Source organism: Rhodococcus sp. HM1, from assembly GCF_023218075.1.
Classification (GTDB): domain Bacteria; phylum Actinomycetota; class Actinomycetes; order Mycobacteriales; family Mycobacteriaceae; genus Rhodococcus.
Genome location: NZ_JALPTB010000035.1, coordinates 1 through 57,671, shown reverse-complemented (window position 1 = coordinate 57,671; position 57,671 = coordinate 1). Strand labels below are relative to the sequence as shown.

Sequence of the window (57,671 nt, the reverse complement as noted above, 5' to 3'; positions counted from 1 at the left end):
GGGCAGCGCGGTGCCGCCGGCGGCGGTGACGTCGCGGGCGGCCGCGTCCAACCCGGCTTCGCCGCGGGCCAGCAGCGCCACCCGGGCGCCGCGGGCACCGTAGGCGCGGGCGACCGCCCGGCCGATACCACCGGTGGCGCCGGTGACCACCACGACCTGCGTCGGCATCTCGGTCATGACGATTCCTCTCGGCCGGGGTCCTCGGCCAGTCGATGGGCGGATTCGAACAGCAGGGCGTGGACGAAGCACTGCGGAAGGTTGCCGCGCAGCTGACGTTGTTCGACGTCGAACTCCTCGGTGAACAGTCCCGGCGAGCCGCACGCGGAGCGGTTGCGTTCGAACCACCGCGCCGCGGCGGTCCGGTGTCCCTGCTGGTGCTCGGCCAGGGCCATCACGAATCCGCAGAGCAGGAAGGCGCCTTCGGCCGCCTCGAGCGGCCCCTTCTCGTGCCGGAACCGGTAGACGTAGCCTTCGCGACCGAGGTCGGCGCGCACGGCGTCGAGGGTCCGTCGGCTACGCGGATCGTCCGCCGGGACGGCACCGCGGATGGCCGGCAACAGCAGCGCGGCGTCGACCCGGTCGTCGCCGGGGGCACGCTGCCAGCGTCCGGACCGGTGCAGGCAGGTCTCGGTGGTGGCGGCGACGAGGGTGTCGGCGAGCGCGTTCCACCGGCCGGAGGGCCGTGCCGGCCCGTACCGCGCCATCGAGCGCAGCCCCGCCGCGCAGATCAGCCGGGAATGCGCCCAGTACCGGTCGTCGAGCTCCCAGATCCCCGCGTCGGCGTCGCGCCAGTGCTTCTCGATCGCCTCGACCGCGACGTCCACCGCCCGGTGGTGCACGGCGTCGAGCCGGTCGAGGCGGGCCGCGGCGGCGAACAGCACCAGTGCCTCGCCGAACACGTCGAGCTGGAACTGGGCGTTGACGTGATTGCCGGCGCGCACGTCCGCTCCCGGATATCCGGGCAGGTCCACAGTCTTCTCGTCGGGCACCCGGCCGCCCTCGACGGTGTAGGCGGGTTTCAACTCCTCACCGTCGGCGAGGAGTCGTTCGGAGACGAATCCGACAGCGGTGTCGAGGAGGGGATGCGGACCGGCGGTCGCGAACGCGACACCGGCGTAGCACTGGTCGCGGATCCAGCTGTAGCGGTAGTCGTAGTTGCGTCCCTGTTCGGCCCGCTCCGGCAGCGACGTCGTCGCGGCGGCGACCATGCCGCCGCTGCCACCGGTGAGGCCCCGCAACACCGCGGAGGCGAAGCGCGCGTCGCGGTCGGCGAGGGTGCCTTCGACCGGGGGTAGTGCGCGGTGCCAGGCGTGTTCGGTGCGGGTCCAGAGATCGTCGGGGTCCGGCGGACGGCCGGGCAGGGTCCGATCGCTCAGTTCCAGCACCAGGTCGTGGTATTCCCCGCACCGTAGCCGGACGGTCGCGGCGAGCCGGCCGTCGTGGATGTGTGCGTCGGGCGCGCCGGTCCAGCGGAGTCTCAGCGGGCCGGCACGCATCGTCCACACGCCGGATTCGGCCGTGATCGTGTCCATGGGTATCGCACCGAATCCGGCGGCGACGAGCAGTTCGACGTCGACCTGTGCGTCGGCGTCGACGGCGACGATGCGGCGCAGCACGATCGCGGTGTGCGGGTCGCCGGGAAAGGCCAACGCGTCCCGCGATTCGACGATCCCGGTCGCGGTGACCCAGTGGCTGCGCCAGATGAGGGTGCGGTCCTCGTAGAAGCCACCCCAGGTGTAGCGGTCACTGTCCGGTTCGACGACATAGGCACCCGGGCCACCGAGCAGCGAGGAGAACACCGCGTCACTGTCCCAGCGGGGCGCGCACATCCACGCGAGATCCCCGCGGGGGCCGATGAGCGCACCGCGTTCCCCGTCCGCGATGAGCGCGTAGTCGCGCAGCACGTGCGGCCGGAGTCGGTGGTCGTGCCCGGTCGAGTCGGCCGGCGCCGGCGCGGTGCTCTCGCGGCACGCAGCCGGATCCGCCATCGGCACTTCCTTCCTGCCGTTTCGAGACCGTTCGGATCGGAATTCCCGGCGGGAAACCGGCTCAAACGGTGCTCGAGCGAATCGATGGTTCCGGTTGTGAATAGACACGGTGGAGCGGGGAACCCGAACCGAGTCCGATGTCGGTCCGTCGATCCGTGAGGAGGACCCGTCCGATGTCCAGCCAGAAGGTTTCCGACTATCTGCTCGAACGTCTGCGCGCGTGGGGAGTGAAGCACGTCTTCGCCTACGCCGGGGACGGGATCAACGGCATCCTCGCCGCCTGGGGACGTGCCGACGACGATCCGCAGTTCGTCCAGTCCCGCCACGAGGAGATGAGCGCCTTCGAGGCCGTCGGCTACGCGAAGTTCACCGACCGGGTCGGGGTGTGCATGGCGACGTCCGGGCCCGGCGCGATCCATCTGCTCAACGGCCTGTACGACGCCAAACTCGATCACGTTCCGGTGGTCGCGATCGTCGGGCAGACCAACCGCAGTGCGATGGGCGGGTCCTACCAGCAGGAGGTGGATCTGCTCAGCCTGTACAAGGACGTCGCCTCCGACTACGTGCAGATGGTGACGGTCCCCGAGCAGTTGCCGAACGTCCTCGATCGCGCGTTCCGGGTCGCGCTGACCCGCCGGGCCCCGACCGCCCTGATCATTCCGGCAGACGTGCAGGAACTGGACTACTCCCCGCCCGCCCACGCGTTCAAGATGGTGCCGTCCAGTGTCGGCTTCGACCGTCCCGCGGTGGATCCGGACGCCGATGCCGTGAGCCGGGCCGCCGATGTGCTGAACGCCGGCACGAAGGTCGCGATGCTGGTCGGACAGGGTGCGCGCGGCGCCCACGAGGAGGTCGCCCAGGTCGCCGACCTGCTGGGCGCGGGTGCGGCGAAGGCGTTGCTCGGCAAGGACGTGCTCTCCGACGAACTGCCCTGGGTGACCGGTGCGATCGGTCTGCTGGGCACCCGGCCGAGCTACGAGATGATGCGGGACTGCGACACCCTCCTCACCGTCGGTTCGAGCTTCCCGTACACCCAGTTCCTGCCCGGTTTCGAACAGGCCCGGGCGGTGCAGATCGACATCGACGGCAGCATGATCGGCATGCGCTATCCGTACGAGGTGAACGTCGTCGCGGATGCGAAAAGCGCTCTGCGCGCGTTGATTCCGAACCTGCGGCGCAAGGAGGACCGGACCTGGCGGGAGAAGATCGAATCCGACGTCGCCCGTTGGTGGGAGACGATGGACAAGCAGGCCGAGGTGGACGCCGATCCGATCAACCCGCTGCGCATGTTCGCCGAGGCCTCGACACGGCTGCCGGACGACGCGATCGTCACGGCGGACTCCGGCTCGGCCGCGAATTGGTATGCGCGGCAACTGAAATTCCGGCCCGGAATGCGCGGATCGCTGTCCGGGACCCTCGCGACGATGGGACCGGGCGTGCCCTACGGGATCGGCGCCAAGTTCGCGCATCCGGGCCGCCCGGTGATCGTCTTCGCGGGCGACGGGGCGATGCAGATGAACGGTCTCGCCGAGCTGATCACCGTCAAGCGGTACTGGCAGCAGTGGGACGATCCGCGGCTGATCGTCGCCGTCCTGCACAACAACGACCTCAACCAGGTCACGTGGGAGATGCGGGCGATGGGCGGCGCCCCGAAATTCGTGGAGTCCCAGACGCTTCCGGACGTCGACTACGCGGCCTTCGCAGCCGGTCTCGGTCTCGGTGGCGTCACCGTCACCGCTCCGGACGAACTGGCAGGGGCGTGGGAGACGGCCCTGTCCGCGGATCGCCCGACCCTCCTGGACGTGCACACCGATCCGGATATGCCGCCGATCCCGCCCCACGCGACCTGGGATCAGTTCAAGTCCACGACCGCCGCGGTCCTGCAGGGCGACGAGGACGCGTGGGGATTCGTCACGACCGGCCTGGCGACGAAGGTCCAGGAGTTCCTGCCGCACAAGAACGGATGAGCCGGCGTGCTCGACGCACCGATCGAGGAGATCACCGCCACGGCGTACACCGTGCCCACCGACACGGAGGAGGCGGACGGCACGCTCGCGTGGACGTCGACCACCCTCGTGCTGGTGCGCGTGGCCGCGGGTGGACGGGTCGGCACCGGATGGACCTACGGGCCCGTCGCCTGCGCCGACGTGGTCACCGACATCCTCGCCGGTGAGGTTCTCGGGTGCGATGCGTTCGCGACCGGTCGCGCGTACGAGCGCATGTACCGGTCGGTGCGCAACGCCGGACGCCCCGGGGTGGCGGCCTGCGCGATCTCCGCGGTGGATGTCGCCCTGTGGGACCTCGCGGCGAGACTGCTGGGACTGCCGCTGCACCGGCTGCTCGGCGCGGTGCACGACCGGGTCCCGGTGTACGGCTCCGGCGGGTTCACCACCTACGACGCGGATCGGCTCACCGCACAGCTCGAATACTGGGTGCACGTCCAGGAGATTCCCCGGGTGAAGATCAAGATCGGCCAGGACCGCGGCGCCGCGACCGACCGCGATCTCGCTCGTATCCACTTGTCCCGCAACTCGATCGGTGACGATGCCGAACTGTTCGTCGACGCCAACGGCGCGTACGGGGTCAAGCAGGCGATCCGGGTGGCGTCGACTGCGGCGGACGCGCGGGTGCGATGGTTCGAGGAGCCGGTCTCCTCCGACGACCTAGACGGGCTGCGACGCGTCCGCGAGGCGGTCGACGCCGACGTCACCGCCGGCGAATACGGCTACGACCTGACGTACTTCCGCCGCATGTGCGCAGCCGGCGCGGTCGATTGCCTGCAGGCCGATGTGTCCCGGTGCGGCGGGATCACGGAATGGCGGCGCGTCGCCGCGGTCGCCGCGTCCCACCACCTCGACATCTCCGGGCACTGCGCGCCCCACCTGCACGTGCACGTCGCCGCCGCCACCCCGAACCTGCGGCATCTCGAATGGTTCCACGATCACGTCCGGATCGAGGCGCTCTTCTTCGACGGCGACCTCGACCCCACCGGTGGATTCCTCCGCCCCGATCCGGATGCACCGGGACACGGCCTGTCGCTGCGGGTGGGCGACATCGACCGGTACCGCGTGCACGGCCCCCACCCGAACACCGCCGGAAAGGATTGACCGGCAATGACTTCCGAACTCCACCGGTCCACACTGCCGTTCGCCGCGCTCGAGCAGGACCTGCGGGACCGCGTCGACGGCGAGGTCCGGTTCGACCCCGGTTCGCGCGCCGCGTACTCGACCGACGCCTCGAACTACCGTCAGGTGCCCATCGGTGTGGTGGTGCCCCGGACCCCGGAAGCCGCGGTCGCCGCGGTCGCGGTGTGCCACGAACGCGACGTGCCGGTGCTCTCCCGCGGTGGCGGCACCAGCCTGGCCGGTCAGTGCTGCAACACCGCGGTGGTGCTCGACTGGACCAAGTACTGCCACCGCGTGCTGTCGGTGGACGCCGACGCCGGCACCGTGCAGGTCGAACCCGGCATCGCGCTCGACGTCCTCAACAACAAGCTCGACCCGGACGGCCTGATGTTCGGTCCGAAGCCCTCGACGCACGTGAGTTGCACCATCGGCGGCATGATCGGCAACAACTCGTGCGGTTCGACGGCCCAGGCGTACGGCAAGACCGTCGATTCGGTGCGCCGCCTCGAGGTGCTCACCCACGACGGGTTGCGGATGTGGGTCGGAGCCACCGACGACGACGAGTTCGACCGGATCGTTGCCGCCGGGGGCCGGCGCGCCGAGATCTACCGGGGGCTGCGCCGGTTGCGCGACTCGTACGCCGACGAGATCCGCGCCCGCTACCCACGGATTCCGCGGCGCGTGTCCGGCTACAACCTCGATTCACTGTTGCCGGAGAACGGTTTCCACGTGGCGGGATTGCTCACCGGCTCGGAGAGCACCCTGGTCACGGTGTTGCGCGCCGAACTGGATCTCGTTGCGGTCCCGGCCGCCGAGACGCTCGTCGTCGCCGGATTCGGCGACATCGTCGAGGCCGCGGACGCGGTGCCCCTCGTACTCGAACACGATCCAGCCGCACTCGAGGGCATCGACCACCGGCTCGTCACGCTCGAGCACAGCAAGCGCCTCGCCGAGAAGGCGCTCGCCGAACTGCCGGAGGGATCCGCGTGGCTGCTGGCGCGGTTCACCGGCGACAGCACCGACGAGTCGGACGAGCGGGCCCGCGCGATGATCGCGCACCTGGAACGCGACAGGTCGGCGTCGACGCGCGTGCTCGACGACCCGGCCCTCGAGAAGAAGGTGTGGGCCGCGCGCGAGGCGGGACTCGGCGCCACCGCCTATCCCCCGGACGGGCCGGAGACCCACGAAGGCTGGGAGGACGCGGCGGTCCCCCCGGAGCGTCTCGGCGACTATCTGCGGGACTTCCGGGATCTGCTCGACCGGTACGACTACGGCACCGCCTCGTTGTACGGGCACTTCGGCCACGGGTGCGTGCACACCCGCATCCCCTTCGATCTGCGTACCGCGCCCGGCGTCGCACGCTACCGCCGTTTCGTGGAGGAGGCCGCACACCTGGTCGTCGGATACGGCGGGTCGCTGTCCGGGGAACACGGCGACGGCCAGTCCCGCGGAGAGCTGTTGCCGATCATGTTCGGCGACCGGCTGGTCACGGCGTTCGGGGAGCTCAAGAACCTGTTCGATCCCGGTAACCGGATGAATCCCGGCAAGATCGTCGCGCCCTACCGGCTCGACGAGAACCTGCGCCAGGGTTCCGCGTACCTGCCGCTCGAACCCGCGACCCGGTTCGGGTTCCCGGACGACGACCACCGCTTCTCGCGCGCCGCCGCGCGGTGTGTGGGCGTGGGCAAGTGCCGCGGTCACGAGTCCGGGGTGATGTGCCCGAGCTACCGGGCCACCGGCGAGGAGGAGCACTCCACCCGCGGTCGCGCCCGGCTGCTGTTCGAGATGCTCAACGGCGAGGTCATCACGGACGGATGGCGCTCGGAGGCGGTCCGGGACGCGCTCGATCTGTGCCTGGCCTGCAAGGGCTGCCTCTCGGACTGCCCCGTCAACGTCGACATGGCCACCTACAAGGCCGAGTTCCTGTTCCACCACTACCGCGGCCGGGTGCGTCCCCGCGCGCACTATTCGATGGGCTGGCTGCCGGTGCTGGCCCGGGTCGCCTCGGCGGCCCCCTCCGTGGTCAACGCCGCCGCCCACGCGCGTGGGTTGTCGCCGCTGCTCGCCCGGGCCGGGGGCATCGACCCTCGGCGAACTCTCCCGCGGTTCGCCCGGCAGCGGTTCACGCAGTGGTGGCGACGGCGCGAGCCCCCGCCGCCGCACCGAGTGCACGGGCCGGTGGTGTTGTGGCCGGACACGTTCACCGACAACTTCGAGCCGGACATCGCCCGGGACGCCGTGACGGTGCTCGAAGCCGCAGGATTCGCGGTCGAGGTGCCCGAGGAGTTCGCCTGCTGCGGCCTGACGTGGATCTCGACGGGACAGCTCGCGGTCGCGCAGAAGGTGCTCACCCGTACCCTGCGGCTGCTCGCTCCGGTCCTGCGTTCCGGCACTCCCGTCGTGGTGCTCGAGCCGAGTTGCGCGGCGGTGTTCCGGTCGGATCTGCCCGAGTTGATGCCCGGCAACGAGGACGCCCGGCGGCTGGCGGCGCAGACGTTCACCCTCGGGGAATTGCTGCAGGCGAGGGTGCCGGATTGGCGCCCGCCGCACACACTCGGGATGTCGGCGCTGATTCAGCCGCACTGCCACCAGCACGCGGTGATGGGCTACCGCGACGACGCAACGGTGCTGGACCACGCGGGTGTGGACACCACTGTTCTCGACGCCGGCTGTTGCGGGCTCGCCGGGAACTTCGGATTCGAAGCCGGCCACTACGAGGTGTCGGTCGCGTGCGCCGAGGACAAGTTGCTGCCTGCGATCCGGGCGGCCGATCCGGGGACGACGATCCTGGCGGACGGGTTCAGCTGCCGTACACAGATTCGTGACCTGCTGCCCTCCGTGACCCCGCAGCACGCCGCACAGCTGCTCGCCGCCGCGGTCCGACGGGGCTCGGACACGTGATCGACACCATGGGATCACAACCGCGCAACCGCGTCTCCCACCTGCGCCGAAGGTGATAAGTTACTCAGCGGTAACGTCGGGTAGGCTCTCATGCGTCGGACCTTCCACGGCCGGAACCCACCGCTCGTCGCGGACTGCGACGAGACGAGAGCATCGCTCCATCAGGAGGAATCAGCGTGGCTCCAACCACCTCAACGCAACGCGGCGTCGTGTTCGTCGACGGCATCCGCACCCCCTTCGGCAAGGCCGGGGCGAAGGGCATCTACGCCGAAACCCGCGCCGACGACCTGGTCGTCAAGGCGATCCGCGAGCTTCTGCGCCGCAACCCGCAGCTGCCGCCGGAGCGCGTCGACGAGGTCGCGATCGCGGCCACGACCCAGACCGGTGACCAGGGCCTGACCATCGGCCGCACCTCGGCGATCCTTGCGGGTCTGCCCGAGACCGTTCCCGGTTTCGCGATCGACCGCATGTGTGCCGGCGCGATGACCGCCGTGACCACCACCGCGTCGGGCATCGGCTTCGGCCAGTACGACGTCGTCGTCGCCGGTGGCGTCGAGCACATGGGCCGCCACCCGATGGGTGAGGGCGCGGACCCGAACCCGCGCTTCCTCGCGGACCGCCTGGTCGACCCGTCCGCGCTGGTCATGGGCAACACCGCCGAGAACCTGCACGACCGGTTCCCGTCGATCACCAAGGAGCGCACCGACGCCTACGCCGTCGCGTCGCAGAACAAGTACGACGCCGCGAAGAAGGCCGGCTTCATCGCCGACACCATCACGCCCGTCGCCACCCGATCGGCGAACGGCTGGGGCCTGGCCACCGAGGACGAGCCGCCGCGCCCCGGCACCACCGTCGAGGACCTCGCCCAGCTCAAGACGCCGTTCCGCACCGCGGGCCGGATCACCGCAGGCAACGCCGCCGGTCTCAACGACGGCGCGACCGCGTGCATCCTGGCCGGTGAGGACACCGCCGCCGAACTGGGCCTGCCCGTCGGTATGCGGATGGTCGGCTTCGCGTTCCAGGGTGTCGATCCCGCCGTCATGGGCATCGGCCCGGTCCCCGCGACCGAGAAGGTGCTCGCCCGGACCGGTCTGAAGATCGAGGACATCGGCCTGTTCGAGATCAACGAGGCGTTCGCCGTGCAGGTGCTCGCGTTCCTCGAGCACTTCGGCATCGCCGACGACGACCCGCGCGTCAACCAGTGGGGCGGCGCCATCGCCTGCGGCCACCCGCTCGCCTCCTCAGGTGTGCGCCTGATGACCCAGCTCTCCCGCCAGTTCGCGCAGAACCCGGACGTCCGCTACGGCCTGACCACCATGTGCATCGGCCTCGGCATGGGCGGCACCGTCATCTGGGAGAACCCCAACCACGCCGACTACCGGGCGGGAGAGAAGTAAATGACCGCAATAATCGATGCTTTCGCCGACGAGGTAGTCACCAACGCGTACACGAAGCTGGTGTCCGTTCCCGGTATCGAGGGCAAGGTCGCGCTGATCACCCTCGACAACGGTTTCGATCACACCAAGCCGAACTCGTTCGGCCCGAAGGGTCTGCTCGCGTTCGACGCCGCGCTCGACGAGGCCTTCGCCGCGAACCCCGCCGCGATCGCCGTCACCGGCAAGCCGTTCATCTTCGCCGCGGGTGCGGACCTCAAGGGTGTGCCCGCCGTGACCACCCGGGAGCAGGGCCTCGAACTCGGGCAGCTCGGCCATCGGGTGTTCGGCCGCCTGCGCACCTCCGAGGTCCCGACCTTCGCGTTCGTCAACGGCCTCGCCCTCGGCGGCGGCCTCGAGGTGGGTCTGCACTGCCACTACCGCACCGTCGCCGACAACGTGCCGGCCCTCGGCCTGCCCGAGACCATGCTCGGCCTCGTCCCGGCGTGGGGCGGCACCCAGCTGCTGCCGAACATCGTCGGCCCGGACGCCGCGGTCACGCTGATCCTGGAGAACCCGCTCAACAACGGCCGCACCATCAAGGCGAAGCAGGCCGCCGACCTCGGCTACGCGGACATCGTCCTCGGATCCGCGGACTTCCTCGAGCAGTCCCTCGCCTGGGCCGCGAAGGTCCTGGCCGGCGAGATCACCCCGGCCCGCCCGGAGATCGGCCGCGGCGCCGGCTGGGATGCCGCGATCGCCCGCGCCAAGGCGCTCGTCGACGGCAAGACCCGCGGCTTCGCCCCGGCTCCGGCAAAGGCGATCGAGCTGCTCGAGACCGCCCGCGGCACCGACATCTCCGACGCGGCGTCCCTCGCGGCCGGTTTCGCCGCCGAGGACGAAGCGCTGGCGGACCTGCTGCTCTCCGACGAACTGCGTGCCGGCCTGTACGCGTTCGACCTGGTCAACAAGCGCGCCAAGCGCCCGGCCGGAGCCCCGGACAAGTCGCTGGCCCGCAAGATCACCGGCGTCGGCATCGTCGGCGCGGGCCTGATGGCCAGCCAGCTCGCGCTGCTGTTCGTCAAGCAGCTCCAGGTCCCGGTGATCCTCACCGACATCGACCAGGAGCGCATCGACAAGGGTGTCGGCTACGTCCACACCGAGATCGACAAGCTGCTGGGCAAGGGCCGGCTGTCCCCGGACGCCGCCAACCGCCTCAAGGCACTGGTGACCGGTTCGCTCGACAAGGCCGCGTTCGCGAAGACCGACTTCGTCATCGAAGCCGTCTTCGAGAACATGGATGTCAAGAAGAACGTGTTCGCCGAGCTCGAGCAGCACATCTCCCCCGAGACGATCCTGGCGACCAACACCTCGTCGCTGTCGATCACGGAGATGGCGTCGGATCTGCAGCACCCGGAGCGGGTCGTGGGCTTCCACTTCTTCAACCCGGTCGCGGTCCTGCCGCTGCTCGAGGTCATCAAGGGCGACAAGACCGACGACGCGACCCTCGCGACGGCGTTCGCGACCGCGAAGGCCCTGAAGAAGTCGGCGGTGCTGTGCGGCGACAAGCCGGGCTTCGTGTTCAACCGCCTGGTCACCCGCACGCTCGGCGAGGTCATCGCCGCCGTCGACGAGGGCACCCCGTTCGACGTCGCGGACAATGCGGTGGCCGAGCTCGGCATGCCGATGAGCCCGTTCACGCTGCTCGCGCTCGTCGGCCCGGCGATCGCCCTGCACACGGGTGAGACGCTGCAGGCGGCGTACCCGGATCGGTTCAAGCCGTCGGCCGGCCTGTCGGCCCTCGTCGAGGCCCGCAAGCCCGGCGTGTGGACCTACGGCGAGAACGGCCAGGTCGTCGATCCCGAGGTCGCCGCGCTGTGGCCGCAGGGTGACAAGCCCTCCACCGCCGACGAGGTGCTCGACCGCACCCGCCGCGCGTTCGCCGAGGAGATCCGCATCATGCTCGAGGAGGGCGTGGTCGCGGCTCCCCAGGACATCGACCTGTGCCTGATCCTCGGTGGCGGTTTCGCGTTCTGGAACGGTGGCATCACCCCGTACCTGGACCGCACCGGAACCTCGGAAGCGGTGAACGGCAAGCGATTCCTCGAGCCGGGAGTCGCCAGCGTCCCCCGCTGACCTCCGCCCTCGACGAACCGGCACCCGACGACGGCGCATCACCGCACGGTGATGCGCCGTCGTTGCACAAACGGCCGTGCGAGCAGGCACTTCCGGCGTAGCGTTGATTCGGATTGGACAGCGCGGCAGCGACGCCCGACGAAAGTAGGTGCCCCATGACGCAACCCTCCGGTGGGCACGCAGCCAAGGTCATCGCCGTGACGGTCGCCGCGGCCGTCGGCGGATTCCTGTTCGGCTTCGACAGTTCGGTCATCAACGGGGCGGTCGACTCGATCCAGGAGAACTTCGGTCTCGGCGACTTCTTCACCGGTTTCGCCGTCGCCATCGCCCTGCTCGGTTGCGCCGTCGGCGCCTGGTTCGCCGGGGAACTCGCCGACCGATGGGGCCGCAAGAAGGTGATGCTGCTCGGCTCCGCACTGTTCGTGATCTCGTCGGTCGGCTCCGGGTACGCGTTCAGTGTTCCGGATCTGATGCTATGGCGTGTGATCGGCGGCCTCGGCATCGGCATCGCGTCGGTGATCGCACCGACCTACATCTCCGAGATCGCACCGGCCCGCTATCGCGGCGCGCTCGCCTCGCTGCAGCAGCTCGCCATCACCATCGGCATCTTCGCGGCCCTGCTGTCGGATGCGGTGTTGCAGAACGCCGCCGGCGGCCCGTCGAACGATCTGTGGTGGGGCCTCGAGGCGTGGCGCTGGATGTTCCTCGTCGGCGTGGTTCCCGCTCTCGTGTACGGCATTCTGGCGCTGATGATTCCGGAGTCACCGCGCTTTCTCGTCGGCAAGAACCTGGACCAGGAGGCCGCGGACATCCTCGCGAACATCACCGGCGAGCTCCGGCCGAACGAACGCGTGCACGAGATCCGGCTGACGCTCCGGCGCGAATCGACGCGCTCGTTCGGGGACATCCGCGGTCCGCGGTTCGGCCTGCAGCCGCTGGTGTGGATCGGCATCATCATGGCGATCTTCCAGCAGTTCGTCGGCATCAACGCGATCTTCTACTACTCGACCACACTGTGGAAGTCGGTGGGGTTCAGCGAGAACCAATCCTTCACCACCTCGGTGATCACGTCGGTGATCAACGTGGCGATGACATTCGTGGCGATCCTGTTCGTGGACCGAATCGGACGACGGATCCTGCTCATGATCGGCTCGATCGGGATGTTCGTGAGCCTGGTGCTCGCGGCCGTCGCCTTCTCGCAGGCGATCGGCGAAGGCGAGAACGTCGAGCTGCCCAGCCCGTGGGGTCCGGTCGCGCTCGTGGGCGCCAACATGTTCGTGGTGTTCTTCGCCGCGACATGGGGCCCGATCATGTGGGTGATGCTCGGCGAGATGTTCCCCAACCGGATGCGCGCCGTCGCTCTGGGTTTGAGCACGGCCGCGAACTGGCTGGCGAATTTCACTGTCACCCTGGCGTTCCCGCCTCTGACGGGCACGGTCGGGTTGTGGTTCCTCTACAGCCTGTTCGCGTTCTTCGCGCTGCTGTCGTTCTTCTTCGTGAAGGCGAAGATCCCGGAGACGAAGGGCATGGAACTCGAGGAGATGCACACCTGACGCAGCACTGCGCGACGGGTCGGCAGCCCCCCGCGCTCGTGCGTGGTTCCGGTAGCGCCCGCTACCGAAAACACGCACGAGCGGTGGCGTATTCGGAGGCGGCGGAGCAGTGGGTCAGCCGACGCCGCGGTTGCGTTCCTCGACCGATTCCGCCGCGTCGGCGGAGTCGAGTCCCGCGACCCATCCGGTGATGCGACGGGCCACGTCCTGCGCGGTCAACCCGAGTTCCTGGTGGATCTGACCGCGCGAGGCGTGCTCGAGGAACCGTTGCGGCACACCCAGTTCGCGGGTGGGCACGTCGACGTCGGCGTCGCTGAGCGCAGCCGCGACCGCGGATCCGACACCTCCGTGCACGCCGCTGTCCTCCACGGTCACCACGACCCGGAAATTGCGGGCGAGTTCGGTCACCGCGGCCGGGACCGGCAGCACCCACCGCGGGTCGACGACTGCTGCGGTGATGCCCTGCTGCGCGAGGCGTTCGGCGGTCTCGAGTGCCAGACCGGCGAACGCGCCGACGGCAACGAGCAGCACGTCGCCGCTGCGCCCGTCCGGCATCCGCAGCACGTCGACCGTTCCGTCGAGACGTTCGAGCGCCGGAATGTCCTCGCCCACCGCTCCCTTCGGGAACCGCAGAGCGGTCGGGCCGTCGTCGACCGCGAGCGCCTCGCCGAGTTCCTCGCGCAGGGTCGCGCCGTCACGCGGTGCGGCCACGCGGATGCCGGGCACGATTCCCAGCAGCGAGAAGTCCCACATGCCGTTGTGGCTGGCGCCGTCGGAGCCGGTGATACCCGCCCGGTCGAGCACGAGGGTGACCGGCAGCTTGTGCAGGGCCACGTCCATGAGCAACTGATCGAACGCGCGGTTGAGGAACGTCGAGTACACCGCGACCACCGGGTGTAGGCCGCCCAGCGCCAGGCCCGCCGCGGAGGTGACCGCATGCTGCTCGGCGATTCCGACGTCGAACATCCGGTCCGGGAACCGTTCACCGAACTTGGCGAGCCCGGTCGGCCCGGCCATAGCGGCGGTGATCGCCACGATGTCGTCCCGATCCTGTGCCTGCGCGATGAGTTCGTCGGAGAACACCGACGTCCAGTCCGGCACCGACGCCGACGACGTGGACCGGCCGGTGCGGGGATCCATGACGCCGGTCGCGTGCATCTGGTCGGCCAGATGGTTCTCGGCCGGAGCGTAGCCGGCGCCCTTCCGGGTGACCGCGTGCACGAGGACCGGTCCGCCGTACGCCTTGGCGCGGCGCAGGGCCCCCTCGAGGGCGGGTTCGTCGTGCCCGTCGACGGGACCGAGGTACTTGATGCCCAGATCCGTGAACATCACCTGCGGGCTGATCGCATCCTTGATGCCGGCCTTCATCCCGTGCAGCACCGAGTAGGCGGCCGGACCGACCCACGGCAGCTTCTTCACGAAGCGCCGGCCGTTGTCGAGAAGTTTCTCGTAGCCCGGCTGCATCCGCAGCGCCGCCAGGTGGTCGGCGAGACCACCGATGGTCGGCGCATAGGAGCGTCCGTTGTCGTTGACGACGATGACCACCGACCGATCCTTACCGGCGGCGATGTTGTTGAGCGCTTCCCAGCACATGCCACCGGTGAGGGCGCCGTCGCCGACGACCGCGACGACGGTCCGGTCGCGCTGCCCGGTGAGTGCGTACGCCTTGGCGAGACCGTCCGCATAGGACAGGGCCGCCGACGCGTGCGAGGACTCGATCCAGTCGTGTTCGCTCTCGGCGCGGCAGGGGTAGCCCGACAGGCCACCCTTCTGGCGCAGCGTGTCGAATCCGTCGGCGCGACCGGTGAGGATCTTGTGGACGTAGGCCTGGTGGCCGGTGTCGAACAGGATCGGGTCGTGCGGCGAATCGAAGGTGCGGTGCAGGGCGAGGGTCAGTTCGACGACACCGAGGTTCGGGCCGAGGTGACCACCGGTCGCGGAAACCTTCTCGACGAGGAACCGTCGGATCTCACCGGCGAGCTCCTTGACCTCGGCAGGCGTGAGCCGCCGCACGTCGTCGGGCGACTGGATGCGGGAAAGGACACCCAACTGGTTTTGCTCCCTCCGGCTCGACTCACGCGGTGGCGCGCGAGCAGTTCCACTCAGTCTACGGAGCACCGGAAGCACTTCCGCCCACACACCGGCCTCACGGCGGGTCTCACATGAGGTTATGACCTCACCGGCGGGACCATCGTGAGGTTCCTCACAGAAAGGCCCACGGATCGTTCACCCGGCTCCGCACAGACCGAACGCCGTGCACCAGGAGTGCACGGCGTTCGATGCGGTTGTCGTGACGGCGGATCAGGACACCGCGACGGGTTCCTTGTCCTCCGGCACCATGTCGATGGTGGTGCGCAGCTGCCGCTTCGGGATGAGGACCACCGCGACGAGAGTCACGACCGCGAAGGCAGCGGCGACCAGGAACAGCAGGCCGGTGGCGTCCCCGTAGGCGCCGCGGATGATCGCCGCGACCGGCTCCGGCAGAGCGCCCAGGTCGAGGTTGCCGCCGCCGGCGCCCGAACCGGTCTCGATGCCCATCTTCGCGAAGCCCTCGGCCGACAGGGTGGCGACCCGGCTGGCCAGAATGGAGCCGAGGACGGACACGCCGATCGCACCGCCGAAGGTGCGGAAGAACGCGACCGAGCTGCTGGCCGCACCGATGTTGCGGACGCTGACGGTGTTCTGCACGGCGAGCACCAGGTTCTGCATGAGCATGCCGGTGCCGAGGCCCACGATCGCGATGTACACCCCGATCAGCCACAGCGAGGTGGCGTGATCGATCGTGCCCAGGAGCGCGAAGCCGGCGAACTGCAGGACGGCACCTCCGATGAGGAAGGCCTTCCACTCACCGAAGCGAGTGATCAGCTGACCGGAGACGACCGACGAGACGAGCATGCCCGCGACCATCGGGATGGTCAGCACGCCGGCCTCGGTGGGGCTGAAGCCGCGCGCGGTCTGGAAGTACTGACCCAGGAAGGTCGTGGCACCGAACAGGCCGATACCGACGGCGACGGAGGCGATGACCGCCAGCCCGGTGGTGCGTTCGGTGATGATCTTCAGCGGAACGACCGGATCGGCGACCTTGGACTCGACGATCACGGTGGCGACGAGCAGTGCGACGCCGGCGATCACGTACAGGGCCGATTCGGTGGAGAGCCACTCGAAGCTCGAGCCCGCGAACGAGACCCAGACCAGCAGCACACTGACGCCGGCGGTGAGCAGGGTCGCGCCGAGCCAGTCGATGCGCACGTCGCTCTTGCGTTCCGTGGGGATGTGCAGGGTGCGCTGCAGCAGAACCAGGGAGATCATCGCAATCGGCACGCACGCGTAGAAGCACCAGCGCCAGCCGAGGGGGCTGTCGACGATGACGCCGCCGAGGATCGGACCGCCGGACATCGCCACCGCCATGACGGCACCCATGTAGCCGGAGTACCGGCCACGGTTGCGCGGCGAGATGATCGTGCCGATGATCGCGACGACGAGCGCGGTCAGACCGCCCATGCCCAGGCCCTGGATGACGCGGGCGGCGAGCAGCACCGGCACGTTGTGGGCGACACCGGCGAGCAGCGAACCGGCGACGAAGATGACGATCGCGGACTGCACGAGCGTCTTCTTGTTGAACAGGTCGGCGAGCTTCCCCCAGATCGGGGTGCTGGCGGCGTTCGCAAGCAGGGCGGTGGTGATGACCCACGCGTACTGGGTCTGGCTGCCCTGCAGGTCGCCGATGATGGTGGGCAGCGCCGTCGCGACGATGGTGCTGCTGAGCATCGCGGTGAACAGTGCGGCGAGAAGGCCGGCGAGGGCTTCGAGGATCTCCCGGTGTGTCATCGAGTCACCCGGGTGTGTCCCCGGTGCTCCGTGTGTCGTTTGCGTCATCAGGCGGTCCTTCGTGCGTTATCGGTGAGAACGGGTGCGAGCGTGTCGTTGAGGCGGCCGAGTACCCGCAGTGCGTCGTCCATCTCGGCTTCGTCCCAGCCGGCGAGTGCGTCCTTCAGCCGCGCGGCGCGGCGGTCCCGGACCCCGCGCAGCAGCTCGACACCGGTGTCGGACACCCGCACCCGGTGGGCGCGTTTGTCGTCCGGGTCGGGATGCCGGTCGATGTAGCCCCGCTCGACGAGCTCCCCGATCTGGCGGCTCAAGGCGGACTGGCTCACACACATCTCGCTGGCGAGTTCGTTCTGCCGGCATTCGCCGGAGCGCCACAACAGGAAGAGAACCCCCACCAACGCGGCGGGCAGCGCTTCCTCGTCGATCTGCGACAGTGCGGTCCGGACCGTGCGGCCGAGCATGAAGATCACGTCGACCAGGGCGCTTGCCGTGTCCGTGGGAACCGCCATCCGTCTACTCCGTTCGAATCAATTGCTTGCGTCATGCAACTATACGTTAGTTGATTGCTGCAAGCAATTAGCCCTAAAACGGACAAATCCCGGCACGGGCCACCGTGCGGGATTGTCGGACGACGGTCAGCGCGTGAACAGCGCCAGGCACTCCACGTGATGCGTCGACGGGAACGCCGCGAAGACCCGCAGATCGGCGAGTTCGAAACCGTGCGATCGATACAGGCCTACGTCGCGACCGAACGACGCGGCATCGCATCCGATGTGCACGATCCGCTGCGGCCCCGCCGAGGTGATCGTCTCGATCACCTCGCGGCCCGCGCCCGCGCGCGGCGGATCCAGCACCACCACTTCGGGACGCGGCAGCTCCGCGGCCACCCGTTCGACCCGCCCGTGGTGGAACCGCACCTGCGGCAGGTCGGCGAGGGCGAGAGCACCGTCGTCGATCGCACTGCGCGACAACTCGACCGACTCGACCCGGCCTCCCTCACCGACCTGGGCGGCCAGCGCGGCCGCGAACACCCCGACCCCGCCGTACAGATCCCAGGCCGTCGCCCCCGCGGAGGCATCGGCCCACTCCCCCACGACCCGCGAATAGGTCGAGGCGGCGCCGCGGTGCGCCTGCCAGAACCCGGTGGCGGAGAGCCTCCATTCCCGCGTCCCGACCCGTTGGACCGGGCGGCCCGAACCCTCCATCACCTTCTCCACGCGCGGCGCACTCGCCGCTGCGCGCCGCGCCGACGCACCCCGGCGACCGGGACTGCGGCGACCGGTCCGCGACACGTGCGGCGGCGCGATCTCCACGACGTGCCGCTCGCCGTCCGCGTCCAGCACCACCTGCAGTTCGGCACCGGGCTGCCACACCCGGTCGGTCAGCCCGACGTACGCGCGCGCCTCGATCTGCGGGCACGCCAGGTCCGTCTCCACGTCGTGACTGTGGTGCCGGCGGAAGCCCGGGTTTCCGACCCGATCGACGGCCAGACGCACCCGGGTCCGCCATCGGGTGCCGTCCGGCTCGCCGCCGGGAAGCAGTTCGACCTCGACCGGCCGGTCGATCCCGCCGAGCCGGCGCAACTGTTCCGCCACCACCGCGGCGCCGATGCGCTGCTGCGCGGGCAGGCTCGCGTGGGACAGGTCGCAGCAGCCGGCGCCGCCCGGCCCCGAGATCGGGCACACCGGGTTCACCCGGTCGGGCGAGGCCTCCAGGATCTGCACCGCGTCGGCGAAGCAGTAGGACCCACCGCGATCCTCGGTGACGAGCGCAATCACCCGTTCGCCGGGCAATCCGTGCCGGACGAACACCACCCGCCCCTCGTAGCGCGCGACGGTCGAGCCGCCGTGGGCGGGGTTGCCGAGGATCACCTCGATCCGGCGACCTGACCAATCCGTCGGCGGGACCTGCCGTTCGTGCCGGCTCACCGTTGTTCCTCCTGATCGTCGAGTCCGCGCCGTACCGCACCGGGCGCCGCGTCGATTCGTTCCTTGCGTACATCCGCCGACGAGTGCAGCTGCCAGGGCACGCTCGTGACCATCACCCCGGGCTGGAACAGCAGCCTGCTCTTCAGGCGCAGCGCGCTCTGATTGTGCAGGACCTGCTCCCACCAGTGCCCGACCACGTATTCCGGGATGAACACGGTCACCACGTCGCGCGGCGAATCACGTCGCACCCGCTTGACGTATTCGAGCACCGGGCGCGTGATCTCGCGGTAGGGCGATTCGACGACCTTGAGCGGCACGGTGATGTCGCTGCTCTCCCACTGCCGCACCAGCTGGCGGGTGTCCGCGTCGTCGACGTTCACGGTGACCGCTTCGAGCGTGTCCGGGCGGGTCGCCCGCGCGTACGCGAGGGCGCGCATCGTCGGATGGTGCATCTTCGAGACGAGAACGATCGAGTGCGTGCGGCTGGGCAGCACACCGTCCCATTCGGTGCCCTCGAGTTCCGCGGCGACGCTGTCGTAGTGCCGGCGGATCGCCTTCATCAGCCCGAAGATCGCGATCATCGTGACGATCGCGATCCACGCGCCCGCAACGAACTTCGTGATGAGCACGATGACCAGCACGGTCGCGGTCATGACGAGGCCGATCGTGTTGACCACGCGCGACCGGACCATGCGGCGGCGCTGGTTCGGATCGGTCTCGGTCGCCAGGTGCCGGGTCCAGTGCCGGATCATGCCGGTCTGACTCAGGGTGAACGACACGAACACCCCGACGATGTAGAGCTGGATGAGGTGGGTGACCTCGGCGCCGAACACCCACACGAACACGATCGCGACACCCGACAGGAACAGGATGCCGTTGCTGAACGCGAGGCGATCGCCACGGGTGTGCAGCTGGCGTGGCAGATACCGGTCCTGGGCCAGCACCGATGCGAGCACCGGGAACCCGTTGAACGCCGTGTTGGCGGCGAGCACCAGGATCAGGGCGGTGACGATCGTGATCAGGTAGAAGCCGAGTGGGAAGTCGTCGAACACGGTTTCCGCGAGCTGCGCGATCAGTGTCTTCTGGTGGTATCCCTCCGGGGCGCCCTGCAGCTGGGTCGCCGGGTCCTCGGCGATCACGACACCGATCTTCTCGGCGAGCACGATGATGCCCAGCAGCAGCGTGATCGCGATGCCGCCCAGCATCAGCAGGGTCGTCGCCGCGTTGCGCGACTTGGGCTTCCGGAACGCCGGCACGCCGTTGCTGATGGCCTCGACACCGGTCAGGGCGGCACAACCCGAGGAGAAGGCCCGGGCGAGGAGGAACGCGAACGCGATCGCCGTCAGGTTCGACTGTTCGGCCGTCAGCTCGAACCCCGCCGATTCGGCCTGCAGGTCGTCCCCCAGCACGAAGATGCGGGTCAGGCCCCAGACCAGCATGACCAGCACACCGAACATGAAGGCGTAAGTGGGGATGGCGAAGGCGGTCCCGGCCTCCCGCAGACCCCGCAGGTTCACGGCGGTGAGGATCGCGATGGCGATGATCGCGAAGAGCACCTTGTGCTGCGCGACGAACGGCACCGCCGAGCCGATGTTCGCCGCGGCCGACGAGATCGACACCGCGACGGTGAGCACGTAGTCGACCATGAGGGCGCTGCCGACGGTCAGGCCGGCGGTCGGACCGAGATTGGTGGTCGCGACCTCGTAGTCGCCACCCCCGGACGGATAGGCGTGCACGTTCTGCCGATAGCTGGCCACGACGACGGCCAGCACGATCGCGACCATCACCCCGATCCACGGCGCGAACACGAAGGCCGACATGCCGGCGACCGACAGGACCAGGAAGATCTCCTCGGGCGCGTACGCCACTGAGGACAATGCGTCCGACGCGAAGACCGGCAAGGCGATCCGCTTCGGCAACAGGGTGTGGCCGAGCGTGTCGCTACGGAACGGCCTACCCAACAACAACCGCTTCGTGGCGGTCGAAAGCTTGGACACTCGCAAAGCCTAAGCCGTCGCACGTCCGATGGACCCCCGACCCGCTCCCCTGTCCGATATGGCCGAATTGTGGAGCCTGGATGCTGGTTGCACGCGCGATCGCCGCACGGGGCGGTACGGTTTCGGTTCGGCAACCCGGCGACCGCCGGACAATGGACGTTGCCGGTCGGGCGTAGCAGCGGAACGGAGATCGAGCGTGTTCGTGGTGGTGATGGGGTGCGGTCGAGTGGGATCGTCGCTGGCCGCAGCACTCGTCCGTCTCGGGAACGAGGTCGCGGTCATCGACCGCGACCCCAGCGCCTTCCTGCGCCTCGGTCCGGACTTTCCCGGACAGACGATCGTCGGCATGGGATTCGACCGGGATGTGCTCGTGCGAGCCGGAATCGAGCGCGCCGACGCCTTCGCCGCGGTGTCGTCGGGTGACAATTCCAACATCATCTCCGCGCGTGTGGCGCGCGAGACATTCGGAATCGAGCGGGTCGTCGCCCGCATCTACGACGCCAAGCGCGCCGCGGTCTACGAGCGGCTCGGCATCCCGACCGTCGCGACCGTCCCGTGGACTACGGACCGCTTCCTGCATGCGCTCGTCCGCGACGCCGAGACCACCCGCTGGCGCGACCCGACGGGGACGGTCGCGGTCGCGGAGGTGAGCCTCCACGAGGACTGGATCGGCCGTAACGTCACGGAACTCGAGGACGCGACACAGTCTCGGGTCGCGTTCATCATCCGCTTCGGTGCCGGGCTGCTGCCCGACCGCAAGACGGTGCTGCAGGCCGACGACCAGGTGTACATCGCGGCGGTGTCGGGCACCGTCGCCGAGGCGCTCGCGCTGGCCGCGAACCCGCCCGCCGAGAACGACTGAGAGGACCACGCAGATGAAGGTGGCGATCGCCGGTGCGGGCGCCGTCGGGCGCTCGATCGCGCGCGAACTCATCCGCAACAAGCACGAGGTCATGCTGCTCGAACGCAAACTCGAGCATGTCGAACCCGAATCGGTACCGGACGCCAAGTGGGTGCACGCCGACGCGTGCGAGCTGAGCCTGCTCGAAGCGGCCGAACTCCAGGACTACGACGTGGTCATCGCCGCCACCGGCGACGACAAGACCAATCTCGTGCTCAGCCTGCTCGCGACCACCGAATTCGCCGTGTCGCGGGTGGTGGCGCGCGTCAACGACCCCCGCAACGAATGGTTGTTCGACGAGTCGTGGGGCGTCGACGTCGCGGTGTCCACGCCGCGGATGCTCGCCGCCCTCGTCGAGGAAGCGGTCTCGGTCGGCGACCTGGTTCGCCTGATGACGCTGCGCAAGGGCGCCAACCTCATCGAGATCACACTGCCCGACACGACAGCACTCGCCGGCAAGCCGGTCCGGAAGCTGGCTCTGCCGCGCGACGCGGCGCTCGTGACGATCCTGCGGGGCGATCGGGTAATCGTGCCGCAGCCCGACGATCCGCTCGAGGGTGGCGACGAACTGCTGTTCGTCGCGTCCGTCGAGGTCGAACAGGAACTGCGCGAGGCGATCGGGCTCTAGGAGTACCCGGTTCCGGTCAGTTGTCGTCGCGGCGCGTCTCGCCGCCCGGCAACGAGGCGTCCTCGTCGGTGACGGCCGGTTCGACGATGCGATCGGCACGACGCACCGCCCACAGCGTCACCAGCAGCACGACCGCGGTGAGCGGCCAGCCCATGCCGATGCGGGCGACCGCGAGCCAGCCCGTGCGGTCGGCATCGTAGAGGTGGTTCTGCACCAGGTACCGGGCCAGGAAGACCAGCGTCCACGCCACGGTCGCGAGGTCGTAGGCACGCACCGCGTCCCGGTGGGCACGCCACCCGGTGCCCTGGCCGTTGAGCATTCCCCAGATCACGCCGACGAGCGGATAGCGCACCAGCACCGACGCCAGGAAGACCGCGCCGTACGCGAGACTGCTGTAGATCCCGAACAGGAAGTAGCCCTTGGCGTCACCCGTCCGGTGGGCGATGAACGCGCACACCGCCACCCCGATGAACCCCGAGATCGCCGGCTGGATGGGGGTGCGCTGCGCCAGCCGCCACACCAGAACGGCGGTCGCGACGGCGATCGCCGCCCAGATCGCCGCGGTCAGACCCCAAAGGCTGTTGACCGGGACGAAAACCAGGACCGGCAGTGTCGAGGACACCAACCCGCTGAAACCACCGAGTTGCTCGAGTACCGTCGGCTGCTTGCTGTCGCTCACTCCTACGAGGGTGCCACAACGGGGCACCGGCACCTTCCGCTCAGGGGGTGATGATTACGAGCACGCGCGGGCGGATCCCACCGGCCGCGCGCCGTCGCCGGGAGCCGGCGACCGAGGATCAGACTCGTTCGCGCAGCTCGTAGTAGGGGTTGTAGATGATCTTCGCGCCGTCGCGTTCTCCGAGGCGGCCGCGGACCAGGATCGTCTTGCCCGGTTCGATGCCCGGGATGCGGCGGCGTCCGATCCACGAGAGCACGACCGAGTCGGTGCCGTCGAACAGTTCTGCCTCGACCGTCGCACTGGCCGCCTTCGAACAGGTCTCGACGCTGCGCAGACGCCCGAACATCGTCACTTCCTCGCCTCGCGTGCATTCGGCGGCCTTGCGGGCTCCGGTCGCCTGGGACGACTCCGCGATCTCCTCGGCGTCGATGCTCTCGATGTCCTCGGTCAACCGGCGGGTCAGTCGGCGGAAGTAACCGGTGGCGGGTGCCATAACAGCGCTCCTGAAACGGGTGCGGCATGGATCGCATTCCGCACATAGGGGTCTCTGACGGCCACTGTAGACCGAATCGAGACCTACAACCACATCCGGTGCGGCACCCTCGATTCGCGTTCGGCACTATCTACGCATGGCCGATGCCGATCCCAATGTGTTCCCCACACGGGACCTACCTCAAACCGCCGGTGACCTGCCGTTGACCGCGGTCGTCCTGCCCGGAACCGGCTCCGACGCGCAGTTCGCCGACGCCGCGTTCCGGGCCCCGCTCGAGCGTCGCGGCATCCGCGTCGTCGCCGTGGACCCGGACCCGCGGCGCGTCGTCGGCAGCTACCTCGACGCCCTCGACCGTGAGGCCCGCACGGGTGCGATCCTCGCGGGCGGGGTGTCGATCGGCGCTGCGGTGGCCCTGCACTGGGCGGCACAGCACCCGTCCGATGCAGTCGGGGTCCTGGCGGCGCTTCCGGCGTGGACCGGCTCCCCGGAGGAGGCGCCCGCCGCAGCCAGTGCCCGGTGGACGGCGCACGAGTTGCGTACGCACGGGCTCGAGCCTGTGGTCGCGGCGATGGTCGAATCGAGCCCGGCATGGCTGGGCCGGGAGCTGTCGCGGTCCTGGCGTGCCCAGTGGCCGGACCTGCCGTCCGCGCTCGAGGAGGCTGCGGCCTTCCACGCACTCGACGCGGAGGCTCTCGCGGGCGTGAGGGTGCCGGTCGGGATCACCGCCGCCGTCGACGACGCGGTCCACCCGCTCGCCGTCGCGCAGGAATGGGCCGCTCTGCTGCCCTGCGCCGCTCTGACGACCGTCACCCTCGCCGAGGTCGGTGCGGATCCGGCGATTCTCGGCGCGGGCTGCCTGGCCGTGTGGGAGCGTGTAACCGCGTGACGAATACCCGCGATACCTCCGGCATGTCATTGACATCACAAGTGCAGCCGATCGACGCTGCCTACGTATTGGACGCCGATCGAGGTCACCACCTCGATCCGCTCAACTTCTGGGTCTTCGACTCCGGGGTCGGGACACCCCCGACCGCCGCGGAGATCACCGAGCACTTCCGCCGGCGTGCCCCGATCTACGCGGAGCTGAACCGGCGCTTCGTCGCTGTTCCCGGGCATCTCGACCATGCGTACTGGGTGGCCGACGATCTGCCGGTCGAGCAGCGGATCCTGCACGACGAGCGGGTGGGGCTGGACTGGCCGGCGCTGCTCGACGTTCTCGAGGATCTGGCTGCCGACTCCCTCGACGCGCGGGAGACCGCCTGGCGGCTCGACATCTTCCACGGCGTGCGCGATGCTCCGGGTGCGACGGGCCCCGCGACAGTCGTGGTGTTCCGCGGAAACCACTCCCTGATCTCGGGACCGATCGTCCATCCCCTGTGGGAAGCCTTCTACGGCCAGGGCACCGAACCGGTGCACTTTCCCGGCCTGGGACCGGTGGAGCCGCGCCTCAATCCCGTGCTCGCGGCGGCGCGGGGGCTCGCGCGCGCCCCTCGCGCGACGATCCGTTACGTCCGTACGATCCGCGCCGCGGTGCGGGACGCCAAGCAGGCGCAGACGGCCGGAGCCGCCGGATCGGCGCCCGCACCGGAGATCACCTCGACCCGGCTCAACCGAGATCCCGGTGACCGTCGGACGGTCCTGGTGCTGCGGCTGGGACGGGTCGGTTCGCTGCCCCGGAACGTCACGGTGACCGCGCTCGCGCTCACCACCATCTCGCTGGCCCTGCAGCGCTATCTCACCGAGACGGAGGGCCGGTGCCCGCAGGATCTGACCGCGTTCGTCACCCTCGCGGTCGGGGCGGCGCCGGAGTCGCTCGGGATCAACCGAATCGGCTGGACGAACGTCCTACTGCACCCGGGCGTCGACGCAATCCCGGAGCGTGCCGCCGCGGTCCAGGCGTCACTGATCGAGAGTAGAGAGACGGCGACGGCGGCCTCCTTGCGCCGGCTGACCGACGCCGCCTCGATTCCGTCGTTCGTGCTGCCGAGGGAACTCGCTGCGAGCCGACGTCGGCTGGACGCACGCCCGGCCCCGCGCATGCACACCGCGCTCACCAGCATCCGGGTGAAGAACACCACGCCGTGGGCGCTGGCCGGACGTCCGCTCCTGTTCGGTGCGGGATGCCCACCGCTGACATCGGAGGCAACGCTCATCCACGGGCTGTTCGGCCTCGGAGACGACCTCACCCTGACGGTGATCACCTCACCGGACGTGATGCCGGACGCGCAGCGCTACGCCACGCTGCTCGAGGAGGCCTTCGCCGACGTCCTGGAGGAGGTCCGGCCGGGAGTGTGAGCCGGAGGCGACGAACCCGGCGGATGCGCAGGTTGCGGCTCCCGCCGGGTTCGGAAGCCGAGCTCCGGGGTTCAGAAGCCGAGCTGCTGCATGGCCGAGCCGGACTCACCCCGTCGCGGTCGCGGCGGTTGCGGCGCGGGTGTCCGAGGCGGGGTCAGCGGGGCTCCCGGCTGCCGGCCGGGGATCTGCTGCCCACCCGGCTGCGGTGGCATCTGTCCCTGCTGAAGCCGCTGCTGCTGGGCCTGCTGCTGGGCCTGCTGTTGCTGCTGGGCGGCCGCAGCGAGCTGCTCGGCCAGCACCTTCGGAAGCACAACCGGGAGCGGCGTGCGTACCGGATGCGGATCGGTGCCGCGGCGGACGACGGTGTCGGCGACGACCGCCCGCGCGATTTCCACCAGCGGTGCGTTCGCGGCGACCGCACCGGACGGTCCCGCCACTACACAGCGGATCATCCAGCGGTACCCGTCCACGCCGATGAACCGCAGGTCGGCGTTCGGGGTGACGCCGTGCAGTTCACGACCCCAGGGGCCGTCCTCGATGCTCACGGTCGCATTGTCGTTGCGCAGTGTGTCTGCGAGCTCGCCTGCGACTTCGCGCCACTGGCCGGGCGACTTGGGTGCCGCGTAGGCCGTCACAGTGATCCGGCCGTACTGGGTCACCAGGTGCACGGCCTGCGGTGCGCCGTTCTGCGCCATCTCGACCTGGATCTGCCCGCCCGGCGGAATGGGCACGAGAACCGAACCGAGGTCGAGCCGGGTCGTGCCGATCGCGTCCTCACCGATGTCGTCGATGTCGAACGGACCGGTTCCCGGTGCGGGCGGATTACCGCCGGCCTCGTCGTCGTGCTCGTCGTAGTCGTAGGCGGCGTCGTCGACGTAGGTGGACTCGGCGCGGTTCTTCTTACGGCGTCCGAACATGTCACATACCTTCCTTGACGAGCCCGGCGTGCCCGCCGCTCGATCCGTATCCGCCCGCGCCGCGAGTCGTTCCGTCGAGTTCGTCGACCTCCACGAAATCCACGAGCTCGACCTTCTGGACGACGAGTTGCGCGATGCGATCGCCGCGCCGCAGTTCGATCGGCTGTTCCGGATCGTGGTTGATCAGGCAGACCTTGATCTCGCCGCGATAGCCGGCGTCGATGGTGCCGGGGGTGTTCACGACGGACAGGCCGAACTTCGCAGCCAGGCCGGACCGCGGGTGGATCAGCCCGACGGTGCCGATCGGCAGCGCCACCGCGATGCCGGTTCCGACCAGCACCCGCCTGCCCGGTTCGATGGTCACGTCGGAGGTGGTGCACAGGTCGACGCCGGCGTCACCGGCGTGGGCCCGACGCGGCACGGGGATTCCCGGGTCGAGACGGCGAAGCGGGATGGCTGGTAGCTCGGTCACGTGGACCGAGACTACCCGTGCAGGCGACTACTCTGAACGACGTGTCTGAATCATCTCGTCCCGGGGCCGCCGCCCGCAGCGCGACCGGTTCCCCGGCCTACTCCGAACGTCTGTGGGTGCCTCTGTGGTGGTGGCCCCTCGGCTTCGGTGTGGCCGCCTTGCTCGCCGCCGAGCTGAACATGGCAGCTCGCGCCCTGCCGGATTGGCTGCCCTACGTGGTCCTGCTGATCGTTCCGGTGTGGATCCTGTGGTGGCTGTCCCGGAAGGAGATCCGGGTGGTCGGCGGTGAGCTCGTCGTCGACCGCGCTCACCTGCCGATCGACGTGATCGCCCGCGGTGTCGTCGTTCCCGCCAGCGCGAAGAGTGCAGCCATGGGCCGGCAGCTCGATCCGGCCGCCTACGTCTCCCATCGGCCGTGGGTGGGCACGATGGCGCTGGTCGTCCTGAACGATCCGGACGATCCGACACCCTATTGGCTGGTCAGCACAAGGCGGCCAGCAGAACTGCTGGCCGCCTTGGGATGTGCGGACACCTCGAAGAGCTGACACGGCCACGTTCTCTCCGGGGACCGCGGGGCCGTGTCTCCCGCTGTCCCCGGCGCAGCCGTCAGGCCGCGCAGTCCCGGCAGATCAGGACGCCGTTCTCCTCGCTCGCGAGCCGGCTCCGGTGGTGAACCAGGAAACAGCTCGAGCAGGTGAACTCGTCGGCCTGCTTCGGAACGACCCGGACCGACAGTTCCTCACCGGAGAGGTCTGCTCCGGGAAGTTCGAACGATTCGGCCGTATCCGATTCGTCGACGTCTACGACCGCGGACTGCGCCTCGTTGCGTCGCGCCTTCAGTTCCTCGAGTGAATCCTCCGACACCTCGTCGCTGTCGGTTCGCCTCGGTGCGTCGTAGTCAGTCGCCATATCCTCTTACCTCTAGTCCTCGTGCCGATGCTCTTCCGGCGAGCCCTGTTGGTGCTCTCCGGCCAGGGCAACGCCCGACTGTCACGGGAAGTTCCCGCTGGTGGTGTCCCGGTCTCGGACATACCCGGGGCTTCCGTTTCCGAACCCTTGTGGCCGCCTCCCTCGACGACCGGGCCGCCGAACAATAGCCGACGGAGAGGCGAATTTCTCAACCGTTTCGGGCGTGTGCGCGAATTGACGATCAATTGTCATCAACACCACAGCAACTCGAGACATTCCTGGGGCCGACCGCCTCCTCGTGACACGCGGGTGCGACCTCTACAGTGATGTCCGCACCCCACACAGAACGACGAGAGGCAGGGCGGCGTGGTTTCCCTGATCACCGAGGGCAGCGCGACGGACAAGCGCGGCCGGCCCTTCGTCCGGCGACGCACGGCCCCGGTCGCCGTCCTGTTCGCGATCCTGGCGGCGATCACGATGGTGGTCTGGATCTCGGTGTTCTCGTCGTCGGAGCCGGACACGACGACGGTCGCGTGCAATGCCCCGCCGACCGCGGCGACCGAACCGGGCGGGCCCGAGCCGGCGCCGCTCGGGGAGGTCGTGAGCCGTTCGACGCTGCTCGACGTGGAACCCGCCCCGGTGGCCGCGACCCGGGTGCGCGTGTTCAACGCCAACGGCGAACGTGGTCAGGCCACGCACGTCGCGGCCCAGCTCGGTGACTACGGCTTCGCGAGCGCTCCCGACGTGCAGGCCGGCAACGACCCGGTCTACGTCGATCAGAACATGCAGTGCCACGGTCAGATCCGGTTCGGTCCCGACGGGCTCGCCGCCGCCAGCACCGTCTGGCTGGTCGCGCCGTGTGCCGAACTGATCCAGGACACCCGCACCGACGACACCGTCGACCTGGCGCTGGGCACCTACTCGCGCGAGATCTCCCCCAACGCCGACGCCGAGGAGGTCCTGCAGGCACTGCGGGAGGCGCCGGTCGACGGGCAGACCGCTCCGCTGGACATCGATCTGCTCGCCGCCGCACGCACGGCACGCTGCTGAGCGCTACCCCCGCCGGGACGTGATCGGAGCGTCGGCTCCGATCTCGGTCAGCATGGCCAGGAACTCCTCGGCGATGCCCGGAGCGGCCGCCACGGTGAGTTCCCCGTCGGTACCGAACCCGGCGGGCAGCCGGAGCGACGCTCCCGCCTCCGCAGCGACGAGCGCACCGGCCGCCCAGTCCCACGGATTCAGCCCGTGCTCGTAGTGGGCGTCGAGCCGGCCCGCCGCGACCATGCACAGGTCGAGCGCGGCGGCGCCGATCCTCCGGATGTCGCGCACCCGTGGCAGCAACTCGGCGACGAGCCGGCCCTGGTGGGCCCTGCGGTCGGCGTCATAGGAGAACCCCGTCGCCACGAGGGCCAGCCGCACGTCGGTGACCGGCGTGCAGCGCAGGGTCGTGACGAAGCCGTCCGCGGTGGTCAGCGTGGCTCCGCCACCGGCCGCCGCCGAGTACGTGTCGCCCGTGGTCACGTCGACGACCGCCCCGGCGACCGAACGTCCGTCGATCTGCGCGGCCACCGACACCGCGAACGCCGGGATCCCGTACAGGAAGTTCACCGTGCCGTCGACGGGGTCGACGACCCACCGCACACGGAACTCGCCCGTCGCGGCATCGCCGCCGCCTTCCTCACCCAGGAATCCGTCGCCCGGGCGCAGCTGCGTCAGCCGTCGGCGGATCAGATCCTCGCTCTCGGTGTCCGCGATCGTGACGGGATCGGTGATCGTCGACTTCGTCCGGACCGCACCGGCCTCGGCGGCGGGATCCGACCCGAACAGTTCGCGTCGGCGGGCACGGACGTGGGTGGCGGCTTCCACCGCCACCGCCACCGCCACCGCGCGCAGCGCCTCGTGATCGCCGGAGTCGGCCGCGTCGGTGACATCGGGGACGCGGAGGGCGTCCGGTGGCTGGAATTCGCTCACCCGCCCATCCGAACACACGCCACGCCCGCACACCACCCACGGCCCGGCCGGGTTCGCACTAATGTGACGGCACGAGCGACGCCCATCCACACACGACAGGGAGCACGAGGATGACGCAGGAAACCCGCCCCGACGCGGCGAATCTCGGTTTCGGCATCGACATCGGCGGCAGCGGCGTCAAGGGTGGCGTCGTCGACCTGTCCACCGGACAGCTGGTGGGCGAGCGCATCAAGATCCTCACTCCCCAACCGGCGACACCCACCGCCATCGCCGGCACGGTCACCGAGATCGTCGCCGAGGCCGGATGGCAGGGCCCTGTCGGTCTGACCCTTCCGAGCGTGGTGCGGGGCGGCGTCGCCCTGACGGCCGCGAACATCGATCCGTCCTGGATCGGGACCGACGCGCGTGCGCTGTTCTCGAAGGCACTCGGCGGGCGCGAGGTGACGGTCCTCAACGATGCGGACGCGGCCGGTATCGCCGAGGACCGGTTCGGGGCGGCGAAGAACGTGAAGGGTGTCGTGATCCTGCTGACGTTCGGCACCGGCATCGGTTCGGCGGTGCTCAACCACGGGGTGCTGCTCCCGAACACCGAATTCGGTCACATGGAGATCGACGGCAAGGAAGCCGAGCATCGCGCGTCGTCGAAGGTGAAGGAGGACCGGGACTGGTCCTACAAGCGATGGTCCGAGGAGGTTTCCCGGGTGCTGTCGCGGTTCGAGGCGCTGCTGTGGCCGGATCTGTTCGTCGCCGGCGGCGGCATCAGCCGCAAGAGCGACAAGTGGATTCCGTTGCTGACGAACACCACGCCCGTCGTACCGGCCGAACTCCGCAACACCGCAGGCATCGCCGGAGCCGCATACGCTGCGGAAACAGGCGTCACTCCCTGAGTCCGCCACATCGATCGTCACGACGATCGTTACAATGGTGCACAGCCGGCCGTGAACCGGTCCGATCCCGACAGACCTCTCCGCCGGAGCTACTCTGGCGCGACGCCGCACTACCTCGTCACGAAAGGGCGTACGTGGCAGCCACCGACATCCACACCGCTGATTCTTCCGCCGAATCGGCACCCGTCTCGGACGCCGCGGGCGCCGCCGCGGACCCCGCGACCGGTACCGCACCCGCCACGAAGCGGCCGGCGAAGAAGGCCGCAGCCAAGAAGGCCCCCGCGAAGAAGGCCGCAGCCAAGAAGGCCCCCGCCAAGAAGGCCGCGAAGAAGACCACCGCGAAGAAGGCCGCTGCCAAGAAGGCGACGAAGGCGGCCGGCGAAGAGGACTTCGACGGCGACGACACCGACCTCGAAGATCTCGACATCGGCGAGGACGACCTCGAGGGTGCCGAGGAGATCGTCGTCGAGGACGAGGACACCGACACCGACGAGCCCAGCGAGAAGGACAAGGCGTCCGGCGACTTCGTGTGGGACGAGGAGGAGTCCGAGGCCCTGCGGCAGGCCCGCAAGGATGCCGAGCTCACCGCGTCCGCCGACTCGGTTCGCGCCTACCTCAAGCAGATCGGCAAGGTCGCGCTGCTCAACGCCGAGGAGGAGGTCGAGCTCGCCAAGCGCATCGAGGCCGGCCTGTACGCGACCTACCGGATGCAGGAGCTCGCCGCGAAGGGTGAGAAGCTGCCGGTCGCTCAGCGCCGGGACATGAACTGGATCTGCCGCGACGGCAACCGCGCGAAGAACCATCTGCTCGAGGCGAACCTGCGCCTCGTCGTCTCGCTCGCGAAGCGCTACACCGGCCGCGGCATGGCGTTCCTGGATCTCATCCAGGAGGGCAACCTCGGTCTGATCCGTGCCGTCGAGAAGTTCGACTACACCAAGGGCTACAAGTTCTCCACGTACGCGACGTGGTGGATCCGTCAGGCCATCACCCGCGCGATGGCCGACCAGGCCCGCACCATCCGTATTCCGGTGCACATGGTCGAGGTCATCAACAAGCTCGGCCGTATCCAGCGTGAGCTGCTCCAGGATCTGGGTCGCGAACCCACGCCGGAGGAGCTCGCCAAGGAAATGGACATCACGCCGGAGAAGGTGCTGGAGATCCAGCAGTACGCGCGTGAACCCATCTCGCTCGACCAGACGATCGGCGACGAGGGCGACAGCCAGCTCGGCGACTTCATCGAGGACTCCGAGGCCGTCGTGGCGGTCGACGCCGTGTCCTTCACGCTGCTGCAGGATCAGCTGCAGTCGGTGCTCGAGACGCTGTCCGAGCGCGAGGCCGGCGTCGTGCGGCTGCGGTTCGGCCTCACCGACGGCCAGCCTCGTACGCTCGACGAGATCGGTCAGGTCTACGGCGTGACGCGTGAACGCATCCGCCAGATCGAGTCGAAGACGATGTCGAAGCTGCGGCACCCGTCCCGCTCGCAGGTGCTGCGCGACTATCTGGACTGACACTCCGAGGTGACATGTGGCCTAGCCTGCGCTTTTGCGGGCTAGGCCACTCACGTTAGACAAGTACAGCGCTTTTGGTCAAGATATCTCTATGGCCCGTCGCGCTACTCCCCCGCCGCTCGACCTGCGCTCCCTCCTGGAGTCGTGGGTGCTGCATCTGCGTGCCGAACGCAAGTCGCCGGCGACGGTCAAGCAATACGGCGACGGGGTACGGCGGTTCCTGGCGTGGTGTGACGACACAGGCACCGCCCCGGTACTGGACCGCCCGACCGTCAACGAGTTCGTGGCCGTCCTCCTCGAGGAGGGAGCCGAAGCCGCCACCGCCCGGGCCCGCCAACTGGCCTTGCGTCGATTCTCCGCGTGGTTGCTCGAGGAGGGCGAGATCGACCAGGACTTACTCCTGGGAATCAAGGCACCGAAACTGGACACCAAGGTCACGCCCTCGTTGACCGAGGACGAACTCAAACGGCTGATCAAGGCGTGTTCCGGGAAGGACCTGCGCGACCGACGCGACGAGGCGTTGATCCGTTTCATGGCCGAAACCGGGGCACGGGCGGGGGAAGTGACCAGTCTCACACTCGCGGATGTGGACCTGACCCGGGGCCTGGCGGTGGTCCGTCGTGGCAAGGGCGGGAAGGGCCGGACCGTGCCCTTCGGAGCCCAGACCGGGCGGGCCCTCGACCGTTACCTCCGCCTACGTCGTGGCCATCTACGGGCCGACTCCCCCGCCTTCTGGCTGGGCGACCGCGGTAAGGAGTTCGGCTACTACGCCCTCCACAAGACGCTCAAGTGGCGCGCCGAACTCGCCGGAATAGCCGACTTCCATCCCCATGTGCTCCGCCATACCGCCGCCGCCCGATGGCTGGCCGCGGGCGGGTCCGAAGGCGGCCTTATGGCGGTGGCCGGATGGGCACGCCGCGACATGATCGACCGCTACACCGCCCATACCGCCGCGTCCCGGGCCGCCGACGAGGCCCGCGCATTGAACCTGGGGGACCTATGACCGAGGTGACGATTCTCGACGGCGGACGTGTGGTGACACGGTTCGTTCTCGACACGGACGGTTCCCCACGTTGGGAGCAACGCCCGCGGCAATCGGCCCGGTCGGTCAACCGTCGCGGAGCGGTGACCCACGGCCAGACCATCCTCGACCCGGCGGCGGCCACCCGTGCCCGCATGGCGGGGGTCCGTGCCGATTCCCCGGACGTCACGGTGGACGCGGACGGCGTACGCCACTACGTCTCTCATCCCCGCGGGGCGTTGTTCGACCTGGGCCCGTTCACCGTGCGGTACGACACCCTGGCCCCGGCCCTGGACCGTCTGGCCGCGGCGGGAGTGGCCCGTATCGAGGTGCAACACCTCCGGCGGTGTCTGGGGTAATCCCGACACTCCCCCAAACGCTGTGCTAGCGTGCACAACCGAAGCCGGTGCACTCGACCCGGCGCAACGTCCGTCCCGGACGTGAGCACTCACAGACCGCCCCACAAGCGCGGTCCATCTGGCATACCCAGAGGTGCACATGTCCGCGTCCAAGACGCCGTTGTCCCCCGCCGAACGATCCTTGCGGGCCCAGATTGCCGCCCATGAATCCTGGGCGAAAACTCCCGACCGGCCCGCCCGGACCGCCAAGGCCCGCGCCGCCGCCCTGGCCCGGTTCGAGCGGGAAGTAGACCCGAACGGGGAACTGACACCCCAGGAACGGGCCAAGCGCGCCGAACACGCCCGCAAGGCGTACTTCGCCCGCCTTGCGCTGGCGTCGGCCCGTGCCCGTCGCAATCGTGCGGGAGGTGCGTAGGCCATGCCCAAATACGACAGTGGCCACACCGTTTCCGATGAGGCCACTCCCGCGTTCTGGACGTTGACGGTTGACGAGACCGCCACCAACGACGATACCGCGTCCGTGGTCGGAGGTGGGGTCCGATGAGGGAGACCTCGAGCAACGCCATGGACGCCGCCCTCCGGGCACTGGAAGCGGCGGAGAACGACTACACGAAACTGGACACCGCCCACCTCCGGGTCCTGTACCGGGCCTGGGTACGTGAGGACCCGGGCTTCCCGTACGTCCGGGAGTTCGACACCGCCGCCAACGAGGCATACGAGAAGGCGGAGGGACTGTTCCGCTTCGACTCCCTCCCCACGGAGGGCCAGCGGAACGCCGTCGCCCGGGATATCCAACGGCACCCCGACGACCCCACCGCCTGGAGCAACTCCACGGTGTCCACCCTGGCGTCGTTGGTTCTCCAGCACACCGAACGGGACCGGGAAGCTTTCCCGGACGACCATGACGGCCTCGTGGCGCTGGCGGAGCTCCGGCGGCGTTTCGAGGACCGCTACGGCGTCCTCGTCGCATCCGCGGCCATCCGCCGCCACGAGATGGATGCCCAGAGTGCCCGGGAGGCACACGGTGGGCGTCCCGGGACCTGGGTCCGGAAGGACGGCACCACCGGGTCACGGAAGGACGCGAAAGGGAAAGCCCAGGAGGCCGACGACCGTAACGTCCGCCTGTTCCGGGCCCGGGACCTCACCGCCGCCGAACAACCACGGTGGTTGGCCAAGGGCCGTATCCCCCGGGCGTCCGTAGCCCTCCTCGTGGGAGATGAGGGTATCGGTAAATCCCTCCTCTGGGTCTGGGTAGCCGCGGCGGTGACGACGGGCAAGCCGTTGCCGGAGTTCGGCATTCCCGCCCGGGAGCCCGGACGAGTTCGCCTAGTCATCACGGAGGACGTGTGGAGTCAGACCGTCCTTCCCCGCCTCGAGGTTGCCGGCGCGGACCTGGACATGGTGGACGTCATCTGTGAGGACGAGGACGGCAGCGGTGCTCCCGTGTTCCCCGATGACATGGAGTACGTCACCGCCGAGCCTCGTCCGGTCCTCGTCGTCGTGGACGCCTGGCTGGACACGGTGCCCGCGAAGTTATCCGTCCGGGACCCCCAGCAGGCCCGCCAGGCCCTCCACCCGTGGAAAGAGGCGGCTACGACGACGGACGCCGCGGTCCTGCTCCTCACGCACACCAACCGCGTGGCCTCGTCCAACGCCCGCGACAAGTACGGAGCGACCGGGGAACTTCGGAAGAAGGCCCGTATGACCCTCTACGCCCAGGAGGACGAGGAGGGCCACCTCGTGGTCGGACCGGAGAAGTCCAACACGTCCACCAAGGCGGTGGCGTCCGTGTTCGCCATCGACGGCGTGCCGTTCTTCGAGGCCAACGAGGAACACGACGGGACCGTGCCCCGACTCCGCTACGTCGGGGAGTCCGACCGCACCGCCGCCGAGCACATCGTGGCCAATTTCGAGGGCGGGGCGGACGAGTCCATGACGGAGGCGGAGGAGTGGCTCCACGACTACCTCACCGCCCGGAACGAGTGGGTCCCATCCAAGGACGTGAAGGCCGCCGCCGCCAAGGATGCCGGTATCCGGGAGCGGACCCTCCAGAGGGCCGCCAAGAGGGTAGCGGCCACGGCATCACGCGGTATGCCCCGCCGGACCTACTGGGCGGCCACGGCGGTGGCCTCCCGCCTGGAGCCTCCGGCGGGAGACGCGGACCCGATGGCACCGCCCACCGCCCCGGTCACCGATGAGGGGGAGGCATGACCGCCGCCGCCTTGTCGCGTCACCTCCGCTCTATATCTCGTGGCGCGATAGCGCAACTGTCTATGACCTGCATATATACATGGCGCGACTATGACGCGACTAGTGGCGCGACAAGGGTCAACGATGGCGCGACAAGGGCGGTGTGAGGCGGTGACTCACTCCAGACGCGGGCCGTTCGGAGGGGCGGCGGTGTGGCATCGACTCCGGGACGGACTGGAGGTTCGCGGCGGCGTAGTCGCGCCACCGTGTCGTCATAGTCGCGCCACGAAACACATCACACAAAACTCCAGGTCACGCGCAGTTGCGCCCAGTCGCGCAATTGCGCCAAGTGACACGGAATATCACAACCCGGAAGGGACCGAACGACCATGACCACGACGACCAGCGATAACCGGGCCCCGTACGGGCGGTGTGGACGTATCCGGAAGGACGGGAAGCCGTGCCGGACCCCGGTCTCCGTTTCCGGGGCGGCGTGCTCCTGGCATCGGGAGGCGGTGGACCCCAACCCGACACGTACGGAGTCGTGCGACTTCACCGGATGGCAGGACCTCGAATCCTGGCCCCGCTTGGCCACGGCATTGAACGAGTTCGCCATCGAGTCCCGCGACCGGGAGGACCTGGGTGACAACGACGAATGGTTGGCCATCATCCGGGCCCTGGCGGTGACAACTCGCATGGCGGGTAGTTGTCATCGGTGCCGGTCGTCCATCGTCCCCGGCGTCGGTTCGGAGCGGTGGACCCGGTTCTATCCGGACGGAATCCTCCTCGTCCCTCACCGCGTCGAGGTGGACCACGAGTCCGGGACCGCACGGGCTCACTTCACATGCCCGACATGCCGGGACTCATGGTGGTTCGCCCACTCCCTCACCACGGAGGCGTCATCGTGACCGCCACGGCGTCGGGAGGGAGCAGTCCCCGCCGCTCTCTCCCGGGCCGGTCCCAGCTTGGGACCTTGGGACCTTGGGACCGGCCAAGCGATACACACACACGAGAGGTTTGCTTAATATCAGAACCTTTTATAGGTCTACCTGGGGTTTTGCAGAATCGGGGAGCGGCGGGAGTGTTTGTCGTATCCGTGCGGTCCCAAGGTCCCAAGGTCCCAAGGTCCCACGTTGCGCCTCGTGACGGTCCCAGGCGGCGGACCCGATACCGCCCCACACCACTTCTCCCAGAAGGACACGACATGATTCATCCTGGCCTCAACTCCGGCGCGACTCTCACCTACACGCCCGATATGAAGGTGGCCCAGTACGACCAGGCCGGCGCGCTCGTCCGCGTCTACCCGGTGGTGGCCCTGGCGCTTACCGGCGGAACCGCCAACGCCGTGGTCCCGATGTTCGTCAAGGACTACCGACTCGTCCGCGGCGACCATGTCAGCGCGCATGAGCGGTACCTCCTCATCGGTCCCGGTGACGAGGTACCGCCCGCCATCGCTCCCGTGGTGGAGGCGGTGGTCCAGTGACCGCCGCGCCACCGCCCGGGGAGATGGGCCGGGCCGCCATGAACGCCAAGGCGGCGGCCTCGTTGCTCCGGCGGGCTACCACCGCCCGCGACGACCCCGTACCGCCGTGCGTGTCCCGTCCCCACCTGTTCGATCCACCGGCCCCCGGCGTCCACGTCCGGCACGTACTCCCGCGGTTCCTCGAGGCGGAGCGGTTGTGTCTGGCCTGCCCGCTGCTGGCCTCGTGTGAAGTCATCGCGGACGGGTTCCGCGGCCTGGCGGCGGGACGCCTGTACGGCATCGCACGGGTGAAGGACGGGACGCCGCCCTCGTCCGTCGTCCCTGCCAAGCGCAAGAGGAGGGCGGCGTGACCCCCGGGGGAGGGGACCGCCAGCCTCTCCAGGCCAGGCCCTTGGACACCGGCCACCGAGGTGGACGCACGCGGGCTCAGGTTGGGCCCCGATTTGAACCATCATTTGTACCAACAGGAGGAATCATGACCATCCACGACGACCTAACCAAGGCGGAGGCCACGCTCACGGTCTCCATGGCCCTCTACGCCGCGGCGGTGGGAGACGACGAACGAGTGGCACAACTGGCCGCCCACGATGACCCCGACGTCATCCGCCAGGCGTTCGCCATGTTGGCCTCGTGGACCGCGGCCACGGTCCGGGCGGCGGTGGGGTCCCGCTCCGCGACCATCGCGCTCCTGGCGGACTCCGCCGAAGCGGCGTATCTGGAAGCGGCGTACGCGGTCCCGGAGACCGGGGCCCACGCGGTCCTCGAGGACGAGAAGGGAGAACATCATGGGTAAGGGACCAGCACCACGCCCGCCGGCCTTGAAGTTGCTCAACGGACGCCGGGAGGGATACGACTCCGGAGGCCGGAAGGTCAACGCGGGCCCCGGATTCAAGCGGGAGCCTCTGGGACCGCCACCGCCGGACCTGCCCGACGTGGCGGCGGCGGAGTGGAACTCCGTGGCCCCGGAGTTGGACCGCCTGGAGTTGTCCAAGGCAGTGGACCGGACGTCCTTCCGCGCCTACTGCATGGCCGTCCAGAGGCTCCACGACGCCCAGGCGGAGGTGGACCGCGACGGGCTCACGGTTCCCGGTTCCACGGGTTCGCTCGTGAAGCATCCGGCGGTGGCCATCCTCGAGGCCGCGGAACGGTCCGTGAGGGCCTGGGCCCAGGAGTTCGGGCTCACTCCCTCCGCGGAGGGCCGTATCTCCGCCCAGGCCGTCAACGACGCGGACGACGGCAACCCGTTCGCGAACGAGGCCACCTCGTAGCCGACGAGGGTAGGAGGGCGGTGGGATAGCGTGTCCCGCCGCCCTTCTCGCGTCACGTGACGTAATGTGGACGACGAGGTACCGGACCCACCGCTACGCGGTCCGTGTCGGGACGCCGACGCCAACCGCGGCGGTGGGGCCGGTACCGACGAGGCCAGCGGTCACAGTCCGTGGGAGCCGTCCCCGTCATCGGGGGCCATGCCCCGGACCCTCAACCCGTCCGTCTCGGGAAACTCACCAATCCCGTTGGAACGGAACAACTCTGATGAATGCAAAGATCAAGGCCCTTCAGAACGAGGCCCTCACCTTCACCGCCAAGGCCCGCGCCATCGCGGAGAAGGCCCAGGGTGAAGGCCGCGACTTCACCGCCACCGAACGGTCGGAGTACGACGCGGCCATGGCCAAGGCCAAGAGCTACCTGGAGCAGATCAAGACACTCAAGTCCGACGAGAAGGTTCTGGCCGACGCCAAGGACCTGGCCGCCCGTCTCAACGGGACCACCGCCATCGGCCCAATGGACGGACTGGGCGGTGGCCTCTCCGGTCTCACGCGGTCCAAGGGCCGTGTGGGTCTGGCGGGCAAGGCGGGGAAGGAACTGGCCTCCCGTATCGCGGAGGGCATGGTGGACGGCCAGAAGGCCCTCCTGCCTGCCGGTACCGCTCACGCGGGCGTCCCGCTCCTGCCGGAGATCGTGGAACTGGGCCACCCGTCCAATACCCTCCTGGACGCCCTCGTGGCCCTTCCGGCCCCGGGCCCGACGTTCAAGGCGTTGGTCCAGCGCCAGCGCGACAACAACGCCGCCCCGGTGGCGGAGGGCGACACCAAGCCCACGTCCGTGTTCGGCCTGGAGGAGGTGGAGGTCAACCTCGAGGTCCTGGCCCACATGTCGGAGCCGACGCCGCGGTATTGGTTCGAGGACAACGACGCTCTCCAGGTGTTCGTCCAGGACGAGATGGTCCGCGGCCTCCGGGACGCCCTCGAGGCCCAGGTCCTCACCGGAGACGGAGAGCGTCCCAACCTCCAGGGCGTCCTCACCACGTCCGGAGTCCAGGTCCAGAGCTTCACCACGGACGTGGCCCGTTCGGTCCGCTCCGCCATCACGAAGTTGGAGACCGCCGGCCACGAGGACAACCACGTGATTGTTCTCCGTCCGGAGGACTGGGAGGCGGCGGAAACCGCCCGGGCGGAGGGCTCCGGCCAGCTCGAGGCGGTGGCCAACGTGACCCAGCGGGCCCAGCGGACCCTCTGGGGCGTCCCCGTCGTCGTCTCCAACGCCCTCCCCGTGGGGACGGGTCTGGTCATCGACCGGGAGGCCGTCGTCGTCTACTCCGACAACGTGGTGGACGTGCGGTGGAGTGAGACGGTCGCGGACGACTTCCAGAAGAACCTCGTCCGGGCCCGTGTGGAGTCGCGGTACGCCGCGGTGGTGTCCAAGCCGCTGGGCGTCGTCCGCGTGGCCACGGTCGCCACGCCGTAACCCAGACCTCCAGGCGTTTGGTCCCCGCCTGGAGTCGCGGTCCCCTGTCACTCCGGGACCGCACACGAGAGGCCCCGTCCGGATGGTTACCGGACGGGGCCTCTCCTCGTGTCTCGTGGGGCGGTGGAGCAGACCAACGGAGCGGCTCCGCCGCGCTCCCCTTGACCACAAGGGCCGCCCTCCGGGCGGACGGGCGCCTTTGCTTGGTCCCCCTAGCCCTGCGGGCTGTCCCGCCATGCGACCCACGGACCTAGCCCCTCACCGTGTCGGGCCAGCACCGATAGCCCCACGCCCAGGGGGACGTGTGGCGGTGCCGGACCAGGACCAGCGTGTGCACCCGCGTGGTTCTGGTGCCCTACTGCCAGCGGTAGGGACTATGCGTACTGGCGACCGGTCGGTTTACGTCGGACCCGGTGGAGTAGCGACGAGCGAACACGCGGAGGCGGCTCACTCCGCCGCCCACGGACCACAAGGCCCATGGACGACGGGGCGGGCCGTCTACGCGGTGGCGGAGTCGTCCATCCCGCCGCCGACGAGGACGACGCGGTAGAGGGCGTGGTGACCGTTCTCGTAGCAGGCGTGGAATCCGTCCTCCCACGCGACGGTGGTCAACGTGCCGTAGTGCTCCGCCATCGCGGCGGCGTGGAGTTCGGCACGGACGAGGGCGGCGGAGTGAGTTTCGGTCACGCCCAGCTCGTGGCGTCGGTCATGGGAGAGGAACGACACCACGTAGGCGTCGGGGGATAGAGTCGCGTAACGGTTCATGACGGGTACCTCCGTTGTGTTCCCAGGCCCCGGGCGGTGTTGCGAGCACCGAACGGGGCCGCCTCATATCCGCCCGGTATCAGTCAACGATATTCAGAGCGGGACGCTCCTCGTCATCCTGCATCGATGCAGGTCAAGCACACCGCTTAGTTGTTCCTAGTGCGCGACTACCTCGACTAGAGCACCCATCTCGGAATGCAGTCAGGGCCACCCTTCCGGGTGGCCCTGACTGCGTTCGGAGGTGGTCAGAGAAGATCCGGCTCGGGACCGGGCGTTTGGGCCGGCTGCCCGGATCGGCGGCTCGCCACGGCGCGCATCACGGGTTCGACGACGCGGGCCGCGACCGGGCCGAGCACCGCGGTGATCATCACGTAGGCGGACGCGATCGCCGCGAGTTTGTTGTCGACGTGACCGGACGCGACGCCCAGTCCCGCGATCACGATGGAGAACTCACCGCGGGCGATGAGCGCGGCACCCGCGCGGGCACGGCCCATGACAGCGATGCTGTGCTGCCGTGCGGCGATCCACCCGGTCGCGAGCTTCGTCAGCGACGTGACGACGGCCAGCAGCACCGCCCACCCGAGGACCGGCGGAATCGCCGTCGGGTCGGTGTTGAGGCCGAAGAACACGAAGAAGATCGCGGCGAACAGATCACGCAACGGCTCGAGCACCCGCGACGCGTTGTGCGCCGTCGACCCGGAGATGGCGATACCCAGCAGGAACGCACCCACTGCGGCCGAAACCTGCAGCGCCGAGGCGATACCCGCGACGAGCAGCGCCGCGCCGAGCAGTTTCAGCAGCAGGGTTTCCCGGTCCGGACTGTCGAGAACGAGCGAGACGTAGCGGCCGTACTTCAGCACCAGGACCAGCACGACGGTGACCAGCCCGAGCGAGATCGCGACGGCTTCGAGTCCGCCGAGCAGACTCACCCCGGCCAGGATCGCGGTGAGGATCGGCAGGTACACGGCCATGGCGAGATCCTCGAAGACGAGGATGGACAGCACGATCGGGGTTTCCCGGTTACCGAGCCGGCCGAGGTCGTCGAGGACCTTCGCGATGATGCCGGACGAGGAGATGTAGGTGACGCCGGCGAGCACGAACGCGCCGATCGGACCGAGTCCGAGCATGAGCGCGAGGACTGCGCCCGGGGTCGCGTTGAGGACGAGATCGATGATTCCGGCCGTACGCGACCGGCGAAGTCCCGTGACCAGTTCGTTGGCGGTGTATTCGAGCCCCAGCAGCAGCAACAGCAGCACCACGCCGATCTCGCTGGCGAGGTGGCTGAACTCGCTGATGTCGCCGAGCTGGATGAACCCGCCGTTGCCGAAGCACAGGCCACCGATGAGATAGAACGGGATCGGCGACATGCCGAACCTGGCTGCGACACGCCCCAGGACCCCGAGCGCGAAGAAGACCGCACCCAGTTCGATGAGTGCGAGGGTTGTCGAATTCATACGTGCGGGTCAGCCGTTCCGCAGGATCTTGGCCGCGGCGTCGAGGCCGTCCGCGGTGCCCACTGCGACGAGGATGTCACCTCCGGTGAGGATGAAGTCCGGTTTCGGGGAGGGCGTGACCTGTCCCGCGCGCATCACCGCGACGACCGAGACGCCGGTCCGGGTGCGCAACGCGGTGTCGCCCAGGACCGCGCCGTCGAAACGCGAGCCTTCGTGGACGTGGAGCTGGCGGGTGATGATCCCCGGCAGGTCCCGGTGGTCCTCTTCGAGCTGGGCGACGAGTTGCGGTGCGCCGAGCAGGTTGCTCAGCGTCGCCGCCTCCTCGACGGTCATCGGAAGGGAGGCGGCGCATGCGTCCGGGTCGTCGGCCTTGGAGATGATCAGGTCGGAATGGCCGTCCCGGTGGGTGATGACTCCGATCCGGCGTCCCGATGCCAGCTCGAAATCCTTGCGTACTCCAATGCCTGGTAGCGGCGTCACGTCGACGTTCATTCCGCAAGAGTAGGACTGCCCCGCGACAGCTCGCAGTCAGGGCTCACCTCTGCCCCGGATCGAGCGTTCCGCGCGAGCGGTTTCGGGGACGGCGCGGCTCACAGGGCCGCGAATCGCCCGTCCTCACCCGGCTCGTACGGGGTCACGTCCACGACCGCTCCGACCGGCAGCGGACCGTACAGATGCGGAAAGCGCATCGATTCGGGATCCCCGGGCACACCGGGCTCGTACCGAACCGGATCGGACAGCCGTTCCGGTGCGACGTGGAGCAGGACCAGGTCGCGGCGCCCGGAGAACAACCGGTTCGCCGGCAGGTGCACCTGCTCCGGTGTGGACAGATGCACGAAGCCCACCGACTCCAGCGAATCCGGGGCCACGACCCCGTCCTGCTGCGCGGCAAACCACTCGTCCCGGCTGCAGATGTGCAGCAGATTCCCGGTCACCGGCACTCCTTCCGCTGCGCTGTGAGCGAACAAACACTCGGCATATATGTCCACGTCCTGGGCTTTTGCAGCCGCTCACGTGAAACGCGCCACCATCGTGCGCCCAGGGGAACAACACATGAACGCGCATCGTCTGACAGAGTAGATCTACCGCGCCACCCCGGCGCGGCGGACCAGACCCCAGGCGACCGACTCAGTGGTGGCCAGTTTGGAGGAGTCATGCCCGGTACCTTGACCAGCCCGAAGTTGACCGCTGCAGACCGGTGCGACCGGTGCAGTGCCGCCGCTCGCGTCCGCGCCGTTCTGGCCACCGGTGGTGAGCTGTTGTTCTGCGGACACCACGCCAAGGAACACACCGACCGCCTCCGCGAGATGGGTGCCACGATCGTCACCGAGGACGACGCCACCGCAACCGTCTGATCCGCCGTCCGGAGCCGCAGGCTCGGACCCGACCCCCGAAGCGGGCGCCCACACCTGGGCGCCCGCTTCGTCGTTCACAGGGTGGCGGCCGGGAGCTGTCACCAGCTGCGCAGCACTGCAATGCGGTCGCGCAACTGTTCCGCCGTCGCCAGTGCGGTCGGCGGGCCACCGCACTGGCGGCGTAGTTCCCCGTGGATGACCCCGTGCGGTTTCCGGGTGCGATGATGCACGACCGCCACGAGCGAGTTCAGATCCCGGCGCAGCTGGGCGAGGGTGTCGGCGGTGGTGACCCGCTCGACGACCTGCGGCGGCGGTTCGGGTGCCACCTTCCGCGGCTTGCCGAGCTGCTCCTCCTGGCGCTGGCGCAGCAGCGCGCGCATCTGGTCGGCGTCGAGCAGTCCCGGAAGCCCGAGATAGTCGGCTTCTTCGTCGCTGCCGGCGAACGTGGCCGTTCCGAACGAGGAACCGTCGTAGATGACCTGGTCGAGTTCGGCGTCCGCGCCGAGGGAGGTGAAGGCCTTCTCCTCCTCGCCCGGTTCGTCCTTGCGGCGGTTCGCGTCGGCGAGCAGTTCGTCGTCGAAACCTTCCTTCTCCCGGTGCGGCTTGCCGAGCACGTGGTCGCGCTGGGCCTCGAGCTGGGCCGCCAGGTCGAGGAGCACCGGCACCGACGGCAGGAACACGCTGGCTGTCTCGCCCTTGCGCCGGGACCGCACGAACCGGCCGATGGCCTGGGCGAAGAACAGCGGCGTCGACGCGCTCGTCGCATACACCCCGACCGCGAGCCGCGGCACGTCGACGCCTTCGGACACCATTCGCACCGCGACCATCCACCGCTGGTCCCCGTCGCTGAACCGGGAGATGCGATCGGAGGCGGTCGGGTCGTCGGACAGCACGACGGCCGGCATCTCGCCGGTGAGTTGTTCGAGGATCTTCGCGTAGGCGCGCGCCACCGTCTGATCGGTCGCGATGACCAGGCCACCGGCGTCGGGCATCCCACCCGCGCGCAGCTGCTCGAGCCGCGTGTTGGCGGCGGCGAGGACCGCAGGGATCCAGTCACCGGCCGGATCGAGCGCGGTGCGCCACGCCCGCGCCGTCTGCTCGGCGCTGAGCGGCTCCCCGAGACGCGCGGTGAACTCCTCCCCCGCGCTCGTGCGCCACCGCGCCTCACCCGAGTAGGCGAGGAACACGACCGGCCGGACGACGCCGTCGGCGAGCGCGTCCGCGTATCCGTACGAGTGGTCCGCCTTGGACTGCATGAGCCCCTCGTCGTTCGGCTCGTACGTCACGAACGGAATGGCGCTGTCGTCGCTGCGAAAGGGCGTTCCCGTCAGGGCGAGCCGCCGGGTGGCGTCACCGAAGGCCTCGAGGATGCCCTCGCCCCAGCTCTTCGCGTCGCCGCCGTGATGAATCTCGTCGAGGATGACCAGCGTCCGGCGCGCTTCGGTGCGCACGCGATGCTTGAACGGGTGCGACGCCACCTGCGCGTAGGTCACCACGACACCCTGGTAGTCGCTCGATGTCTGCCCGGTCGAGTTGGTGAAGTTCGAGTCGAGTGCGATGCCGCTGCGTGCCGCCGACGCCGCCCACTGGTGCTTGAGGTGCTCGGTGGGCGCGACGACGGTGATCTGGTCGACGGTGCGGTCCCGCAGCAGCTCGGCGGCGACGCGCAGCGCGAATGTCGTCTTGCCTGCACCGGGCGTTGCGACGGCCAGGAAGTCCCGCGGTCCGGTCGCCAGGTACTTGGTCAGGGCTCGCCGCTGCCATGCGCGCAGCTGCCCTGCAGGGGCGGAAGTCGTGGCAGGGCCTACGGTTTCGGTGCTCACCTGTTGCTTGTGCTCCTTCTCCGCTCACGATCGGCCGGCTGCCGCTGCGTCGTCCCGACCTTCCGCCGACCGTGTGGCAGCCTATCGTCTCCGGCGGCCGTTCCCCGCCACGAACCGCCCGGCGACCGGGGTTTCGTGCCCGATCGTGGCAGAATTCGACGCGCACACATCGACCGCGGATGCACGTCCTTGCGCGTCGTCAGGAATGCTGGAAGTACATGAGCGAGCCATCCGGATCCCCCACACCGCGGACTGCTCACCGACGCGTCCCGCGGCAGGTGCAGGCCGCGCTTCGGGTGATCGGTCGAACGGCCGCCAAGGCGTGGGACGACTCGATCTTCAGCAAGGCGGCGACCGCTGCCTTCTGGCAGACGCTGTCGCTGCCGCCGCTGGTGCTCGGGCTGATCGGAACCCTCGGTTACGTGGGCGGATGGTTCGGACCGGACACCGTCGACATCATCCTGTCCAAGACCATCACCTTCAGCCGGACCATTTTCAGCGAGAACGTCGTCGACGGCATCATCAGCCCGACCGCCACCGATGTGCTGGTCCGGGGACGCCCGGAATTGATGTCCCTGGGCTTCCTGCTGTCGCTGTGGGCGGGCTCGTCGGCGATCTCGACGTTCGTCGATTCGATCGTCGAGGCGCACGGTCAGCAGGAGCATCGGCACCCGGTGTGGCAGCGCTTCTTCGCACTGATCCTCTACGTGATGTTTCTCATCCTCGCGGTGTTCACACTGCCGCTGGTGGCTCTCGGGCCGAATCTGATCGGCCGGGCGCTGCCCGAGTCCTGGTACGACCTCGGGTCCCGGATCGTCGACACGTTCTACTATCCGGCGGTGGGCCTGCTGCTGCTGGTCGGTCTGACCACGCTGTACAAGGTGGCGCTGCCCAAGACGTTGCCGTGGCATCGGCTGCTCGGCGGTGCCCTCGTCGCCGGGGCCTTCTTCCTGGCCGCCAGCGAGGGCCTGCGCTGGTATCTGAGCTGGATCGCCGGCACCGGCTACACCTACGGCGCGCTCGCCACGCCCATCGCTTTCCTGCTGTTCACGTTCTTCCTCGGCTTCGCGGTCGTGCTGGGCGCCGAGTTCAACGCGACCGTGCAGGAGTTCTGGCCGGCGCGGGCGACCCGGCTCGAGCAGTGGCGCGAGTGGCTGGCGCAGCAGGCCGCGCAGCAGCCGTCGCCGGAACTCGGACCGGTGACGAACCTGACCCGCCGGCTGACCACGAATCCGGTGCGCCTGTCGGATCTGCTCCGCCCGGGCGACCGGACTCCGGATTCGTGCCCGATCGACGGCAAGCCGGAGGACGCGCGATCGGAGGGCACCGGTTCGGAGGACGTGCAGTCGGAGGACTTGCGGACGAGGGCCTCAGGGCCGGTCGACACCGCACCGGAGGGCTTCCCGCCGGGCACGTCCGGACCGCAGGCCCCCTCGCACGAACCCGCTCCACCGCGTGAGACCCCCGTGCTCGGGAACCCGGTGGAGGACACCGGGCAAGCACCGAGTCCCGACCCGATCGTCCGGGCCGGGACTCCGCAGGCCGGCTCTACCGCTTCTTCGTTGCCTCAGTCGCCCTTGCGAAGGCCGTCGTAGACCTTCTTGCACTCGGGGCACACCGGCGAACCGGGCTTCGGCGACCGCGTGACCGGGAACACTTCACCGCACAGGGCGACGACGTGGGTCCCCATGACCGCGCTCTCGGCGATCTTGTCCTTCTTCACGTAGTGGAAGAACTTGGGAGTGTCGTCACCGGTCGACTCGTCGGTGGTGGTGTCGGGCCGTTCCTTGATCTGGGTGCTCACGATTCCATGATGCCGCACCGCGTGTGCATTCGACACGGCGGAGTGGGACAGTAGAGGGATGGCGAGAACTCCAGGTTTCGGTGGATCCCACGAGAGTGGATCACCCGACAACCCGATTCTGATCACCGAGGCCGCCACGTCTCTCGAGGACCAGCACCGGGCAAGGGTCCGCAAGTACATGACCATCATGGCTTTTCGCATTCCGGCGCTGATTCTGGCGGCGCTGGCCTACGGCGCGTTCGAGAATCCGTGGATCTCGATGGCGATCATCGGCGTGTCCATTCCGCTGCCGTGGATCGCGGTGCTCATCGCCAACGACAGGCCGCCGCGCTCGAAGGACGAGCCGAGCCGCTGGGACGGTCGACGCGCAGATATTGCCGCGACCGAAGCCCTGGAAGCCCCCAAACCGCACGTCATCGACGGCTGACGCGTCACCCCCTCGCCGCGTCGGCGGGCCGACCCTCGAAACCGTCGGCCTGCCCGCCTGCTGCGAGAATGCAGGGCGTGGACCGTGACCTGCTGCTGTCGATCTGTTCCCCCCTGCGAACTGCGCTGCTCCGTTGCCGGTACGACACCGACACCATGCTCGAGCTGCTCGGGCCGGACGCGCACGCGGCGCTCGGCCGCAGCGAGCCGGTGCCGGTCCGCCGCGCGGCCCGGCGCGGCGGCGACCTGGGCACGCTGATCCGGCTGTTCCTGCTCGGCGACACGTGCCCGTCCGAGGAGGTCGCGGCGGCGCTGGAACCGGTCGCGATCGACACCGCGGTCGCGGCGGGACTGCTCGAGCACGACGGTGACGGCGTGCGCGCCGCCCTGGACCTGCGTCCGCTCGACGCGGGCACCGGAACCCGGTGGATGCTGTCCGATCTCGACGGCGCGATCCGCCCGGTCCCGACGCGTCCGGACCATGTGCTCGGCGTCGGTCAGGCGTCGCTGTCGCTGCTGCGAGCCATCCCGGCCGAGCCGGTCGGGACCGTGCTGGACCTGGGCACGGGCTGCGGCGTGCAGGCGGTGCGGGCCACCGATTTCGCCGAGAAGGTCACCGCCACCGACGTCAACCCCCGCTGTCTGGCGCTGGCGGAGGTCACCGCCGCGCTCAACGAAGTCGAGCTGGAACTGCTCGAAGGTTCGTGGTTCGAACCGGTCGCGGGCCGGCGCTTCGACCGGATCATCGCCAATCCCCCGTTCGTGGTGAGCGCCGGACGCATCGAGCACAGCTACCGCGATTCGGGTCTGGATCTGGACGGTGCGAGCAAGCTCATGGTGTCGCAGGCCGTCGACCATCTCGAACTCGGCGGGACCGCCGCGATGCTCGCGTCGTGGGTGCACGTGGAGGACGAGGATTGGCGGGCACGCGTCGCGTCGTGGCTGCCCGCCCACGGTGTCGACGCGTGGATCGTGCAGCGTGACGTGGCGGACCCAGCCCTGTACGTCGGCACGTGGCTGCAGGACGGCGACGCCGATCCGCGCGACCCCGCGGTCGCCGATCGGGCGGAGGCGTGGCTCGATCATTTCGACAACCATCGCGTCGAAGGCGTCGGGTTCGGGTTCGTGTACCTGCGCCGCACGAACGAGCCGTCGGACGTGCTCGCCGAGGACCTGCGGCACGGTTTCGCCGATCCGCTGGGGGCGGAGGCGCTCGCCTACTTCGAGCGGCTGGCCTGGTTGCGCGACCACGATGTCCTCACGGCCCGGTTCGCGGTGCGCGCGGACACCGCGCTGGAGCGGGTGTACCTGCCCGGCGAGGACGGGTGGCGGCAGGTCGTAGCGCGGGTGCACCGCGGTGACGGACCGGCCTGGCAGCACGAGGTCGACGACCTCGCCGCGGCGTTGCTCGCCGGCATGCGCCCGGACGGCCTGGTGCTGGAGGAGCTTCTCGCGCTGCTCGCGGTCGCACACGGCGAGGACGCGGAGGCGCTCGCCGAGCAGGCGATCCAGCTCGTCCACGGTCTGGTGAGGCACGGGCTGATCGAGCCGGTGTGAGGGCGTGACAGGGGCGCCGCGGGGGTGCCGTCACCGGTTCCCCCTCGGTTCCCCGCCGTGGATCTTCTCAGCAACTTCTCAGGACCGCTCCCCCATCGGCGCAGGTCAGCAGCATCAGCACTCGGGAACCTCGGGAACTTCCGTGCCCGTCCCGACGTTGAACGCTGTGAGACACCACCGATGAGGAGGCACGTCATGGCACGCCCCGACACCTACGCTCGAGTCGATTCCGACCTCGATTCCCAGAGCCCGGCCGCGGACCTGGTCCGCGTCTATCTGAACGGCATCGGCCGGACGGCCCTGCTGACTGCAGCGGACGAGGTGGAATTGGCCAAGCGGATCGAGGCCGGCCTGTACGCGCAGCATCTGCTGGAAACGAAGAAGCGCCTGAGTGCCGCCAAGAAGCAGAACCTGGCCCTCCTGGTACGCGACGGCCAGGCCGCGCGCAGCCACCTGCTCGAGGCGAACCTGCGCCTGGTCGTGTCGCTCGCGAAGCGCTACACCGGCCGCGGCATGCCGCTGCTGGACCTGATCCAGGAGGGCAACCTCGGCCTGATCCGCGCCATGGAGAAGTTCGACTACGCGAAGGGCTTCAAGTTCTCGACCTACGCGACCTGGTGGATCCGGCAGGCCATCACCCGCGGTATGGCCGACCAGTCCCGCACGATCCGGCTCCCCGTCCACCTCGTCGAGCAGGTCAACAAGCTGGCCCGCATCAAGCGGGAACTGCACCAGCAGCTCGGCCGCGAGGCCACCGACGAGGAGCTGGCGGCCGAGTCGGGTATCCCCGTGGAGAAGATCGCCGACCTGCTCGACCACAGCCGCGACCCGGTGAGCCTCGACATGCCGGTCGGCAACGACGAGGAAGCGCCGCTCGGCGATTTCATCGAGGATGCCGAGGCGACCTCCGCCGAGAGCGCCGTGATCGCGGGTCTGCTGCACAGCGACGTCCGCAGTGTGCTGGCCACCCTCGACGAGCGTGAACAGCAGGTCATCCGCCTGCGGTACGGGCTCGACGACGGGCAGCCGCGCACCCTCGACCAGATCGGCAAGCTGTTCGGCCTGTCCCGGGAACGGGTCCGGCAGATCGAACGCGAAGTGATGGGCAAACTCCGCGAGGGCGATCGAGCAGAACGCCTCCGCGCCTACGCCAGCTGACCGGGCAAGTCAGCGCCGACGATCCCCGAGAACCGGGCTGGGTTCTCGGGGATCGTGGTATTCGGGGGTCTGTGCACTGCCCCGGGTGGGGTGTCGGTCAGCGCAAGCGGCGGGGCCCGAGATCCAGCGGGTGCGGCTCGGGACCGATCCGCAGATGCGCGTCGGTCAGTTCGGCGCCGATCGCCGACGCGAGGACCGGTTCGCACGCGATCTCCCGCACCTCGGGTAGGTCGTCGGCGAGCGCGGAGATGCGCTGGACGAAATCGACCAGTGCGGCCTTGCTGACGGGAGCGGCGTTGCGGTACCCGGACAGCAGCGGAGCGGCCTTCGGCGCGTCGATGAGTTCTGCGGCCTCGTCCTCGGTGAGCGGCAGGACCCGGTAGGCGCGGTCGCCGAGCAGATCGGAGATGACCCCGGCGAGCCCGAAGGAGATCAGCGACCCGAACGACGGGTCGTCCTGGACGCGCACGACGCAGCCGATGCCCTTGGTGGCCATCTTCTGCACGTGCATGAGCGGTTCACCGGACGCCGCCGCCAGGTCGCGGTAGGCGACCCGGACCGCTTCGCCGTCGAGCAGGTCGAGACGCACGCCACTGAGATCCGGCCGGTGCCGCCACTGGGCGCCGGTGGCCTTCACCGCCACCGGGTATCCGATCTCGTCCGCCGCCGCGACGGCCTCGTCGGCGGTGGTCACGGCGCGGAAGTCGGCGACGTGCACCCCGTAACAGGACAGCAGCAGGGCCGCTTCGGAGTCGGACAGCCACCGGCCGTCGGGAGAATTGGCGAGCCAGCCGTCGACGAGGCCGCGCGCCCGCTCCGGGTCGATGCCGGACGGACGGACCACCTGGGAGGTGGGGCGACTGCGCCATTTCGCGTACCGCCACGCCCGGGCCAGGGCCCGGATCGCGCGTTCCGGCCCCGGATAGGACGGCACCGACCCGCGGATCGGGTTGCCCTCCGCGTCGCGGACCGCGAGCACGTCCGGGATGCCCTCGGTCGCGAGGAACGTGCTGACCACGGGCTTCTCGGAACCGGCGACGACGTCGCGCAGCGCCTGCGCGTACGGTTCGACGGTCACGGCGACCGGCGGCACGAACACCGCGATCACGGCGTCGACGTCGGGCGCGTGCACGGCCTTCGCGACCGCGTCGGCGAATTCCTGCGGGCTGGCCTGGGCACCCAGGTCGTTCGGGGTTCCCGGCTGCAGTCCCTCGCTGCGGGCGGCGTCGACCGCCAGCATCCCGAGCGCGGTCGAGTTCCCGACGACCGCGACGCGCGGGCCCGCGGGCAGGGGCTGGTAGCCGAACAACAGTGCCGTGTCGAACAGCTGCGCGATGGAGTCGACCTGCACGACACCTGCCTGTTCGAACAGGTCCTTGACGATGGTGTCGTCCATCTCCCCGGTGTTCGCGGCCAGCGCCGGCGGCACCGCGTGGCGGCCGCTCTTGACCGCGACGATCGGCTTGCTCCGGGCGACTCGGCGGGCGATGCGCGAGAACTTGCGCGGGTTGCCGAAGCTCTCCAGGTAGAGGAGCACGACTTCGGTCGCCGGATCTGTGTCCCAGTACTGCAGCAGGTCGTTGCCGGACAGGTCGGCGCGGTTACCGGCCGAGACGAAGGACGACAGCCCGACACCGGTCTTGGCAGCCTCGTCCAGGATTGCGATGCCGAGCGCGCCGGACTGGCAGAAGAAGCCGACGTTGCCGGCCGGCGGCAGCACCGGAGCGAGGGTCGCGTTGAGCCGCACGGCCGGGTCGTTGTTCGCGACACCGAGCGCGTTCGGCCCGATCAGCCGCATGCCGTGTGCCCGCGCCGCGTGCGCGAGGCGACGTTCGGAATCGCGGCCCTCCGGACCGGTCTCGCCGAACCCGGACGACACCACGAGCAGGGCCTTGACGCCCTTGGCGAGACAGTCGTCGAGCACGGCGTCGATGGCCTCGGAGGGTACCGCGGCGATGGCGAGATCCACCTCGTCGGGAATGTCCCGCACGGTCGGGTAGGCGCGCACGCCGCGCACCGAACGGTGTTCGGCGTTGACCGGATAGACGGGTCCGGTGAATCCGCTGCGCAGCATGTTCACCAGCACCGCGTTGCCGACCTTCCGGCTGTCGGTGGAGGCACCGATGACCGCGGCGCTGCGGGGGCTGAGCAGGTTGCGGACGCTGCGCGCCTCGGCGGCACGTTCGCGGGCGTTGCGCACCGACACCAGCGCCTCGGTCGGGTCGATCGCGAACTCGAGGCGGACCACACCGCCCTCGAAACTGCGGCTGACCTGGTATCCGGCCTCACGGAAGACTGTGATCATGTTGCGGTTCTCGGCGAGGACCTCCGCGACGAACCGGTGGATGTCGTTCTCCGCGGCCGCCCCGGCGAGATGCTCGAGCAGGATGGGTCCGAGCCCGCGTCCCTGGTGCGCATCGGCGACCGTGAACGCGACCTCGGCGGATCTGCCGTCTCCCTCACCGGGCAGCCCCTCGTACCGGCCGACGGCGATGATCTCGTCGCCGAGCACCGCGACGAAGGCGACGCGTTTGTGATGGTCGACGACGGTGAAGTTGAACAGATCCTTCTTCGAGATCGTCGGGTAGGGACCGAAATAGCGCAGATACCGCGTGCGATCGGAGAGTTTGGAGTGGAACTCGAGGAGCCGTTCGGCGTCCTCCGGGACGATCGGCCGCAGGTGCACGGCCCCGCCGTCGGAGGCCAGGACGTCGGCGACCCAGTGACGGGGGAAGTTTCGCGCGACCTCGATCGCGCGCTCCTGGGCTGCCTTCTTCTCCGCTTCCGCTGCGGCCTTCGCCGCGTCCGCCTCCGAAACAGCGGGCGTGCCGTCGGGATCAGTCACGGGGGTCCTCCGGATCCAGGCCGAGCAGGGGGAAGGCGGCACGTCGCGTGGCGATGATCGCCGAATCGATCCGGGTCAGGGCTCGATCGAGGGAGGCGATGCCGGTCTCCGGGGTGCCGCCGGGACCGTCCCATTTCAGATAGGACACGTCGCCGCCCTCCCCCATCGTGGTCGGCAGATCCACCCCGGGTGCGATCGTCGCGACCCGTTCGCGCCATTCCTCGGGAACGGCGGTGGCCGGATCGATCTCCCGATCGAGTGTCGCCGCGATCAGGTGGGACCACGCGCGGGGCACGACGCGCACGAGGCCGTATCCGCCGCCGCCGACGGCGAGCCAGCGGCCCTCGCAGTACCGGTCGGCGAGGTCGCGCATCGCAAGATAGGAGGCGCGTTGCCCGTCGACGGTCAGCGACAGGTCGGCGAGGGGATCCTCGCGGTGGCTGTCCGCCCCGCACTGGCTGATCAGGATCTGCGGCCGGAATGCCGCGATCGCACCGGGAACGATTGCGTGAAATGCGCGCAGCCACAGCGAATCCACCGTGCCGGGCAGCACCGGGATGTTGATGGCCGTGCCCTCGGCGGCACCGGAGCCGATCTCGCTGGACCATCCGGTGTTCGGCCACAGGGTGGCCGGATGCTGGTGGATGGACACGGTCAGCACCCGGGGGTCGCCGAGGAAGGCGTGCTGGACACCGTCGCCGTGATGGGCGTCGACATCGATGTAGGCGATGCGGTCGTAACCCTGGTCGAGCAGCCACGAAATCGCGATCGCCGCGTCGTTGTACACGCAGAACCCGGCGGCCCAGTCGGCCATGGCGTGATGCATGCCACCCCCGATGCTCACCGCGCGCACGGCGCGCCCGGCGGCGATCTCCCGCGCGGCGGCCAGCGTGCCGCCCGCGAGGATCGCACCGGCCTCGTGCATGTGCGGGAAGATCGGATTGTCCTCGGTGCCGAGGCCGTGGGCGGCATCGGGTTCGACGTGCCCGGAATCCGGTTGCTGCGCACCGGCGCGTTTCACCGCCTCGACGTATCCCGGGGTGTGGATCCGCAACAGCTCGGCGTCGGTTGCGGCTGTGGGCCGGACGGTTTCGACGCCGTCGAGCAACCCGATGTTCCGGGACAGCGCCATCGTCAGATCGAGTCGTGTCGGGTTCATCGGATGGGTCGGGCCCCATCGGTAGCCGAGATAGTCCGGGCTCCACACCACAACGCGATCGCCGTCCAGATGTGCCGAACCGCCGGTCGCGGTGGATGTGGTGGTCATGCCTGCAGACGCTACTGCGCGGCCCCGGTCGACGCGAGCACCGCGCGGCCCCACCGCACGTTTCGTCCGGCTAGAATCGGCCGCAGACGAAGGGGTGTGAGAGTGAAGGACCTGGTCGATACCACGGAGATGTATCTCCGGACGATCTACGACCTGGAGGAGGAAGGCGTGGTGCCCCTGCGGGCGCGCATCGCCGAACGCCTCGAGCAGAGTGGGCCGACCGTCAGCCAGACCGTTGCGCGGATGGAGCGCGACGGTCTCCTGCGCGTGGCCGGCGACCGCCATCTGCAGTTGACCGAGAAGGGCCGCGACCTCGCGGTGTCGGTGATGCGCAAGCATCGCCTGGCCGAGCGGCTGCTGGTCGATGTGATCGGACTCGACTGGGAGAACGTGCACGCCGAGGCGTGCCGCTGGGAACACGTCATGAGCGAAGAGGTCGAACGTCGCCTCGTGGAGGTTCTCAACAATCCGACGACCTCCCCGTACGGCAACCCGATCCCCGGGCTGGCGCAGCTCGGACTGAACCGTCCCGTACCGGAGGACGAGAAGCTGGTGCGGCTGACCGAGATCCCGCCCGGTAAGCCGACCGCGGTGGTCGTGCGACGACTGGCCGAGTACGTGCAGTCCGATCCCGACGTGATCGCGCGACTGCGGGAGGCCGGAGTCGTTCCGGACGCGCGCGTTACAGTCGAGACGAAGCCCGGGTCGGTGATCATCACGGTCGCCGGCCACGAGGGTTTCGAACTGTCCGACGAAATGGCTCATGCCGTTCAGGTGAAGCAGGTCTGATCGAGGTCCTCTTCGCCGGCGGGTACCGGGCCGGCGAAGAGGGGTCGACGATCGTGAAGCTTCTGGTGACCGGCGGTGCCGGATACGTGGGTAGCGTGTGCAGCACCGTCCTGCTCGAACAGGGTCACGAGGTGGTGATCGTCGACGACCTGTCGACCGGGAACGCGGACGCGGTGCCGGCGGGCGCGGAGTTCGTCGAGGGCGACATCGGGAAGGTCGCCGCCGAGGTTCTCGGCGTGGGCGCGGACACGCCGCGGTTCGACGGGGTGCTGCACTTCGGCGCGCAGTCGCTGGTCGGCGAATCCGTCGAGGTTCCCGAGAAGTACTGGCAGGGCAATGTCGTGACGACACTCGCACTGCTCGAGGCCATCCGGCTGTCCGGGACGCCGCGACTGGTGTTCTCGTCGACGGCCGCGACTTACGGTGAGCCCGAACAGGTTCCGATCACCGAGGACGCGCCGACCCGGCCCACCAATCCGTACGGCGCCTCCAAACTCGCGATCGACCATGCGATTTCGTCGTACGCGCACGCACACGGCCTCGCCGCGACGAGCCTGCGGTACTTCAACGTCGCCGGCGCCTATCACGGCGCAGGCGAAAACCGCGTCGTCGAAACCCATCTCATTCCGCTCGTGCTGCAGGTGGCGTTGAAGCAGCGCGACCACATCTCGGTGTTCGGCACCGACTGGCCCACCAAGGACGGCACCGCGGTCCGCGACTACATCCACGTCAAGGACCTCGCCGACGCGCATCTGCTGGCCCTGAACTCGGCGCGGCCGGGCACGCACACGATCTACAACCTCGGCAGCGGAGAGGGATTCAGTGTCCGCGAGGTGATCTCGGCCTGCGAACGCGTCACGGGTCTGCAGATCCCCGCGGTGGACGCGCCGCGCCGCGCCGGCGATCCGGCCGTGCTCGTCGCGTCGAGCCGCCGCGCCATCGAGGAACTCGGATGGGAACCCAAGCACACCGATCTCGACGAAATCGTCTCGGACGCATGGGATTACCTCCGCGATCTGGGCGACCGCTCGCACGCCGCGCGGCGCTGAGGTCACCCCGCGGGATCCGGTGGCGGTAGCGGGACACCGAGCCGCGCCGCGATCTCGAATCCCGTATCGGCGAGACCACGCACGGTCTCCGGACGCAGACCCGCCTGCAACGCCTGATCGAGCAGGTCGGCCAGCCGGTGCCGCGGGTTCGCCTCGAGAGCCACCCCGAGCGCGACGCCGGCGAAGGGCCCGTCTCCGCGGATGTACGCTCCGAATCCGACGAGCGCGGCCGCCTCGGCGCGCTCGGGGTCGGGCAGCGACCGCGTCAGCGTGATCCACAGACGCTCGGCCGCATCCGCGTACGGGCCGGCCGCGAGCGCCAGCACGGCGTCGCGGACCGTCGGATTCGACAGCAGCACAGCGAGTTCCGCCATCTCCGGCGCGAGTGGCTCGATTCCGTTGTCGTGATCGGCGATACGGTCCAGGACCGTTTCCAGTTCCATCCGGTCCGCGTGGTCGCGGCCACCCGCCCGGACCGCGTATTCGTAGGCCAGGTCGCGGGAGTCGACCGCCTCGTCGATGTACCCGGCGACGCGACTGCGCACCGGCATCGGCAGCGGTTCGAGGACCTCCGCCAACTCGGTACGTGATCGCCGGATGAGGCCGCCCTCGTAGACGCGGGCGACGGCGACCGGAGAGGCGGTCGGATCCGGCACCGTTCCGCGTCGCGCCTCGCGGCCGAGGGCGAACCATTCGCTTCCGCTGCCGATCTCCGGCACCGCGTGCACCCCGGCCACGTCGATGCCGTGGTGCGCCAGTTCCGCGATCAGGGCGTCGACGACCCGGCGGGCACGGTCCACCGCCGGGCTGTCCGGCCGGTCCAGCCGGGCGTCGACGAGGACGACGAGAACCGCTTCGGCCCCGTCACGCGCACACACCGTGCCGAAGCGGGCGAACGCCGCGCCCATCAGCTCGGGGACCGGTTCGTCGCCGTCCGGGAGCAGCAGGTCGTGCCGCATGACGGCACCGATCGCGGCGGTGCCCGGGGTGTCGCGCGACGGGCTCAGGCTCACGACGATCACGGAGCGGGCCGGGGTGAACCCGAGCAGGGCGGGGACCGCGGCGATCAGTTCACCGGGTTCGGTCAGCCGC

The 57,671-nt window shown here is 69.3% G+C and carries 51 protein-coding genes and 1 pseudogene (1 of these 52 running past the window's edge); 30 read left to right on the top strand and 22 right to left on the bottom strand.

What is annotated here, in order from left to right; genetic code table 11:
* Positions 1 to 177, bottom strand: partial view of an SDR family oxidoreductase gene (locus M1M07_RS18530; protein WP_248675136.1) — the 5' end (the start) only. Its footprint begins 846 nt before the window's first position; 177 of the gene's 1,023 nt are visible here — the first part of the coding sequence; its start codon is at positions 175 to 177; its stop codon lies beyond the left edge, outside the window.
* Positions 174 to 1,988, bottom strand: coding sequence for a glycoside hydrolase family 15 protein (locus M1M07_RS18525; RefSeq protein ID WP_248675135.1), 1,815 nt, complete (start codon positions 1,986 to 1,988; stop codon positions 174 to 176). Before M1M07_RS18525 ends, M1M07_RS18530 begins: the two co-directional genes overlap by 4 nt.
* A 173-nt stretch (positions 1,989 to 2,161) precedes the next feature.
* On the opposite strand from M1M07_RS18525, the gene M1M07_RS18520 reads away from it, so the two are divergent.
* The 6 genes from M1M07_RS18520 (at position 2,162) to M1M07_RS18495 (ending at position 13,076) form a co-directional block, all read left to right on the top strand.
* Entirely contained in the window at positions 2,162 to 3,955 is a 1,794-nt protein-coding gene (locus M1M07_RS18520) for a thiamine pyrophosphate-requiring protein (protein ID WP_248675134.1), read from the top strand.
* Between the two features lie 6 nt (positions 3,956 to 3,961).
* Positions 3,962 to 5,095, top strand: a complete 1,134-nt coding sequence (locus M1M07_RS18515) for an enolase C-terminal domain-like protein (protein ID WP_248675133.1) — start codon at positions 3,962 to 3,964, stop codon at positions 5,093 to 5,095.
* A 6-nt stretch (positions 5,096 to 5,101) separates the two neighbouring features.
* The gene (locus tag M1M07_RS18510; RefSeq protein ID WP_248675132.1) at positions 5,102 to 8,014 is read left to right on the top strand and encodes an FAD-binding and (Fe-S)-binding domain-containing protein; all 2,913 of its coding nucleotides are present in this window, start codon (positions 5,102 to 5,104) and stop codon (positions 8,012 to 8,014) included.
* A gap of 176 nt (positions 8,015 to 8,190) precedes the next feature.
* Positions 8,191 to 9,411, top strand: a complete 1,221-nt coding sequence (locus M1M07_RS18505; RefSeq protein WP_197252536.1) for a thiolase family protein — start codon at positions 8,191 to 8,193, stop codon at positions 9,409 to 9,411.
* Positions 9,412 to 11,523, top strand: a complete 2,112-nt coding sequence (locus tag M1M07_RS18500) for a 3-hydroxyacyl-CoA dehydrogenase NAD-binding domain-containing protein (protein ID WP_248675131.1) — start codon at positions 9,412 to 9,414, stop codon at positions 11,521 to 11,523.
* Positions 11,524 to 11,636: 113 nt separating this feature from the next.
* Positions 11,637 to 13,076: a sugar porter family MFS transporter gene (locus M1M07_RS18495; protein ID WP_269437615.1), complete on the top strand. Its 1,440-nt coding sequence runs from the start codon at positions 11,637 to 11,639 to the stop codon at positions 13,074 to 13,076.
* 114 nt (positions 13,077 to 13,190) lie between these two features.
* Here the strand turns inward: M1M07_RS18495 and dxs are convergent, their stop codons facing one another.
* The 5 genes from dxs to M1M07_RS18470 all read right to left on the bottom strand — a co-directional run bounded on the left by dxs (position 13,191) and on the right by M1M07_RS18470 (position 20,829).
* Positions 13,191 to 15,125: a 1-deoxy-D-xylulose-5-phosphate synthase gene (dxs, locus tag M1M07_RS18490; RefSeq protein ID WP_248675130.1), complete on the bottom strand. Its 1,935-nt coding sequence runs from the start codon at positions 15,123 to 15,125 to the stop codon at positions 13,191 to 13,193.
* A 252-nt stretch (positions 15,126 to 15,377) separates the two neighbouring features.
* Complete coding sequence (locus M1M07_RS18485) at positions 15,378 to 16,952, bottom strand: MDR family MFS transporter (RefSeq protein WP_231610645.1); 1,575 nt, start codon at positions 16,950 to 16,952, stop codon at positions 15,378 to 15,380.
* Positions 16,952 to 17,413, bottom strand: a complete 462-nt coding sequence (locus M1M07_RS18480; protein ID WP_197252540.1) for a MarR family winged helix-turn-helix transcriptional regulator — start codon at positions 17,411 to 17,413, stop codon at positions 16,952 to 16,954. The genes M1M07_RS18485 and M1M07_RS18480 overlap by 1 nt, the downstream gene beginning before the upstream one ends.
* Before the next feature lie 126 nt (positions 17,414 to 17,539).
* A complete protein-coding gene (locus M1M07_RS18475; protein WP_248675129.1) occupies positions 17,540 to 18,832 on the bottom strand; it encodes a class I SAM-dependent RNA methyltransferase in 1,293 nt (430 codons plus the stop codon).
* Complete coding sequence (locus M1M07_RS18470) at positions 18,829 to 20,829, bottom strand: APC family permease (RefSeq protein WP_248675128.1); 2,001 nt, start codon at positions 20,827 to 20,829, stop codon at positions 18,829 to 18,831. Before M1M07_RS18470 ends, M1M07_RS18475 begins: the two co-directional genes overlap by 4 nt.
* Before the next feature lie 28 nt (positions 20,830 to 20,857).
* Between M1M07_RS18470 and M1M07_RS33215 the strand changes: the two are divergent.
* A pseudogene (locus M1M07_RS33215) lies at positions 20,858 to 21,649 on the top strand (NAD-binding protein); the annotation flags it as partial.
* The gene (locus M1M07_RS18460; RefSeq protein WP_307846249.1) at positions 21,564 to 22,358 is read left to right on the top strand and encodes a TrkA family potassium uptake protein; all 795 of its coding nucleotides are present in this window, start codon (positions 21,564 to 21,566) and stop codon (positions 22,356 to 22,358) included. The pseudogene M1M07_RS33215 and the gene M1M07_RS18460, both read left to right, overlap by 86 nt.
* A 16-nt stretch (positions 22,359 to 22,374) precedes the next feature.
* Here the strand turns inward: M1M07_RS18460 and M1M07_RS18455 are convergent, their stop codons facing one another.
* Positions 22,375 to 23,037, bottom strand: a complete 663-nt coding sequence (locus tag M1M07_RS18455) for a DUF3159 domain-containing protein (protein ID WP_197252646.1) — start codon at positions 23,035 to 23,037, stop codon at positions 22,375 to 22,377.
* A gap of 118 nt (positions 23,038 to 23,155) precedes the next feature.
* Positions 23,156 to 23,530 (bottom strand): OB-fold nucleic acid binding domain-containing protein, encoded by a 375-nt coding sequence (locus M1M07_RS18450; protein WP_197252645.1) that lies wholly within the window; start codon positions 23,528 to 23,530, stop codon positions 23,156 to 23,158.
* A 136-nt stretch (positions 23,531 to 23,666) separates the two neighbouring features.
* Here M1M07_RS18450 and M1M07_RS18445 point away from each other — a divergent pair, with 136 nt between their 5' ends.
* Both M1M07_RS18445 and M1M07_RS18440 read left to right on the top strand, forming a co-directional pair.
* Complete coding sequence (locus M1M07_RS18445) at positions 23,667 to 24,416, top strand: alpha/beta fold hydrolase (protein ID WP_248675127.1); 750 nt, start codon at positions 23,667 to 23,669, stop codon at positions 24,414 to 24,416.
* A gap of 23 nt (positions 24,417 to 24,439) precedes the next feature.
* On the top strand, positions 24,440 to 25,825 hold the full coding sequence (locus M1M07_RS18440; RefSeq protein ID WP_248675126.1) for a WS/DGAT domain-containing protein: 1,386 nt from the start codon (positions 24,440 to 24,442) through the stop codon (positions 25,823 to 25,825).
* A 71-nt stretch (positions 25,826 to 25,896) separates the two neighbouring features.
* Here M1M07_RS18440 and M1M07_RS18435 read toward each other — a convergent pair whose 3' ends face one another.
* Positions 25,897 to 26,742, bottom strand: coding sequence for a DUF3710 domain-containing protein (locus M1M07_RS18435; protein WP_197252643.1), 846 nt, complete (start codon positions 26,740 to 26,742; stop codon positions 25,897 to 25,899).
* A 1-nt stretch (position 26,743) separates the two neighbouring features.
* Positions 26,744 to 27,214, bottom strand: a complete 471-nt coding sequence (gene dut, locus M1M07_RS18430; protein WP_197252642.1) for a dUTP diphosphatase — start codon at positions 27,212 to 27,214, stop codon at positions 26,744 to 26,746.
* A gap of 41 nt (positions 27,215 to 27,255) precedes the next feature.
* Here dut and M1M07_RS18425 point away from each other — a divergent pair, with 41 nt between their 5' ends.
* Positions 27,256 to 27,759, top strand: a complete 504-nt coding sequence (locus M1M07_RS18425; protein ID WP_248675125.1) for a DUF3093 domain-containing protein — start codon at positions 27,256 to 27,258, stop codon at positions 27,757 to 27,759.
* A gap of 61 nt (positions 27,760 to 27,820) precedes the next feature.
* On the opposite strand, the gene M1M07_RS18420 is transcribed toward M1M07_RS18425, so the two are convergent.
* Positions 27,821 to 28,123 carry a DUF4193 domain-containing protein gene (locus M1M07_RS18420; RefSeq protein WP_068162126.1) on the bottom strand — a complete coding sequence of 101 codons (303 nt, stop codon included), beginning with the start codon at positions 28,121 to 28,123 and terminating at the stop codon, positions 27,821 to 27,823.
* Positions 28,124 to 28,489: 366 nt separating this feature from the next.
* Here M1M07_RS18420 and cei point away from each other — a divergent pair, with 366 nt between their 5' ends.
* Positions 28,490 to 29,173 (top strand): envelope integrity protein Cei, encoded by a 684-nt coding sequence (gene cei, locus M1M07_RS18415; protein WP_197252641.1) that lies wholly within the window; start codon positions 28,490 to 28,492, stop codon positions 29,171 to 29,173.
* A gap of 3 nt (positions 29,174 to 29,176) precedes the next feature.
* Here the strand turns inward: cei and M1M07_RS18410 are convergent, their stop codons facing one another.
* Positions 29,177 to 30,016 (bottom strand): inositol monophosphatase family protein, encoded by an 840-nt coding sequence (locus tag M1M07_RS18410; protein ID WP_248675146.1) that lies wholly within the window; start codon positions 30,014 to 30,016, stop codon positions 29,177 to 29,179.
* A gap of 188 nt (positions 30,017 to 30,204) precedes the next feature.
* On the opposite strand from M1M07_RS18410, the gene ppgK reads away from it, so the two are divergent.
* The 11 genes from ppgK to M1M07_RS18355 all read left to right on the top strand — a co-directional run bounded on the left by ppgK (position 30,205) and on the right by M1M07_RS18355 (position 40,287).
* Entirely contained in the window at positions 30,205 to 30,981 is a 777-nt protein-coding gene (gene ppgK / locus M1M07_RS18405) for a polyphosphate--glucose phosphotransferase (RefSeq protein WP_197256679.1), read from the top strand.
* A 134-nt stretch (positions 30,982 to 31,115) separates the two neighbouring features.
* Positions 31,116 to 32,489 (top strand): RNA polymerase sigma factor, encoded by a 1,374-nt coding sequence (locus M1M07_RS18400; protein WP_197256681.1) that lies wholly within the window; start codon positions 31,116 to 31,118, stop codon positions 32,487 to 32,489.
* A 91-nt stretch (positions 32,490 to 32,580) separates the two neighbouring features.
* Positions 32,581 to 33,492, top strand: a complete 912-nt coding sequence (locus M1M07_RS18395) for a tyrosine-type recombinase/integrase (RefSeq protein ID WP_248675124.1) — start codon at positions 32,581 to 32,583, stop codon at positions 33,490 to 33,492.
* The gene (locus tag M1M07_RS18390) at positions 33,489 to 33,869 is read left to right on the top strand and encodes a hypothetical protein (RefSeq protein ID WP_248675123.1); all 381 of its coding nucleotides are present in this window, start codon (positions 33,489 to 33,491) and stop codon (positions 33,867 to 33,869) included. Before M1M07_RS18395 ends, M1M07_RS18390 begins: the two co-directional genes overlap by 4 nt.
* Before the next feature lie 139 nt (positions 33,870 to 34,008).
* Entirely contained in the window at positions 34,009 to 34,284 is a 276-nt protein-coding gene (locus tag M1M07_RS18385; RefSeq protein ID WP_248675122.1) for a hypothetical protein, read from the top strand.
* 125 nt (positions 34,285 to 34,409) lie between these two features.
* Positions 34,410 to 36,080, top strand: coding sequence for an AAA family ATPase (locus M1M07_RS18380; RefSeq protein ID WP_248675121.1), 1,671 nt, complete (start codon positions 34,410 to 34,412; stop codon positions 36,078 to 36,080).
* Positions 36,081 to 37,263: 1,183 nt separating this feature from the next.
* The gene (locus tag M1M07_RS18375) at positions 37,264 to 37,542 is read left to right on the top strand and encodes a hypothetical protein (protein ID WP_248675120.1); all 279 of its coding nucleotides are present in this window, start codon (positions 37,264 to 37,266) and stop codon (positions 37,540 to 37,542) included.
* Entirely contained in the window at positions 37,539 to 37,892 is a 354-nt protein-coding gene (locus M1M07_RS18370) for a hypothetical protein (protein WP_248675119.1), read from the top strand. Before M1M07_RS18375 ends, M1M07_RS18370 begins: the two co-directional genes overlap by 4 nt.
* A 125-nt stretch (positions 37,893 to 38,017) precedes the next feature.
* A complete protein-coding gene (locus M1M07_RS18365; RefSeq protein WP_041803312.1) occupies positions 38,018 to 38,335 on the top strand; it encodes a hypothetical protein in 318 nt (105 codons plus the stop codon).
* Entirely contained in the window at positions 38,328 to 38,810 is a 483-nt protein-coding gene (locus tag M1M07_RS18360; RefSeq protein ID WP_248675118.1) for a phage terminase small subunit P27 family, read from the top strand. The genes M1M07_RS18365 and M1M07_RS18360 overlap by 8 nt, the downstream gene beginning before the upstream one ends.
* A gap of 265 nt (positions 38,811 to 39,075) precedes the next feature.
* Positions 39,076 to 40,287: a phage major capsid protein gene (locus M1M07_RS18355; protein WP_248675117.1), complete on the top strand. Its 1,212-nt coding sequence runs from the start codon at positions 39,076 to 39,078 to the stop codon at positions 40,285 to 40,287.
* 498 nt (positions 40,288 to 40,785) lie between these two features.
* On the opposite strand, the gene M1M07_RS18350 is transcribed toward M1M07_RS18355, so the two are convergent.
* The 4 genes from M1M07_RS18350 to M1M07_RS18335 form a co-directional block, all read right to left on the bottom strand.
* Complete coding sequence (locus M1M07_RS18350; RefSeq protein WP_248675116.1) at positions 40,786 to 40,974, bottom strand: hypothetical protein; 189 nt, start codon at positions 40,972 to 40,974, stop codon at positions 40,786 to 40,788.
* Positions 40,975 to 41,297: 323 nt separating this feature from the next.
* The gene (locus M1M07_RS18345) at positions 41,298 to 42,506 is read right to left on the bottom strand and encodes a cation:proton antiporter (protein WP_197256683.1); all 1,209 of its coding nucleotides are present in this window, start codon (positions 42,504 to 42,506) and stop codon (positions 41,298 to 41,300) included.
* A 9-nt stretch (positions 42,507 to 42,515) separates the two neighbouring features.
* Positions 42,516 to 42,998, bottom strand: coding sequence for a cation:proton antiporter regulatory subunit (locus M1M07_RS18340; RefSeq protein ID WP_197256686.1), 483 nt, complete (start codon positions 42,996 to 42,998; stop codon positions 42,516 to 42,518).
* 98 nt (positions 42,999 to 43,096) lie between these two features.
* Entirely contained in the window at positions 43,097 to 43,441 is a 345-nt protein-coding gene (locus M1M07_RS18335; protein ID WP_197256689.1) for a DUF952 domain-containing protein, read from the bottom strand.
* Positions 43,442 to 43,660: 219 nt separating this feature from the next.
* On the opposite strand from M1M07_RS18335, the gene M1M07_RS18330 reads away from it, so the two are divergent.
* A complete protein-coding gene (locus M1M07_RS18330; RefSeq protein ID WP_197256691.1) occupies positions 43,661 to 43,861 on the top strand; it encodes a hypothetical protein in 201 nt (66 codons plus the stop codon).
* A 98-nt stretch (positions 43,862 to 43,959) separates the two neighbouring features.
* Here the strand turns inward: M1M07_RS18330 and M1M07_RS18325 are convergent, their stop codons facing one another.
* Positions 43,960 to 45,684 (bottom strand): DEAD/DEAH box helicase, encoded by a 1,725-nt coding sequence (locus tag M1M07_RS18325; protein ID WP_248675115.1) that lies wholly within the window; start codon positions 45,682 to 45,684, stop codon positions 43,960 to 43,962.
* Between the two features lie 218 nt (positions 45,685 to 45,902).
* On the opposite strand from M1M07_RS18325, the gene M1M07_RS18320 reads away from it, so the two are divergent.
* Positions 45,903 to 47,279: a YihY/virulence factor BrkB family protein gene (locus tag M1M07_RS18320; protein ID WP_248675114.1), complete on the top strand. Its 1,377-nt coding sequence runs from the start codon at positions 45,903 to 45,905 to the stop codon at positions 47,277 to 47,279.
* Here M1M07_RS18320 and M1M07_RS18315 read toward each other — a convergent pair.
* Positions 47,252 to 47,488 carry a DUF3039 domain-containing protein gene (locus M1M07_RS18315; RefSeq protein ID WP_197256695.1) on the bottom strand — a complete coding sequence of 79 codons (237 nt, stop codon included), beginning with the start codon at positions 47,486 to 47,488 and terminating at the stop codon, positions 47,252 to 47,254. The two genes, M1M07_RS18320 and M1M07_RS18315, sit on opposite strands and share 28 nt — an antisense overlap.
* Positions 47,489 to 47,546: 58 nt before the next feature.
* Between M1M07_RS18315 and M1M07_RS18310 the strand changes: the two genes are divergently transcribed.
* The 3 genes from M1M07_RS18310 to M1M07_RS18300 all read left to right on the top strand — a co-directional run bounded on the left by M1M07_RS18310 (position 47,547) and on the right by M1M07_RS18300 (position 50,629).
* Positions 47,547 to 47,915: a DUF3099 domain-containing protein gene (locus M1M07_RS18310; protein WP_197256697.1), complete on the top strand. Its 369-nt coding sequence runs from the start codon at positions 47,547 to 47,549 to the stop codon at positions 47,913 to 47,915.
* A gap of 77 nt (positions 47,916 to 47,992) precedes the next feature.
* On the top strand, positions 47,993 to 49,471 hold the full coding sequence (locus M1M07_RS18305; protein WP_197256699.1) for a methyltransferase: 1,479 nt from the start codon (positions 47,993 to 47,995) through the stop codon (positions 49,469 to 49,471).
* Positions 49,472 to 49,666: 195 nt separating this feature from the next.
* Positions 49,667 to 50,629 (top strand): sigma-70 family RNA polymerase sigma factor, encoded by a 963-nt coding sequence (locus M1M07_RS18300; RefSeq protein ID WP_197256701.1) that lies wholly within the window; start codon positions 49,667 to 49,669, stop codon positions 50,627 to 50,629.
* A 97-nt stretch (positions 50,630 to 50,726) separates the two neighbouring features.
* Here the strand turns inward: M1M07_RS18300 and M1M07_RS18295 are convergent, their stop codons facing one another.
* A complete protein-coding gene (locus M1M07_RS18295; RefSeq protein WP_248675145.1) occupies positions 50,727 to 53,381 on the bottom strand; it encodes a bifunctional GNAT family N-acetyltransferase/acetate--CoA ligase family protein in 2,655 nt (884 codons plus the stop codon).
* A gap of 85 nt (positions 53,382 to 53,466) precedes the next feature.
* Positions 53,467 to 54,741, bottom strand: a complete 1,275-nt coding sequence (locus tag M1M07_RS18290; protein WP_248675113.1) for an acetoin utilization protein AcuC — start codon at positions 54,739 to 54,741, stop codon at positions 53,467 to 53,469.
* A 102-nt stretch (positions 54,742 to 54,843) separates the two neighbouring features.
* Between M1M07_RS18290 and M1M07_RS18285 the strand changes: the two genes are divergently transcribed.
* Together M1M07_RS18285 and galE are read left to right on the top strand one after the other, a co-directional pair.
* A complete protein-coding gene (locus M1M07_RS18285) occupies positions 54,844 to 55,530 on the top strand; it encodes a metal-dependent transcriptional regulator (RefSeq protein WP_197256705.1) in 687 nt (228 codons plus the stop codon).
* A gap of 53 nt (positions 55,531 to 55,583) precedes the next feature.
* Entirely contained in the window at positions 55,584 to 56,579 is a 996-nt protein-coding gene (gene galE, locus M1M07_RS18280) for a UDP-glucose 4-epimerase GalE (RefSeq protein ID WP_248675112.1), read from the top strand.
* A gap of 2 nt (positions 56,580 to 56,581) precedes the next feature.
* Here the strand turns inward: galE and M1M07_RS18275 are convergent.
* Positions 56,582 to 57,671 (bottom strand): DUF4192 domain-containing protein (locus tag M1M07_RS18275; protein WP_248675111.1); only part of this gene is annotated, 1,090 nt, incomplete at its 5' end.

Bases quoted from the DNA above. Each gene is read 5' to 3' on its own strand.
- M1M07_RS18525 (WP_248675135.1), bottom strand. From the start codon at position 1,988: ATGGCGGATCCGGCTGCGTGCCGCGAGAGCACCGCGCCGGCGCCGGCC.
- M1M07_RS18520 (WP_248675134.1), top strand. From the start codon at position 2,162: ATGTCCAGCCAGAAGGTTTCCGACTATCTGCTCGAACGTCTGCGCGCG.
- M1M07_RS18510 (WP_248675132.1), top strand. From the start codon at position 5,102: ATGACTTCCGAACTCCACCGGTCCACACTGCCGTTCGCCGCGCTCGAG.
- M1M07_RS18500 (WP_248675131.1), top strand. From the start codon at position 9,412: ATGACCGCAATAATCGATGCTTTCGCCGACGAGGTAGTCACCAACGCG.
- M1M07_RS18485 (WP_231610645.1), bottom strand. From the start codon at position 16,952: ATGACGCAAACGACACACGGAGCACCGGGGACACACCCGGGTGACTCG.
- M1M07_RS18480 (WP_197252540.1), bottom strand. From the start codon at position 17,413: ATGGCGGTTCCCACGGACACGGCAAGCGCCCTGGTCGACGTGATCTTC.
- M1M07_RS18450 (WP_197252645.1), bottom strand. From the start codon at position 23,530: ATGGCACCCGCCACCGGTTACTTCCGCCGACTGACCCGCCGGTTGACC.
- M1M07_RS18445 (WP_248675127.1), top strand. From the start codon at position 23,667: ATGGCCGATGCCGATCCCAATGTGTTCCCCACACGGGACCTACCTCAA.
- M1M07_RS18440 (WP_248675126.1), top strand. From the start codon at position 24,440: ATGTCATTGACATCACAAGTGCAGCCGATCGACGCTGCCTACGTATTG.
- M1M07_RS18435 (WP_197252643.1), bottom strand. From the start codon at position 26,742: ATGTTCGGACGCCGTAAGAAGAACCGCGCCGAGTCCACCTACGTCGAC.
- M1M07_RS18420 (WP_068162126.1), bottom strand. From the start codon at position 28,123: ATGGCGACTGACTACGACGCACCGAGGCGAACCGACAGCGACGAGGTG.
- ppgK (WP_197256679.1), top strand. From the start codon at position 30,205: ATGACGCAGGAAACCCGCCCCGACGCGGCGAATCTCGGTTTCGGCATC.
- M1M07_RS18395 (WP_248675124.1), top strand. From the start codon at position 32,581: ATGGCCCGTCGCGCTACTCCCCCGCCGCTCGACCTGCGCTCCCTCCTG.
- M1M07_RS18390 (WP_248675123.1), top strand. From the start codon at position 33,489: ATGACCGAGGTGACGATTCTCGACGGCGGACGTGTGGTGACACGGTTC.
- M1M07_RS18385 (WP_248675122.1), top strand. From the start codon at position 34,009: ATGTCCGCGTCCAAGACGCCGTTGTCCCCCGCCGAACGATCCTTGCGG.
- M1M07_RS18380 (WP_248675121.1), top strand. From the start codon at position 34,410: ATGAGGGAGACCTCGAGCAACGCCATGGACGCCGCCCTCCGGGCACTG.
- M1M07_RS18375 (WP_248675120.1), top strand. From the start codon at position 37,264: ATGATTCATCCTGGCCTCAACTCCGGCGCGACTCTCACCTACACGCCC.
- M1M07_RS18365 (WP_041803312.1), top strand. From the start codon at position 38,018: ATGACCATCCACGACGACCTAACCAAGGCGGAGGCCACGCTCACGGTC.
- M1M07_RS18360 (WP_248675118.1), top strand. From the start codon at position 38,328: ATGGGTAAGGGACCAGCACCACGCCCGCCGGCCTTGAAGTTGCTCAAC.
- M1M07_RS18355 (WP_248675117.1), top strand. From the start codon at position 39,076: ATGAATGCAAAGATCAAGGCCCTTCAGAACGAGGCCCTCACCTTCACC.
- M1M07_RS18345 (WP_197256683.1), bottom strand. From the start codon at position 42,506: ATGAATTCGACAACCCTCGCACTCATCGAACTGGGTGCGGTCTTCTTC.
- M1M07_RS18340 (WP_197256686.1), bottom strand. From the start codon at position 42,998: ATGAACGTCGACGTGACGCCGCTACCAGGCATTGGAGTACGCAAGGAT.
- M1M07_RS18330 (WP_197256691.1), top strand. From the start codon at position 43,661: ATGCCCGGTACCTTGACCAGCCCGAAGTTGACCGCTGCAGACCGGTGC.
- M1M07_RS18320 (WP_248675114.1), top strand. From the start codon at position 45,903: ATGAGCGAGCCATCCGGATCCCCCACACCGCGGACTGCTCACCGACGC.
- M1M07_RS18310 (WP_197256697.1), top strand. From the start codon at position 47,547: ATGGCGAGAACTCCAGGTTTCGGTGGATCCCACGAGAGTGGATCACCC.
- M1M07_RS18300 (WP_197256701.1), top strand. From the start codon at position 49,667: ATGGCACGCCCCGACACCTACGCTCGAGTCGATTCCGACCTCGATTCC.
- M1M07_RS18290 (WP_248675113.1), bottom strand. From the start codon at position 54,741: ATGACCACCACATCCACCGCGACCGGCGGTTCGGCACATCTGGACGGC.